General features: G+C 70.9%; 55 protein-coding genes (2 of these 55 cut by a window edge). 40 read left to right on the forward strand and 15 right to left on the reverse strand.

Annotated features, from left to right (window positions below):
- Positions 1–146, reverse strand: the 5' portion of a protein-coding gene (locus tag H1226_RS06555) for a hypothetical protein (RefSeq protein WP_258347873.1). Its footprint begins 292 nt before the window's first position; only the first 146 of its 438 coding nucleotides appear in the window; the start codon lies at positions 144–146; its stop codon lies off the left edge, out of view.
- Positions 147–444: 298 nt separating this feature from the next.
- On the opposite strand from H1226_RS06555, the gene rimP reads away from it, so the two are divergent.
- The 7 genes from rimP (at position 445) to H1226_RS06590 (ending at position 7,895) form a co-directional block, all read left to right on the forward strand.
- Positions 445–996: a ribosome maturation factor RimP gene (gene rimP, locus H1226_RS06560; protein ID WP_224960184.1), complete on the forward strand. Its 552-nt coding sequence runs from the start codon at positions 445–447 to the stop codon at positions 994–996.
- Positions 993–2,063, forward strand: a complete 1,071-nt coding sequence (gene nusA / locus H1226_RS06565; RefSeq protein ID WP_224960183.1) for a transcription termination factor NusA — start codon at positions 993–995, stop codon at positions 2,061–2,063. The genes rimP and nusA overlap by 4 nt, the downstream gene beginning before the upstream one ends.
- 227 nt (positions 2,064–2,290) lie before the next feature.
- Positions 2,291–2,590, forward strand: a complete 300-nt coding sequence (locus H1226_RS06570; RefSeq protein WP_258349358.1) for a YlxR family protein — start codon at positions 2,291–2,293, stop codon at positions 2,588–2,590.
- 80 nt (positions 2,591–2,670) lie between these two features.
- Positions 2,671–5,754, forward strand: coding sequence for a translation initiation factor IF-2 (gene infB / locus H1226_RS06575; RefSeq protein ID WP_258347875.1), 3,084 nt, complete (start codon positions 2,671–2,673; stop codon positions 5,752–5,754).
- Positions 5,755–5,833: 79 nt separating this feature from the next.
- Positions 5,834–6,127, forward strand: a complete 294-nt coding sequence (locus tag H1226_RS06580; RefSeq protein WP_224960180.1) for a DUF503 domain-containing protein — start codon at positions 5,834–5,836, stop codon at positions 6,125–6,127.
- Positions 6,128–6,287: 160 nt separating this feature from the next.
- Positions 6,288–6,797 carry a 30S ribosome-binding factor RbfA gene (rbfA, locus tag H1226_RS06585; protein ID WP_224960179.1) on the forward strand — a complete coding sequence of 170 codons (510 nt, stop codon included), beginning with the start codon at positions 6,288–6,290 and terminating at the stop codon, positions 6,795–6,797.
- Between the two features lie 120 nt (positions 6,798–6,917).
- Positions 6,918–7,895, forward strand: a complete 978-nt coding sequence (locus H1226_RS06590) for a DHH family phosphoesterase (protein ID WP_258347877.1) — start codon at positions 6,918–6,920, stop codon at positions 7,893–7,895.
- 7 nt (positions 7,896–7,902) lie between these two features.
- Here the strand turns inward: H1226_RS06590 and H1226_RS06595 are convergent, their stop codons facing one another.
- Positions 7,903–8,415: a CGNR zinc finger domain-containing protein gene (locus tag H1226_RS06595; protein ID WP_258347878.1), complete on the reverse strand. Its 513-nt coding sequence runs from the start codon at positions 8,413–8,415 to the stop codon at positions 7,903–7,905.
- 67 nt (positions 8,416–8,482) lie between these two features.
- Here H1226_RS06595 and H1226_RS06600 point away from each other — a divergent pair, with 67 nt between their 5' ends.
- From H1226_RS06600 to H1226_RS06670, 15 genes are all read left to right on the forward strand, one after another.
- Entirely contained in the window at positions 8,483–9,796 is a 1,314-nt protein-coding gene (locus H1226_RS06600; protein WP_224960177.1) for an MATE family efflux transporter, read from the forward strand.
- Between the two features lie 67 nt (positions 9,797–9,863).
- Positions 9,864–10,805, forward strand: a complete 942-nt coding sequence (gene truB, locus H1226_RS06605) for a tRNA pseudouridine(55) synthase TruB (RefSeq protein ID WP_258347879.1) — start codon at positions 9,864–9,866, stop codon at positions 10,803–10,805.
- A gap of 37 nt (positions 10,806–10,842) precedes the next feature.
- Positions 10,843–11,829, forward strand: coding sequence for a bifunctional riboflavin kinase/FAD synthetase (locus H1226_RS06610; protein WP_224960175.1), 987 nt, complete (start codon positions 10,843–10,845; stop codon positions 11,827–11,829).
- A 131-nt stretch (positions 11,830–11,960) separates the two neighbouring features.
- Positions 11,961–12,446: a helix-turn-helix domain-containing protein gene (locus tag H1226_RS06615; RefSeq protein ID WP_224960174.1), complete on the forward strand. Its 486-nt coding sequence runs from the start codon at positions 11,961–11,963 to the stop codon at positions 12,444–12,446.
- Positions 12,447–12,477: 31 nt separating this feature from the next.
- Positions 12,478–13,056, forward strand: a complete 579-nt coding sequence (locus tag H1226_RS06620) for a 2'-5' RNA ligase family protein (RefSeq protein ID WP_258347880.1) — start codon at positions 12,478–12,480, stop codon at positions 13,054–13,056.
- A 383-nt stretch (positions 13,057–13,439) separates the two neighbouring features.
- Positions 13,440–13,709 carry a 30S ribosomal protein S15 gene (gene rpsO / locus H1226_RS06625; protein WP_224960170.1) on the forward strand — a complete coding sequence of 90 codons (270 nt, stop codon included), beginning with the start codon at positions 13,440–13,442 and terminating at the stop codon, positions 13,707–13,709.
- 238 nt (positions 13,710–13,947) lie between these two features.
- Positions 13,948–16,209, forward strand: a complete 2,262-nt coding sequence (locus tag H1226_RS06630; RefSeq protein WP_258347881.1) for a polyribonucleotide nucleotidyltransferase — start codon at positions 13,948–13,950, stop codon at positions 16,207–16,209.
- A 122-nt stretch (positions 16,210–16,331) separates the two neighbouring features.
- Positions 16,332–17,708: a M16 family metallopeptidase gene (locus H1226_RS06635; RefSeq protein WP_258347882.1), complete on the forward strand. Its 1,377-nt coding sequence runs from the start codon at positions 16,332–16,334 to the stop codon at positions 17,706–17,708.
- On the forward strand, positions 17,705–18,478 hold the full coding sequence (gene dapB, locus H1226_RS06640) for a 4-hydroxy-tetrahydrodipicolinate reductase (RefSeq protein WP_373690022.1): 774 nt from the start codon (positions 17,705–17,707) through the stop codon (positions 18,476–18,478). Before H1226_RS06635 ends, dapB begins: the two co-directional genes overlap by 4 nt.
- Entirely contained in the window at positions 18,479–18,964 is a 486-nt protein-coding gene (locus H1226_RS06645) for a hypothetical protein (RefSeq protein WP_258347883.1), read from the forward strand.
- Positions 18,965–19,537: 573 nt separating this feature from the next.
- The gene (locus H1226_RS06650; RefSeq protein ID WP_258347884.1) at positions 19,538–21,370 is read left to right on the forward strand and encodes a hypothetical protein; all 1,833 of its coding nucleotides are present in this window, start codon (positions 19,538–19,540) and stop codon (positions 21,368–21,370) included.
- Positions 21,371–21,467: 97 nt separating this feature from the next.
- Positions 21,468–23,213, forward strand: a complete 1,746-nt coding sequence (locus H1226_RS06655) for a DUF6239 family natural product biosynthesis protein (RefSeq protein ID WP_258347885.1) — start codon at positions 21,468–21,470, stop codon at positions 23,211–23,213.
- 35 nt (positions 23,214–23,248) lie between these two features.
- Positions 23,249–24,496, forward strand: coding sequence for a YeeE/YedE family protein (locus H1226_RS06660; RefSeq protein ID WP_258347887.1), 1,248 nt, complete (start codon positions 23,249–23,251; stop codon positions 24,494–24,496).
- An 84-nt stretch (positions 24,497–24,580) separates the two neighbouring features.
- Positions 24,581–24,784 carry a hypothetical protein gene (locus H1226_RS06665; protein ID WP_224959819.1) on the forward strand — a complete coding sequence of 68 codons (204 nt, stop codon included), beginning with the start codon at positions 24,581–24,583 and terminating at the stop codon, positions 24,782–24,784.
- 38 nt (positions 24,785–24,822) lie between these two features.
- Positions 24,823–25,068, forward strand: a complete 246-nt coding sequence (locus H1226_RS06670) for a hypothetical protein (RefSeq protein ID WP_224959818.1) — start codon at positions 24,823–24,825, stop codon at positions 25,066–25,068.
- A gap of 85 nt (positions 25,069–25,153) precedes the next feature.
- On the opposite strand, the gene H1226_RS06675 is transcribed toward H1226_RS06670, so the two are convergent.
- Complete coding sequence (locus H1226_RS06675) at positions 25,154–25,645, reverse strand: YqaA family protein (protein ID WP_258347889.1); 492 nt, start codon at positions 25,643–25,645, stop codon at positions 25,154–25,156.
- Positions 25,646–25,853: 208 nt separating this feature from the next.
- On the reverse strand, positions 25,854–26,411 hold the full coding sequence (locus tag H1226_RS06680) for a GNAT family N-acetyltransferase (RefSeq protein ID WP_258347891.1): 558 nt from the start codon (positions 26,409–26,411) through the stop codon (positions 25,854–25,856).
- 200 nt (positions 26,412–26,611) lie between these two features.
- On the opposite strand from H1226_RS06680, the gene H1226_RS06685 reads away from it, so the two are divergent.
- A complete protein-coding gene (locus tag H1226_RS06685; protein ID WP_258347893.1) occupies positions 26,612–27,841 on the forward strand; it encodes a winged helix-turn-helix domain-containing protein in 1,230 nt (409 codons plus the stop codon).
- On the opposite strand, the gene H1226_RS06690 is transcribed toward H1226_RS06685, so the two are convergent.
- Both H1226_RS06690 and H1226_RS06695 read right to left on the reverse strand, forming a co-directional pair.
- Positions 27,825–28,853, reverse strand: a complete 1,029-nt coding sequence (locus H1226_RS06690; protein WP_258347894.1) for a DUF4097 family beta strand repeat-containing protein — start codon at positions 28,851–28,853, stop codon at positions 27,825–27,827. The genes H1226_RS06685 and H1226_RS06690 overlap by 17 nt on opposite strands.
- Before the next feature lie 22 nt (positions 28,854–28,875).
- The gene (locus H1226_RS06695; RefSeq protein ID WP_258347895.1) at positions 28,876–29,454 is read right to left on the reverse strand and encodes a toxin-antitoxin system HicB family antitoxin; all 579 of its coding nucleotides are present in this window, start codon (positions 29,452–29,454) and stop codon (positions 28,876–28,878) included.
- A gap of 199 nt (positions 29,455–29,653) precedes the next feature.
- Here H1226_RS06695 and thyX point away from each other — a divergent pair, with 199 nt between their 5' ends.
- From thyX to H1226_RS06725, 6 genes are all read left to right on the forward strand, one after another.
- Positions 29,654–30,406, forward strand: coding sequence for an FAD-dependent thymidylate synthase (gene thyX / locus H1226_RS06700; protein ID WP_258347896.1), 753 nt, complete (start codon positions 29,654–29,656; stop codon positions 30,404–30,406).
- 72 nt (positions 30,407–30,478) lie between these two features.
- Positions 30,479–31,900 carry a serine/threonine-protein kinase gene (locus H1226_RS06705; protein ID WP_258347897.1) on the forward strand — a complete coding sequence of 474 codons (1,422 nt, stop codon included), beginning with the start codon at positions 30,479–30,481 and terminating at the stop codon, positions 31,898–31,900.
- 43 nt (positions 31,901–31,943) lie between these two features.
- A complete protein-coding gene (locus H1226_RS06710; protein ID WP_258347898.1) occupies positions 31,944–33,389 on the forward strand; it encodes a serine/threonine-protein kinase in 1,446 nt (481 codons plus the stop codon).
- 19 nt (positions 33,390–33,408) lie between these two features.
- Positions 33,409–34,035: a TIGR03085 family metal-binding protein gene (locus tag H1226_RS06715; protein ID WP_224959808.1), complete on the forward strand. Its 627-nt coding sequence runs from the start codon at positions 33,409–33,411 to the stop codon at positions 34,033–34,035.
- Between the two features lie 261 nt (positions 34,036–34,296).
- The gene (gene dapA / locus H1226_RS06720; RefSeq protein ID WP_258347899.1) at positions 34,297–35,238 is read left to right on the forward strand and encodes a 4-hydroxy-tetrahydrodipicolinate synthase; all 942 of its coding nucleotides are present in this window, start codon (positions 34,297–34,299) and stop codon (positions 35,236–35,238) included.
- On the forward strand, positions 35,235–36,959 hold the full coding sequence (locus H1226_RS06725; RefSeq protein WP_309148785.1) for a ribonuclease J: 1,725 nt from the start codon (positions 35,235–35,237) through the stop codon (positions 36,957–36,959). The genes dapA and H1226_RS06725 overlap by 4 nt, the downstream gene beginning before the upstream one ends.
- Positions 36,960–37,028: 69 nt before the next feature.
- On the opposite strand, the gene H1226_RS06730 is transcribed toward H1226_RS06725, so the two are convergent.
- Complete coding sequence (locus tag H1226_RS06730) at positions 37,029–37,667, reverse strand: hypothetical protein (RefSeq protein WP_258347901.1); 639 nt, start codon at positions 37,665–37,667, stop codon at positions 37,029–37,031.
- A gap of 112 nt (positions 37,668–37,779) precedes the next feature.
- Here H1226_RS06730 and H1226_RS06735 point away from each other — a divergent pair, with 112 nt between their 5' ends.
- From H1226_RS06735 to H1226_RS06750, 4 genes are all read left to right on the forward strand, one after another.
- A complete protein-coding gene (locus tag H1226_RS06735) occupies positions 37,780–38,391 on the forward strand; it encodes a TetR/AcrR family transcriptional regulator (RefSeq protein ID WP_258347902.1) in 612 nt (203 codons plus the stop codon).
- A gap of 316 nt (positions 38,392–38,707) precedes the next feature.
- Positions 38,708–38,971 (forward strand): hypothetical protein, encoded by a 264-nt coding sequence (locus H1226_RS06740; RefSeq protein WP_258347903.1) that lies wholly within the window; start codon positions 38,708–38,710, stop codon positions 38,969–38,971.
- 257 nt (positions 38,972–39,228) lie between these two features.
- On the forward strand, positions 39,229–40,134 hold the full coding sequence (locus H1226_RS06745; RefSeq protein WP_258347904.1) for an alpha/beta hydrolase family protein: 906 nt from the start codon (positions 39,229–39,231) through the stop codon (positions 40,132–40,134).
- Positions 40,131–40,448: a hypothetical protein gene (locus H1226_RS06750; RefSeq protein WP_258347905.1), complete on the forward strand. Its 318-nt coding sequence runs from the start codon at positions 40,131–40,133 to the stop codon at positions 40,446–40,448. The genes H1226_RS06745 and H1226_RS06750 overlap by 4 nt, the downstream gene beginning before the upstream one ends.
- A gap of 47 nt (positions 40,449–40,495) precedes the next feature.
- On the opposite strand, the gene H1226_RS06755 is transcribed toward H1226_RS06750, so the two are convergent.
- Positions 40,496–41,236, reverse strand: coding sequence for a DUF4190 domain-containing protein (locus tag H1226_RS06755; RefSeq protein ID WP_258347906.1), 741 nt, complete (start codon positions 41,234–41,236; stop codon positions 40,496–40,498).
- Between the two features lie 537 nt (positions 41,237–41,773).
- Here H1226_RS06755 and H1226_RS06760 point away from each other — a divergent pair.
- A complete protein-coding gene (locus H1226_RS06760) occupies positions 41,774–45,286 on the forward strand; it encodes a DEAD/DEAH box helicase family protein (protein WP_258349360.1) in 3,513 nt (1,170 codons plus the stop codon).
- Entirely contained in the window at positions 45,283–46,716 is a 1,434-nt protein-coding gene (locus tag H1226_RS06765) for a restriction endonuclease subunit S (RefSeq protein ID WP_258347907.1), read from the forward strand. The genes H1226_RS06760 and H1226_RS06765 overlap by 4 nt, the downstream gene beginning before the upstream one ends.
- A gap of 25 nt (positions 46,717–46,741) precedes the next feature.
- On the opposite strand, the gene H1226_RS06770 is transcribed toward H1226_RS06765, so the two are convergent.
- The 7 genes from H1226_RS06770 to H1226_RS06800 all read right to left on the reverse strand — a co-directional run bounded on the left by H1226_RS06770 (position 46,742) and on the right by H1226_RS06800 (position 50,585).
- Positions 46,742–47,176: a hypothetical protein gene (locus H1226_RS06770; protein WP_258347908.1), complete on the reverse strand. Its 435-nt coding sequence runs from the start codon at positions 47,174–47,176 to the stop codon at positions 46,742–46,744.
- 179 nt (positions 47,177–47,355) lie between these two features.
- A complete protein-coding gene (locus H1226_RS06775; RefSeq protein ID WP_258347909.1) occupies positions 47,356–47,889 on the reverse strand; it encodes a hypothetical protein in 534 nt (177 codons plus the stop codon).
- A 191-nt stretch (positions 47,890–48,080) separates the two neighbouring features.
- The gene (locus tag H1226_RS06780; RefSeq protein ID WP_258347911.1) at positions 48,081–48,395 is read right to left on the reverse strand and encodes a CobD/CbiB family protein; all 315 of its coding nucleotides are present in this window, start codon (positions 48,393–48,395) and stop codon (positions 48,081–48,083) included.
- A 39-nt stretch (positions 48,396–48,434) separates the two neighbouring features.
- Complete coding sequence (locus tag H1226_RS06785; protein WP_258347914.1) at positions 48,435–48,971, reverse strand: hypothetical protein; 537 nt, start codon at positions 48,969–48,971, stop codon at positions 48,435–48,437.
- A 273-nt stretch (positions 48,972–49,244) separates the two neighbouring features.
- Entirely contained in the window at positions 49,245–49,358 is a 114-nt protein-coding gene (locus tag H1226_RS06790) for a DUF397 domain-containing protein (protein ID WP_258347916.1), read from the reverse strand.
- 162 nt (positions 49,359–49,520) lie between these two features.
- The gene (locus tag H1226_RS06795; protein ID WP_258347918.1) at positions 49,521–49,709 is read right to left on the reverse strand and encodes a DUF397 domain-containing protein; all 189 of its coding nucleotides are present in this window, start codon (positions 49,707–49,709) and stop codon (positions 49,521–49,523) included.
- An 18-nt stretch (positions 49,710–49,727) separates the two neighbouring features.
- Complete coding sequence (locus tag H1226_RS06800; protein WP_258347920.1) at positions 49,728–50,585, reverse strand: helix-turn-helix domain-containing protein; 858 nt, start codon at positions 50,583–50,585, stop codon at positions 49,728–49,730.
- A gap of 140 nt (positions 50,586–50,725) precedes the next feature.
- Here H1226_RS06800 and H1226_RS06805 point away from each other — a divergent pair, with 140 nt between their 5' ends.
- The 5 genes from H1226_RS06805 to H1226_RS06825 all read left to right on the forward strand — a co-directional run.
- Positions 50,726–51,247 carry a hypothetical protein gene (locus H1226_RS06805; protein ID WP_258347923.1) on the forward strand — a complete coding sequence of 174 codons (522 nt, stop codon included), beginning with the start codon at positions 50,726–50,728 and terminating at the stop codon, positions 51,245–51,247.
- A complete protein-coding gene (locus H1226_RS06810) occupies positions 51,244–51,465 on the forward strand; it encodes a hypothetical protein (protein ID WP_258347924.1) in 222 nt (73 codons plus the stop codon). The genes H1226_RS06805 and H1226_RS06810 overlap by 4 nt, the downstream gene beginning before the upstream one ends.
- A gap of 275 nt (positions 51,466–51,740) precedes the next feature.
- Entirely contained in the window at positions 51,741–53,291 is a 1,551-nt protein-coding gene (locus H1226_RS06815; RefSeq protein ID WP_258347926.1) for a class I SAM-dependent DNA methyltransferase, read from the forward strand.
- A 42-nt stretch (positions 53,292–53,333) separates the two neighbouring features.
- The gene (locus tag H1226_RS06820) at positions 53,334–55,424 is read left to right on the forward strand and encodes an AIPR family protein (RefSeq protein WP_258347927.1); all 2,091 of its coding nucleotides are present in this window, start codon (positions 53,334–53,336) and stop codon (positions 55,422–55,424) included.
- A gap of 222 nt (positions 55,425–55,646) precedes the next feature.
- A protein-coding gene (locus H1226_RS06825) for a hypothetical protein (protein WP_258347928.1) crosses the window boundary here: on the forward strand, positions 55,647–57,483 show its 5' portion. The gene runs 8 nt beyond the window's last position; only the first 1,837 of its 1,845 coding nucleotides appear in the window; it begins with the start codon at positions 55,647–55,649; its stop codon lies off the right edge, out of view.

Below are 57,483 nucleotides of genomic sequence, written 5' to 3' on the forward strand. Positions count from 1 at the left end.
TGGCTGCGCGCGACGCCCTGCGCCAGCGCCGCATCGGAGCGGGCGGCGGTCGCGAGGGCCGTCAGCGGGTCCGGCGCGTCCTCGCCGCTCGCGCACGCGGCGCTCACCGCGGCCACCGCGGGCAAGGCCGCCAGCAGCCGCAACACCGCGCGACGTCCGATACGCGCAGACCCGTTCGAGTGACGGGAGGGGAGGGGGGCTCGCACGCTGATCCATCCTGCCAGGCAGGCCCCCGGCCGCCGCGCTGGGCCGGACGGAGGCCATGCCGCGCCGTGCCTGGAACCGACCAGATAAGCTGGACGACCGCGGCCCGCGCGCCCAGCGCCGGACGTGGGTTTCGCGAGTCCGGCCGAAGGCGGCGCCGCCCGAACCGGGCGTCGCCGGACCGCCCGGCCCGATCACCTCCGAAGTGACCCGATCATCCCCGAATCTAGGAGTGCCAACGTGTCCAGCCCGCCGCGCGATGAGGCCGTCGCGCTGCTGGAGCCCGTCGTCGCCGACGCCGTGTCCCAAGCCGGTTTCGACCTCGAGGAGCTCGACGTGCAGCAGGCGGGCAGACGCCGCCTGGTGAAGGTCGTCGTGGACTCCGACGACGGGGTGGGTCTCGACGAGATCTCCGAGCTGAGCCGAGCCGTCTCGCAAGTGCTGGACGCGCACGAGCACGTGCTCGCCGGGGCGTACACCTTGGAGGTGACCTCGCCCGGCACCGACCGACCGCTGACCAGGCCCCGGCACTGGCGCCGCGCCCGGCACCGGCTGGTCAAGATCAAGCTCTCCGGCGGCGGCGACCTGACCGCGCGCGTCGGAGCCGCCGACGACGAAGGCGTGCAGGTGCTGGCCGACCAGCAGATCCGCACGCTGGCCTACCGCGACATCGAGCGCGCGGTGGTCGAGGTGGAATTCCAGCAGCCACCGGCGCAGGACCTCGTCCTGCTCAAGCGGGCGGCCGACGGCCCGGAAGGCGACGACCGGGAAGACACGGAGGAGTCGAGGTGAACGTCGACATCGCCGCGCTGCGAGCGATCGAACGCGACAAGGACATCCCGTTCGAGACGGTCCTGGAAGCGATCGAATCAGCGCTGCTGACGGCATACCGGCACACCGAGGGGCACCAGCAGCACGCCCGGGTGGAAGTGGACCGCAAGACCGGCGTGGTGCGGGTGCTCGCGCACACCCTCGACGCCGAGGGCGAGGTCGAGGAGGAGTGGGACGACACGCCCGAGGGCTTCGGGCGGATCGCGGCGACCACCGCGCGCCAGGTCATCCTGCAGCGGCTGCGCGACGCCGAGCACGAGCGCACCTTCGGCGAGTTCTCCACCAAGGAGGGCGAGATCCTCGGCGGCGTCGTGCAGCGCGACGCCAAGGCCAACTCGCGCGGCATGGTCGTCGTGCAGGTCGGGGACAGCGAGGGCGTCATCCCCGCCGCCGAGCAGGTGCCGGGCGAGCGCTACGAGCACGGCACGCGCGTCAAGTGCTACGTCGTCGGCGTCTCCCGCAGCGCCCGCGGCCCGCAGATCACCCTGTCCCGCACCCACCCCAACCTGGTGCGCAGGCTGTTCGCGCTGGAGGTCCCGGAGATCGCCGACGGCACCGTCGAGATCCCCGCGGTCGCCCGCGAGGCCGGCCACCGCTCGAAGATCGCGGTGCGCTCCGCGGTCGGCGGCGTCAACGCCAAGGGCGCCTGCATCGGCCCGATGGGCGCGCGGGTGCGCAACGTGATGAGCGAACTGGGCGGCGAGAAGATCGACATCATCGACTTCTCGGAGGACCCGGCGACGTTCGTCGGCAACGCGCTGTCCCCGGCCAAGGTGATCTCGGTGGAGGTCGTCGACGAGCGGACCAAGACCGCCCGCGTCGTCGTCCCCGACTTCCAGCTGTCGCTGGCCATCGGCAAGGAGGGGCAGAACGCCCGCCTCGCCGCCCGGCTCACCGGATGGCGGATCGACATCCGCAGCGATGCCGACCCGGCCTCGCCGACCACCTCGGCGGGCCAGGCCGTCGCGCCGCCTGCCGGTGGCGCGCCCGGGGTCGACGAACTGCCCGCGGTCGGTTCCGCGGAGTGATCTGACCGGCCCGCCGACGCCCGGCACCGGGTCCGCCGCCACCTCGGTGGCGGACTCGGATACGAGCACTGGCGGCGGCGGGTTAGAATCATTGGTGGCTCGACGCGAGGGGAGCGAGAATCCGCACGACAACGTCCGGTACGCACGGCGAACGCCGTGATCGAGGACCGGTTCGCACCTGTGTGGGATGTCGCGTCCGGACGTCGGCCGCCGAGCTGCTGCGAGTGGTGGCCGAGGACGGTTCCGCGGGTCCCGCGGTCGTCCCCGATCCTCGAAGCAGGAAACCGGGTCGGGGCGCGTGGTTGCACCCCGATCCCCGTTGCCTGCGGCTCGCCGAGCGACGTCGGGCGTTCCCCCGCGCACTTCGCGTGCCGGGGCCGCTGGACCTCTCCGCCGTGCAGGGACACCTGGGCTCCACTCCGGAATCCGGGGAGCTCGCGGCGAGCGGCTCATCACCAGACCGACGCGGGAACCGCCCGCGCGGAAGCAGTAAGGAAGCAGGTCGACCCGTCATGAATCAGCCGTGAAGCTGAAGACATGAACGCGCATCGGCGATAGGACGAGGTCGAGCGGGACTGCCGCCCGGCCTCACCAGATGAGGAGTGCAGTGGCAGGCAAGGCCCGCGTGCACGAGCTCGCGAAAGAGCTCGGTGTGACTAGCAAGGAAGTTCTCAACAAGCTCGCCGAGCAGGGCGAGTACGTCAAGTCCGCGTCGTCCACCGTGGAAGCCCCGGTGGCGCGCCGACTTCGCGACGCGTACCCCAAGGCAGGCAAGCCCGGCGGTCGCTCCGGCGGGGCGAAGCCCGCGCCGCCGCGCAAGCCCGAAGGCCAGTCCGGTGACGGCGCGCCCAAGCCCGGTCCGAAGCCCGGTCCGCGGCCGCAGGCACCCGCCCCGCAGTCCGGTGACCAGCAGGGCGGCGGTCAGCAGTCCGCTGGCCAGCCGGCCCCCGCAGGCGCGCCCAAGCCCGGTCCGAAGCCGGGCCCGAAGCCCGGTCCGAAGCCGCCGGCCCCGGAGACCGCTCCGTTCGAGCAGGCTCCCGCCGCGCAGGCGTCCGCCGGTCCGGCCGAGGCCCCGGCCCCGCAGCAGGGCGGCGAGCAGCGTGCCGCCGCGCCGCGTCCCGGTGCCCCGAAGCCCGGCCCCCGGCCCGGTCCGAAGCAGGAATCCAAGCAGGGCGGCGACGCCGGTGACGGCACCGTCCCGCCGAAGCCGCAGGGCGCCAAGCCCAAGCCCGGCCCGCGCTCGCCGCGCGTCGGCAACAACCCGTTCGGCGTCGGCTCCGGCTCCCCGGCGCAGCGTCCGCCGCGTCCCGGCGGTGCCGGTGGCGGTCAGCAGCGCCAGGGCGGCGGCCAGGGCGGCCCCGGCCGCGGCGGTCCGCAGGGGCAGCGCCCCGACCGCGGTGGTCAGGGCGGCGCCGGTACGGCTCCGGCGGCCGGTTCCCCCGCCCCGCGCGGCGGCGGTGAGGGCGGCGGCAACCGTCCGAACCCGGGCATGATGCCCCCGCGTCCGAACCCCGGCATGATGCCGTCCCGCCCGGCCCGCTCCGGCGGTCCCGGTGGACCCGGCGGTGGCCGCGGTGGCGGTCGTCCCGGTGGTGCCGGTGGCGGTCGTCCCGGTGGCGGCGGTGGCCGTCCCGGTGGCGGTGGCGGCGGTTTCCGCGGCGGCCCCGGTGGCGGCGGCGGTGCTCCGGCCGGTGGGCCTCCCGCCGGTGGTGGCTTCCGCGGCCGTCCGGGCGGCGGTGGCCGTCCCGGTGGTGGCGGTCGCGGTGGCGCGGCCGGTGCCTTCGGCCGTCCCGGTGGTCCGGCGCGTCGTGGCCGCAAGTCCAAGCGGCAGAAGCGCCAGGAGTACATGGACAACATGCAGGCGCCGTCGGTGGGCGGTGTCCGGCTGCCGCGCGGCAGCGGCGAGACGCTGCGCCTGCGCCGCGGTGCTTCGCTGACCGACTTCGCCGAGAAGATCAACGCCAACCCGGCTTCGCTGGTGCAGGCGATGTTCCACCTCGGTGAGATGGTCACCGCGACCCAGTCCGTCTCGGACGAGATCCTGGAGCTGCTCGGCCAGGAGATGAACTACCGGGTCGAGATGGTCAGCCCGGAGGACGAGGACCGCGAGCTGCTGGAGTCGTTCGACATCAGCTTCGGCGACCCGGACAGCAGCGAGGAGCAGCTGGCCGCCCGGCCGCCGGTGGTCACCGTCATGGGTCACGTCGACCACGGCAAGACGCGCCTGCTGGACACGATCCGGAAGGCGAACGTGCAGGCCGGCGAGGCCGGTGGCATCACCCAGCACATCGGTGCCTACCAGGTCGTGACCGAGCTGGAGGGCAACGAGCGCCCGATCACCTTCATCGACACCCCGGGTCACGAGGCGTTCACCGCCATGCGTGCTCGTGGTGCGAAGTCCACGGACATCGCCGTGCTGGTGGTCGCCGCCGACGACGGCGTCATGCCGCAGACGGTGGAAGCGATCAACCACTCGCAGGCCGCGGGTGTGCCGATCGTGGTGGCGGTCAACAAGATCGATGTCGAGGGTGCGAACCCGGACAAGATCCGCCAGCAGCTCACCGAGTACAACCTGGTGGCCGAGGAGTACGGCGGCGACACCATGTTCGTCGAGATCTCCGCCAAGCAGGGGACCAACATCGACGGTCTGCTCGAGGCGATCCTGCTGACCGCGGACGCTTCGCTCGACCTGCGGGCCAACCCCGACATGGAGGCCCAGGGCGTGGCGATCGAGGCGCACCTGGACCGCGGTCGCGGTCCGGTGGCCACGGTGCTGGTCCAGCGCGGTTCGCTGCGCGTGGGTGACTCGATCGTCGCGGGCAACGCGCACGGCCGGGTCCGCCGGATGATCAACGAGCACGACGAGGACGTCGCGGTGGCGATGCCGGCGCGTCCGGTGCAGGTCATCGGGTTCACCTCGGTGCCCGGTGCCGGTGACACGTTCCTGGTCGTCGACGAGGACCGGGTGGCGCGGCAGATCGCCGACCGCCGGGGTGCTCGCATCCGGGAGGCGCAGAACGCCGCCAAGCGCAAGCGCGTCAGCCTGGAAGACCTGGACAAGGTGCTCAAGGAGACCAACCAGCTCAACCTGATCATCAAGGGTGACAACTCCGGTACCGTCGAGGCGCTGGAAGAGTCGCTCATGAAGATCGAGGTGGGCGAGGAGGTCGAGCTCCGGGTCATCCACCGCGGCGTCGGTGGCATCAACGAGTCCGACATCAACCTGGCCACCGCGGAGAACACCATCGTCCTGGGCTTCAACGTCCGGGCCGAGGGCAAGGCGGCCGAGGTCGCCAACCGCGAGGGCGTGGAGATCCGGTACTACTCGGTGATCTACCGCGCGATCGAGGAGATCGAGCAGGCGCTCAAGGGCATGCTCAAGCCCGAGTACGAAGAGGTCGAACTCGGCAAGGCGCAGGTCCGCGAGGTCTTCAAGTCCTCGAAGGTCGGCACGATCGCCGGTTGCATGGTCACCGAGGGCATCATGCGTCGGAACGCCAAGGCCCGGCTGCTGCGCGACAGCGTGGTCGTCGCCGAGAACCTCAGCCTCAACTCGCTGAAGCGGTTCAAGGACGACGCCACCGAGGTCCGCGACGGGTTCGAGTGCGGTCTGACGCTCGGCTCCTACTCCGACATCAAGGTCGACGACATGATCGAGACCTACGAGATGCGGGAGAAGCCGCGCAACTGATCCGCTACCGCCGGGGGTCGTCCTTCGTGGGCGGCCCCCGGCGGTCGTGCTGGTGCGTGGTGATCCGAGGAGCGAGCTGATGTACGTCGGTGCGCTGGAGCTGGACGTGCTGCTCGGCGACGTCCACTCGTTGAAGCAGAAGCGCGCCGTGGTGCGGCCCGTCGTGGCCGAGCTGCGGAAGCGCTTCGACGTGGCCGCGGCGGAAGCGGGCGATCAGGACCTGCACCGCCGGGCGCTGATCGGGGTGAGCGCGGTCTCCGGCGACGCCTCGCACGTGCGCGAGGTGCTGGACGCGTGCGAACGCGCCGTCGCCGCGCGCCCCGAACTGGAACTCCTGTCGGCCCGGCAGCGGATGCTGGGGCCGGAAGACTGACGGGCCCTGGCGGGTTCTCCCCACGAGGGACCTGCCCGGTCGCCCGCACCGCCCCGCGGCCGGCAGCCCGGGAGCCCCGCCGCGGCGGCTCGACCGCCGGTGGCGCGGACACTGTTCACGCCCGGACCACCGGGCGCAGGATCGACGGAGGAGGTGCGCCGTGGCCGATACGGCGCGCGCCCGCAGGCTCGCGAAGCGCATCGCGCAGATCGTGGCCTCGGGACTGGAGTACGAGGTCAAGGACCCGCGGCTGGCGATGGTGACGATCACCGACGCCCGCGTCACCCCGGACCTGCGGGACGCCACGGTGTACTACACCGTGTTCGGCGACGAGAGCGACTACGCGTCGACCGCCGCCGCCCTGTCCAGCGCCACCGGTGTGCTGCGGTCCCGGGTGGGGGCGCAGACGGGCGTGCGGTTCACCCCGACGCTCACGTTCGTCGCGGACACCGTGCCGGACGACGCCCGCCGGATGGACGAGCTGGTCGCGCGGGCCAAGGAGGCCGACGCGGAGGTCGCCCGGCTGGCTTCGGGAGCGGAGCACGCGGGGGAGGCGGATCCTTACCGTGCGGCACCGGAGGACACCGCGGATGACGACGAGGAAACCGCAGGTGACGAGCCGTCGACCGGCGAGGATGCCGATCTGCGGCATCGGCCACAGAGTGGTTGAACCGCCCGCGCGGATGCGGTGCGTTGAAGGCGGCACCGCGGTCGTGCGGTGCCGTTCGGCGTGGAGGTGAACCCTGTGGACGGGCATTCCGGAACCGCTGCGGAGCCGACGCCGGATGAGGTGGCGGCAGCCGCGCGGCTGCTCGCCGACGCCTCCGACGTGACGCTGCTCGCGCACGTCAACCCGGACGCCGACGCGCTGGGCAGCGCGCTGGCGCTGGGCCGGGCGTTGCGTGCCCGGGGAGCGCGGGTCCGGGTGTCGTTCGGCCACCCGGCCGAGGTGCCCGCGTCGCTGCGGATCCTCGACGCCGACGGACTGGTCGTCCCCGCCGCCGAGGTGCCCGCGGCGGCACCGCTGCTGGTGGTGTGCGACGCGGGCAGCCTGCAGCGGTTGGGGGCGCTCGCCGACCGGGTCCGGACCACGATCGACGCGGGCGGCTCGGTGCTCGTCGTCGACCACCACGTGGCGAACCCGCGGTTCGGCACGCACCACGTGATCGACGAGACGGCCGTGGCGACGGTCGTGCTGGTGCTGAGGTTGCTCGACGAGCTCGGCGCCCCGCTGGACCTGCCGATCGCGCGCTGCCTGTACGCGGGGCTGGTCACCGACAGCGGCCGGTTCCGGCGGGCCACGGCGGCCACGCACCTGATGGCGGCGCGGCTGCTGGAGGCCGGGGTCGATCCGGATGCCCTGACCCGCTCGCTGATGGACACCCACCCGTTCGCCTGGCTGCCGATGCTGTCGGAGGTGCTGGGCCGGGCCGCGCTGGAGCCCGCGGCGGCGCAGGGGCTGGGGCTGGTGCACGCGGAGGTGCGGCTCGCGCAGTCCGGCGACGTGCGCAGCGAAGAACTCGACGGCGTGATCGACATCGTGCGCACCACGGCGGAGGCCGAGGTGTCGGTGGTGCTGAAGGAACTGGCCGCGGACCGCTGGTCGGTGTCGTTGCGCGCGGACAGCAAGGTCGACGTCGGCGCGGCCGCGAGCCTCTGCGGCGGTGGTGGTCACCGGCTGGCGGCCGGGTTCACCGCCGACGGGTCGGCCGACGACGTGCTCGACTCGGTCCGCGCGGCGCTGGAGCAAGCCCCGCTGCTCGGCTGACCGGAGGTCAGGTGCGCCGGCGGGCGCGGAACGCGGCCACGTGCACGCGGTTCGCGCAGCGCGCCGAGCAGAACCGCTTCGCCCGGTTCGTGGACGTGTCCAGGAAGTACGTGCCGCAGCCCGCGGCCTCGCACCGGCCCCACCGGTCCGTCCCGTGCAGCACGACGCCTTGCGCCAGGCCCCAGGCGGCCGCGGCCGCGACCTCGGTGGCGGGTGGCGCGTCGGGCCCGGCCACGTGCACGTGCCAGCGCGAACCGTGCCCGGACAGCCGGGGGTGCGGTGGGTGCCGCGCCAGCAGGTCGTTCACGGCGTCCTGCGCCCGCGCCGCGGCTCCGGCCAGCAGCGCGTCCAGCGCGTCCCGCAGGCCGGTCGCCACCGTGCGCAGCACCGCCAGGTCCTGTTCGTGCACCCGCTCGGACCACCACGGCTCGTCGTGCAGCGCCGCGCGCAGCCGGTCCAGGTCGGTGAGGTCGGCGTTCGCGAGCCGCAGCGCCAGCTCCGCGTAGTCGGCGCTGTCCATCCGGGCTCCTCACGGCTAGCCTGCGTCAGGGTCGAAATGCGGTTTCACAGCTTACCGGGAGGATGTCGTGAGCGAGGTCGCCGAACGGGTGCCGGTGCGGACGGTGCTCGGATTGGCCGTGCCCGCGCTGGGCGTGCTGGCCGCCGAGCCGCTGTACGTGCTGGTGGACACCGCCGTCATCGGCCACCTCGGGGCGGTGCCGCTGGCCGGGCTCGCGCTCGGCGGCACCTTGTTCACCCTGGTGTCCAGCCAGCTCACGTTCCTGTCGTACGGCACCACCGCCCGCACGGCCCGGCTGCACGGCGCCGGTCGCCGCAAGGACGCCGTCGCCGAAGGCGTGCAGGCCACCTGGCTCGGCATCGCCGTCGGCGTGCTGCTGCTGGTGCTGGCGCAGCTGTTCGCGGTGCCGGTCGCCGAGCTGCTCGCCGGGGAAGGCCCCATCGCGGACGCGGCGGCGAGCTGGTTGCGGATCGCGCTGCTCGGCGCGCCGCTGGTGCTGATCACGATGGCGGGCAACGGCTGGATGCGCGGGGTGCAGGACACCCGGCGCCCGCTGTGGTTCGTGCTGGCGGGAAACGGGACCTCGGCGGTGCTGTGCCCGCTGTTCGTGTACCCGCTCGGGTGGGGGCTGGAGGGGTCGGCGGTCGCGAACCTGATCGGTCAGAGCATCGCGGCGGCGCTGTTCCTGCGCGCGCTGGTGGTGGAGCGGGCCGGGATGCGCCCCGATCCGGCGACGATGCGCGCCCAGCTGGGCATGGGGCGGGACCTGGTGCTGCGCACCCTCGCCTTCCAGGCGTGCTTCCTGTCGGCGACCTCGGTCGCCGCCCGCACCGGCGCGGACGCGGCCGCCGCGCACCAGGTGGTGTGGCAGCTGTGGTCGTTCCTGGCGCTGGTGCTGGACTCGCTGGCGATCGCCGCGCAGTCGCTGGTCGGCGCGGCCCTCGGCGGTGGTGCGGCGCAGCGCGCGAAGGGCGTGGCGCGGCAGGTCAGCTGGTACGGGCTCGGGTTCGGGGTGCTGCTCGGCCTGGTGTTCGCGGCGCTCGCCGCGGTGCTGCCGCGGGTGTTCACCAGCGATGCGGCGGTGCTCGCGCAGCTGCCGAACGCGTGGTGGTTCTTCGTGCTCCAGCAGCCCGTCGCCGGGGTGGTGTTCGCGCTGGACGGGGTGTTCCTCGGCGCGGGCGACGCGCGCTACTTGCGCACCGCGACGATGCTCAGCGCCGCCGTCGGCTACCTGCCGCTGATCTGGTTGTCGCTGGCCTTCGGCTGGGGGCTCGCCGGGATCTGGACCGGGCTGAGCCTGTTCATGGTGCTGCGGCTGATCACGCTGCTGCTGCGGGCCAGGTCGGGGAAGTGGGCGGTCGTCGGGGCCGCCCCGGCCTGAGCCGGCGTCGCCGCCTGGGCGGGGTCGCTGCGCGACGCGCGGACGCGGTCGGGGAGGATTGCCAGCCGTGTCCGAGCACTCCCGAACAGCACGCAACCGTCCCGCCGTCCCGCCCGGCCTGCTCGTGGTGGACAAGCCCTCCGGCATGACCTCGCACGACGTGGTGTCCCGCGTCCGCCGCATCATGGGCACCCGCAAGGTCGGTCACGCGGGCACCCTCGACCCGATGGCCACCGGGGTGCTGGTGCTCGGCCTGGAACGGGCCACAAAGCTGCTCGGGCACCTGGCGCTGGACACCAAGGCGTACCTGGCGACGATCCGGCTGGGCGCGGCGACCAGCACCGACGACGCCGAGGGCGAGGTGCGGTCGCGGACCGACCCGTCCGGGGTGACCGAGCAGGCCGTCCGGGACGGCATCGCCGAGCTCACCGGGGACATCCAGCAGGTGCCGAGCTCGGTGAGCGCGGTGAAGGTCAACGGCAAGCGCGCCTACGAGCTGGCCCGCGAGGGCAAGGACGTGGAACTGGCCGCGCGACCGGTCACCGTCTCCCGGTTCGACCTGCTGGCGCTGCGCGAACCGGCCGAAGCCACCGGTGAGCCGGACGAGGACGGGTTCGTCGAGCTGGACGTGCTCGTGGAGTGCTCTTCGGGCACCTACGTGCGCGCGCTGGCCCGGGACCTCGGTGCCCGGCTGGGCGTCGGCGGCCACCTCGGCGAGCTGCGCCGCACCCGCGTCGGCCCGTTCGGCCTGGCAACGGCCCGCACCCTGGAGCAGCTGGAGGCCGAGCCGGGCCTGTCGATGGACCTGGACCGCGCGATCGCCACCGCCTTCGCCCGGTACGACACCGACGCCGTCACCGTCCGCGCTCTCATGCACGGCCAGACCATCCCGGCGACCGGCGTCGCGGGCACCTGCGGCGTGTTCGGCCCGGACGGCCGGGCGGTCGCGCTGGTGCAGGACCAGGGGCGGACCGCGCGGCCGGTGCTGGTGCTGACCCCGGCGGGCTGAGCGGCCGATCGGGAGGCAACCAGTAGGCTTGCCAGCCGTGCAGCGTTGGCGCGGTTTGGAGCAGCTCCCGGGCGGTTGGGGCCGGTGCGTCGTCACCATCGGCGTCTTCGACGGGATCCACCAGGGACACCAGCAGTTGATCACGCACGCGGTGCGGGCGGCGCGCGAGCGCGGCATCCCCTGCGTGCTGATGACGTTCGACCCGCACCCGGCGGAGGTGGTGCGGCCCGGCAGCCATCCCGCGCAGCTGACCACGCTGCGGCGGCGCGCGGAGCTGGCCGAGCGGCTCGGCGTGGACGTGTTCTGCGTGCTGCCGTTCACCGCGGAGCTGTCCCGGATGCCCGCCGACGAGTTCGTGCACGAGCTGCTGGTGGACCGGTTGCACGCGGCCGTGGTCGTGGTGGGGGAGAACTTCACGTTCGGCCACCGCGCCGCCGGTGACATCGAGCTGCTGGCGCAGCTGGGGGAGCGGTTCGGCTTCGAGGTGGCGTCGGACCGGCTGCTCAGCGGCACCACCGAACGCGCCGACGGCCCGTCGGAGGCGCCGGTGACGTTCTCCTCGACCTACATCCGGTCCTGCATCGACGCCGGGGACGTGGTGGCGGCGGCGTCCGCGCTGGGCCGCTACCACCGGCTGGAGGGCATCGTGGTGCGCGGCGCCGGGCGCGGCGGCAGCGAGCTCGGCTTCCCGACCGCGAACCTGTCCAGCCCGGAGCATTCCGCGGTCCCCGCCGACGGCGTGTACGCGTGCTGGTTCACCCACCGGCGCCGCGGGTCCGCCGAGCCCGGCGAGACGCTGCCCGCCGCGGTCTCCGTCGGCAGCAACCCGACGTTCTCCGGTACGGAGCGGACGGTGGAGGCGTTCGTGCTCGACGTGGACGCCGACTTCTACGGGGAGCACGTGGCGCTGGACTTCGTGCGCAGGCTGCGCGGGATGGAGCGCTACGACTCGGTGGAGGCGCTGATCGAGCAGATGGATCAGGACGTCGTGGACACCCGTGAGATCCTCGGTGCTCGTGGCTGATCGACCCGCTGGGGGCGGGGCAATTCGCCGAACCGGTCCGGTGCGGCGCGATGGCCTGGCAGTATTCAGTACCGGTCGCCCCGGGGAACGTTCCGGTGGCGGCGATCGACGGTGGCACCGGGGGAGCTGAGGTGGCGGAACACAAGAGCGTCCAGCGCAATCTGGCGCTGCAGCGCGAGTGGTACGGCGAGCCGTTGGGCGATCGGGTTCGGCGGCTCGTGGTGGCGTTCCGGATCTCGCAGGCCCAGCTCGCCGAGGTGCTCGGCATCAGCGCGCCGATGCTCAGCCAGGTGATGAGCGCCCGCCGCGCCAAGATCGGGAACCCGTCGGTGCTGGCGAGGCTCGTGATGCTGGAGCGCAAGGTGCTGGTGCCGGGCGTGGCCGCCGGCGAATCGGAGGCGATCCAGGCGGCGCTGGCGGACGTGCGCGACTCCCGGCCGTCGGTGGGCCGGGACACGCTGCCGGTGCGGGCGGCGAACGGTGAGGAGGCGGCGTGGCCGGTGCTGCGGGGTGCGGCGAAGCCGAGCGAACTGGAGGCAGCGGCCGCGCTGATCGACGGCCGCTACCCGGAGCTGGCGGGCCTGCTGCGCCGGGCCGCCAACGGCGAACCGGCCTGACCCGGCGGCCCCGGACCGGCGGGGCGGGCGGATGAGCGGGAGCGCGCCGCCGCGGTTGTTCACCGCGGTGCGGCCGCCGCCCGCCGCGGTCGAGCACCTCGCCGCCGCGCTCGGCGAGATCCCGCACGACGAGCGGTTGCGGAGGTTCCGCCGGACGGATCCCGCGCAGTGGCACCTGACGTTGTGCTTCCACGGCCCCACCGAGCCGGCGCCGCTCGCGGCCGAGCTCGACCGCCGGGTGCCCGCGGCCGGCCCGGCGCCGCGGCTGCGGCTGGCCGGTGCGGGCACCTTCCGCGGGGTGCTGTGGATCGGCGTCGAGACCGCCACCGACGCCGACACGCGCGGGCTGCACGAGCTGGTGCGGATCGCGGGCGGGGATCCCGGCGGGTTCCGGGCGCACCTCACCGTGGCCCGGTGGAACGCGGGCCTGCCGGACCCGGCGCGGCTGATCGGGCCGCTCAGCGGGTACGCGGGTCCCTGGTGGGCCGCCGCCGAGGTCGAGCTGGTGCGCAGCGACCCGGGGCCGGCGGGTTCGGAGCACCGCGTGCTGCACGTGGTCCCGGTGCCACGCCGGGCGGCAGGGGACCAGGGTGGACCGTTCGGCCCCTGATATCCTGACCGCGGATCCGGCTGTAGTCCGTGGCGGCCGAATCCGGTGTGCCGATACCCGGCGTGCACGCGACCAGCGTGCCCGTGACCAGCCCGCGCCAGTGGAGACACCGGCCCGGGGCGTCCGACCGGCGGAGCCGCTCCGGCGGCCGCGCGAGCTCGGGACTGGGGGCGGAGCTCGGGAAGCTCCCGGCGACCTGGACCCCAGGTCGCGTCCGGGATCGGGACGGCGATCTCCGGTGTGGACCGCCCGGGGCGCGCGACGTGGCGATGGCCGTGAGTCGTGTCCGGTGCGTTCCGCACCCGGTGCCCGTCCCGGCTCCGAGTTCGAGACCGGCGCACCAGCAGCACTTGACACGGCACGCGAAACAAGGAGAGTCAGTCGTGGCGCTGTCCACTGAGCAGAAGAAGCAGATCCTCGCCGACTACGGTCTGCACGAGTCCGACACCGGTTCGGCGGAGGCCCAGGTGGCCCTGCTGACCAACCGGATCTCGGGCCTGACCGAGCACCTCAAGCAGCACAAGCACGACCACCACTCGCGTCGTGGCCTGCTGCTGATGGTCGGTCGTCGCCGCCGGCTGCTGAACTACCTGACCAAGGTCGACATCGAGCGCTACCGCTCGCTGATCCAGCGGCTCGGTCTGCGTCGTTGACCTACGTCGGGGGAGCGTTCCACAGTGGAGCGCTCCCCCGATGCACAACCGAATGCACGAAGGCGGGCCACCAGGCTCGCGCACGCACGATCCGGGTCCACGCCCACGGCGGGTCATCATCCGCCGGTCCTCGGTAGTGGCCCCCGGGCGCATCCCGCCCGGTGGCTTCGATCGATGACCGGCCTCGTCGGAAAGATTCCCCCGCACGACCGTGGACCCCTGAAACTAGGAGTTCCACTTGACACAGGCCCACAACGTCGACGAAGGCGTCTACGAAGCGACCGCGGTGCTGGACAACGGTGCCTTCGGCACCCGCGAGGTCCGGTTCGAGACCGGTCGGCTGGCCAAGCAGGCCGCGGGCAGCGTCGTCGCCTACCTGGACGACGACACGATGCTGCTGTCGGCCACCACGGCCTCGAAGCACCCCAAGGACAACCTCGACTTCTTCCCGCTGACGGTGGACGTCGAGGAGCGGATGTACGCCGCCGGCCGCATCCCCGGCTCGTTCTTCCGCCGCGAGGGTCGTCCCTCCACCGACGCGATCCTGACCTGCCGGTTGATCGACCGGCCGCTGCGCCCGTCCTTCGTGGACGGCCTGCGCAACGAGATCCAGGTCGTGGTCACGGTGATGAGCCTGGACCCGAAGGACCCGTACGACGTGCTCGCCATCAACGGCGCGTCCGCCTCCACCCAGCTGTCCGGCCTGCCGTTCTCCGGCCCGGTCGGCGGCACCCGGATGGCGCTGATCGACGGGCAGTGGGTGGCCTTCCCCACCTACGAGCAGCTCGAGCGCGCGGTGTTCGACATGGTCGTCGCCGGTCGCATCGTCGGTGACGACGTCGCGATCATGATGGTCGAGGCCGAGGCCACCGACAAGACGATCGACCTGGTCGGCCAGGGCGCGCAGGCGCCCACCGAAGAGGTCGTCGCCGCCGGCCTGGAGGCCGCGAAGCCGTTCATCCGCACGCTGTGCCAGGCCCAGCAGGCGCTGGCCCAGGCCGCGGGCAAGGCGACCGCCGAGTACCCGCTGTTCCCCGCCTACCAGGACGACGCCTACAGCGCCGTCGAGGGCGCCGTCTCCGCCGACCTGGCGCAGGCGCTGTCCATCGCGGGCAAGCAGGAGCGCGAGAACCGGCTCGACGAGATCAAGCAGGTCGCGCTGGAGAAGGTCGGCATCGAGGAGGGGCAGCCCTTCGCCGGTCGCGAGAAGGAGATCGGCGCGGCGTTCCGCTCGCTGACGAAGAAGCTGGTCCGCCAGCGGATCATCACCGAGAAGGTCCGCATCGACGGTCGCGGCCTCACCGACATCCGCAGCCTCTCCGCCGAGGTCGGCGTGGTGCCGCGGGCGCACGGCTCGGCCCTGTTCGAGCGCGGCGAGACCCAGATCATGGGCGTGTCCACGCTGAACATGCTGCGGCTGGAGCAGACGATCGACTCGCTCGGTCCGGAGACCAGCAAGCGGTACATGCACCACTACAACTTCCCGCCGTTCTCCACCGGTGAGACCGGCCGGGTCGGCAGCCCGAAGCGCCGCGAGATCGGCCACGGCGCGCTGGCCGAGCGGGCGCTGCTGCCGGTGCTGCCCACGCGCGAGGAGTTCCCCTACGCGCTGCGGCAGGTCTCCGAGGCGCTGGGCTCCAACGGTTCCACCTCGATGGGCTCGGTCTGCGCCTCGACGCTGTCGCTGCTCAACGCCGGTGTGCCGCTGAAGGCGCCGGTCGCGGGCATCGCGATGGGCCTGGTCTCCGACGAGGTCGACGGCAAGACGCACTACGTGGCGCTGACCGACATCCTCGGTGCCGAGGACGCGTTCGGCGACATGGACTTCAAGGTCGCGGGCACCAAGGAGTTCGTGACCGCGCTGCAGCTGGACACCAAGCTGGACGGCATCCCGTCCGAGGTGCTGGCGCAGGCGCTGGGCCAGGCCAAGGACGCCCGGTTCACCATCCTGGAGGTCATGGCCGAGGCCATCGGCACCCCGGACGAGATGAGCCCGCACGCCCCGCGCGTCACCTCCGTCTCCATCCCGGTCGACAAGATCGGCGAGGTCATCGGGCCGAAGGGCAAGATGATCAACTCGATCACCGAGGAGACCGGCGCCGAGATCACCATCGAGGACGACGGCACCATCTACGTCGGTGCCGCCGACGGCCCGTCCGCGGAGGCCGCGATCGACAAGATCAACGCCATCGCGAACCCGCAGCTGCCGAAGGTCGGCGAGCGCTTCCTGGGCACCGTGGTCAAGACCGCGGCGTTCGGCGCGTTCGTCTCGCTGCTGCCGGGCAAGGACGGCCTGGTGCACATCTCCAAGCTGGGTCAGGGCAAGCGCATCGGCAAGGTCGAGGACGTCGTCAACGTCGGCGACAAGCTGCGCGTCGAGATCGCCGACATCGACAACCGCGGCAAGATCAGCCTGATCGTCGTCGACGAGGAGGCCGACAAGGCCCCCGCCGGCGAGCAGGCCGACGCCGAGGCTCCGGCGGAAGCCCCCGCCGAGTGATCTCCTGACGCGATGAGATCGGGTCCGCCCGATCATCGGCAGCGAAGCGGCCCGCCCCGGACAGCACGTCCGGGGCGGGCCGTATCGTGTGGCAGGGCGAACGGCGACGAGACCCGGGGACGATGAAGCAGAACCAGACACGTGCGGGACATCTCCAGCGGCCCGGAACCACCCGGGTGCTGGCCACCAGCGGAGCCGAATCGGTGCGGCGCACCGTGCTGCCCGGCGGCCTGCGAGTGGTGACCGAGGAGATCCCCGGCGTCCGCTCCGCCTCCGTCGGCATCTGGGTCGGCGTCGGTTCGCGCGACGAGACCCGGCCGCAGGCGGGGGCCGCGCACTACCTGGAACACCTGCTGTTCAAGGGCACCGCCCGGCGCACCGCCGTGGACATCGCCCAGGAGATCGACGCGGTGGGCGGCGAGCTCAACGCGTTCACCTCCAAGGAGCACACCTGCTACTACGCGCACGTCCTCGACGAGGACCTGCCGCTGGCCGTGGACATGCTCTGCGACGTCGTGTTCGACGCGGTCAACGCCGCCGCCGACGTCGAAGTGGAACGCAGCGTCGTGCTCGAGGAGATCGCGATGCGCGACGACGACCCCGAAGACCTGCTGCACGAGCTGTTCGCCGAAGCGGTGCTCGGCGACCACCCGCTGGGCCGCTCGGTGCTGGGCACCGAGGAGTCCATCACCGAGATGACCCGCGGCCGGGTGCACGGCTTCTACCGCCGCAGCTACGCGTTGCCGAAGATGGTCATCGCCGTCGCGGGCAACGTGGAGCACGGCAAGGTGCTGCGGCTGCTGCGCAAGGCCGTCGGGGACCGGTTGCAGGGCGAGGACGCGCCCGCGCCGCCGCGCACCGGCCGCACCCGGCTGCCCAAGCAGCAGTCGCTGGTGCTGGAGCACGACGACACCGAACAGGCGCACCTGCTGCTGGGCTGCCGCGCGCTGCACCGGCACGACGACCGCCGGTTCGTGCTCGGCGTGCTCAACGCCGCGCTCGGCGGGGGCATGAGCTCCCGGCTGTTCCAGGAGGTGCGCGAGCAGCGCGGCCTCGCCTACTCCGTCTACTCGGCGGTGACCGCCTACGCCGACGCGGGCACCTTCTCGGTGTACGCGGGCTGCCAGCCGGACCGGCTCGGCGAGGTGACCACCGTGATCCGCGACGTGCTCGAATCGGTCGCCGCCGACGGGCTCAGCGCCGACGAGGTCGCGCGCGGGCGCGGCCAGCTGCGCGGCGGGCTGGTGCTCGGCCTGGAGGACACCGCGTCCCGGATGAGCCGCATCGGCAAGAGCGAGCTGAACTACGGGCGGCACCTCAGCGTCGAGGACACCCTGGCCCGGATCGAGGCGGTCACCGCCGAGGACGTGGCGGAACTCGCCGCGGACCTGCTGCGCCGCCCGCTGACCACGGTCGTCGTCGGGCCGTACGAGAACGTCGAGGAACTGCCGGAATCCGTACGCCGGCCGGAGCACACCAGAAAGGCGGCACGTTCGTGACTTCCCTGGAAACCCCCGTCGCATCCCCGGTGCGGGTCGGCGTGCTCGGTGCGCGCGGCCGGATGGGCTCCGAGGCGGTGCGCGCCGTCGGCGAGGACCCCGGCACCGAACTGGTCGCCTCGATCAACCGGGAAGACCCGCTGCAACAGCTCGTCGACTCCGATGCGCAGGTCGCGGTGGACCTCACCCACCCCGACTCGGTGCTGGCGAACGTGCGGTTCTGCGTGGAGAACGGCATCCACGTCGTCGTCGGCACCAGCGGGCTCGGCACCGCGGAGCTGGAGAACATCGGCTCGCTGCTCGCCGAGCACCCGCAGGTGGGGGTGCTGGTGGCGCCGAACTTCGCGCTGGGCGCGGTGCTGTCGATGAAGTTCGCGGAGGTCGCCGCCCGGTTCTTCGAATCGGTGGAGATCGTCGAGCTGCACCACCCGAAGAAGGCCGACGCCCCGTCCGGGACCGCGGCGCGCACCGCCGAGGTCGTCGCGCGGGCCCGCGAGTCGGCGGAGCTGGACCCGGCACCGGACGCCACCACCAAGGAGCTCGACGGGGCGCGCGGCGCGAAGGTCGACGGCGTCCCGGTGCACTCGATCCGGATGGCCGGGCTCGTCGCCCACCAGGAGGTGCTGTTCGGCACCGAAGGGGAGACGCTGACCATCCGGCACGACTCGTACGACCGGCGCTCGTTCATGCCCGGCGTGCTGTTGGCGGTCCGCGAGGTCGGCGGGCGGCCGGGGCTGACCGTGGGCCTCGAATCCGTGCTGGGGCTGTGAATGTCCGAGGGTGAGCGGCGGCGCGGGCTCGGGCCGCGCACCGCGGCGTTCGTGCTGGCCGCGGTGCTGCTGGTGTACCTGGTGCTGATGGGCGGCCGCGCGATCACGATGATCGTCACGGGCCGCCCGGTGTTCGTGGTGCTCGGGTTGGCGATCTTCGTGCTCCCGGTGCTGGGCGTGCTGCTGGTGGTGGACCAGCTGCGCTTCGGCGCCAGCACCGAGCGGCTCGCGCGGCTGCTGCACGACGAAGGTGCGCTGCCGGACGTCTCGCACCTGCCGCGCCGCCCGTCCGGGCGCGTCGAGCGGGCGGCGGCCGACGCCTGGTTCGACGAGAAGCAGGCCGAATTGGAGCGCTCTCCCGGCGATTGGCGGTGCTGGTTCGCCGTGGCGCAGGCCTACGACCTGGCGGGCGACCGGAACCGGGGGCGCAAGGCGATGCGCCGGGCGATCGAGCTGCAGCGCGGGGAAGCGGACGCGGAACGGTAGAGCGTCCGGTCCACCCGCGGTACCTGCTTCCGGGTGATCGTCGCCCGCCGACGTTGAATTCCGCAGGTCCGAACCGCGTGGATCTCACGGTTTGGGCGCTTAGTTGACATCGCGTACAGTTGCGCCGCATGATCTAGCGCATGTCCAGGTTCGCCTCTCTGGTGGTCCGCTTGCACGTGGATTTGCAGCACCAGTCCAGCGCCCTCTGTAGTAGTCGCTGATCGGCCGCCGCGCCCGCGCGAAGAAATCGCGAATGGCGTGTTCTGCGAACGTGTCGACTCAGCAGCAGGCCCGCTGAGCAGCGGTTCCAGTCGTCGCTGGTGGTTCGTGCCCGGCCGGGGTGACAGCCCTCGGGGTTGAAGAATTCCCCCGAAAACCATTCCTCCCCAACCGCGGGCGATGCCGCCTGCCTCACTCCGGTGAATTCCGGAGACCAGGTGTGCCCTGAATCGGTTTCGGTCCGAATTCGGCAAACCGATTTTGGGGACACGTGTGTCCGAATCCACAACCACCCGTCCGAGAAGAAACGGTTGCCGAGACCTTGGTGGAACCGAGATGGAGACCGGAGAGAAGATGAGAACCCCCTCGCGCGCATGGCGGAAAGGACTGACCGGAGCGGCCGCCGCGCTGCTCGCGGTCGGCGCCGTCACGCTGCCCGTCGGCGGCACCGACGCCTACGCCGACGTGCAGGTCACCACGCAGCAGGTGCCCGGAGCCGACGGCAAGAACTACACCGTCACCAACCACGTCGTCAGCAAGACCGCCACGAAGGCCGCCGATGGCAAGCGCAAGGAATGGCTGCTGGTGTGGGCCGGTGACGAGAACATCGCCGACACCGCGGTCAAGGACGTCAAGGGCCTGCCCGGGTCGCTCGGCGACGGCCTCGGCAAGGTGCGGGACGCCCTGCCCGGACCGGACTTCCTCGCCGTCATCGACGCCACCAAGGGCTCCGAGACCTACGGCGAAGTCGTCAACACCGCCACCGTCGGCCCGCTGGTGGAGAACGAGCCGCACCACATGCAGTACGTGTGGCACAAGGGCGACACCATCTTCGCCGGTGCGCTGTTCCTCGGCGCCACCTACGCGTTCGACGTCACGAAGCTGCCGAACCTGGAGCTCAAGGGCGTCAGCCTGCCGACCCAGACCCTCGGCGGATCCGTCCCCGACGCGTACTGGACGCTGTCCGACGGCACCTCCTACGGGACCTACATGGGCGGTCCCGTCGTCCCCGGCCCGTACCGGTACGACGACGGATCCGTGCACGTCGGCAACGGGTTCGCGGGCAGCCCCGGCGAGGTCGTCCGGTTCGACCCGAACGGCAAGGTGCTGTCCCAATCGCCCGCGGCGACCCCGCAGGGCGACAACCCGAAGCTGTGCGACAACCTGCCGCAGCTCGGCAAGCCCACCTGCGCCAACCCGCACGGCATCCAGGCCCGCGAGGACCTGAACACGCTGATCACCAGTGACTACGCGGAACCGCGCAACATCATCCTGGACCCGGTCAAGCAGCCCTCGCCGTACCTGCGGCGGCCGACCGTGCGCACCTGGGACATCTCCGACCGCAACCACCCCAAGCTGCGGGCCGTGTCCTACCTGCCGGACGGGCCGCGCGCCGACCCGGCGGACCCGCTGCACTCCGAGAGCCGCGCCGTGATGGAGACGACCGTCACCAACCTGCCCGGCCACAAGGGGGCGTTCGCCGAGACCATGCAGGGCGGTGCGGTGTTCTACACGCCGGACATCACCGCACCCGCGCCGCGCTGGACGCAGGTCTTCGACGACGGGCAGGCGCTCAAGGCCATCGACCCCGCCAACAACGACGCCCGCGGCGGCAGCTCCAACGGCGGCTGGATCCAGACCAGCCCCGACGACAGGTTCCTGTACCGCGCGGTGCAGGGGCGGCAGAAGGGCGCGCTCGGCCCCGACGACCCCGGCTCCACCGGCGGTGTCTACACCCTCGACATCTCCAAGATCGTCGCGGCCGGGAACGACTTCCAGTGCACCATCGACACCGTCGAGAAGGCCGAGAACGGCGGCGGGCAGGACTGCCCGACGCTGGCCGGCGCGGCACCCATCAACCCCGGTCAGCCGGGCGCGGGACCGCACTGGGGCGCCTACGACAACTTCACCGAAGGTGCCGACGGGCGGTACGAGGAGACCAAGCAGCCCAGCAGGCTCGCGGTGTCCAACTACTTCGTCGCCCGCTCCGGGCTCGACGGCGACCACAAGGTCAACATGGTCGACCTCGCACCCGACGGGAAGGTCAGCGTCGACGAGTCCTTCAAGGACGAGGTGACCGGGGAAACCGGGATCAACTTCAACCGGGAACGCTGGCCGCACGGGCCGTTCGGCAACGCGAAACCGCACTCCGAACTGTTCGTCGTCGCCGACGAAGACCTGAAGTGACCACCGCCGCCGGGCGGATCCCCCCGGACCCGCCCGGCGGCCCTCCCGGGTTCCCGGAACCCTCCCGCACCCGTTCGGAACGAGGAACACGATGGACATGAGCGGTATGCACGCCGGCACCGGAGTGACCGGAGTGGACGCCGCGGGGCTCGTGCTGCGGGTGCTGCTGCTCGGCGGCACCGTCGTCGCCGCCGGGCTCGGGCTGCTGCGCCCCGCCGTGCGCGGCACCGGCCGCGCCACCACCTGGACCGCGTGGGCCGCCGCCGGGGTGGGCGCGGTCGCCGCGCTGCTGTCGATCCCGCTGCTCGACATCAACGTCCCCGTCGCCGTCGTGCACGCGGTGCTGCTGCTGGCGCTGCCGGTCGCGCTGCGCGCGCCCACGCCCGCCGCCTACCTCGGATTCGCGCTCACCGCGCTCGTCGTCGTGGAGAGCGCGCTCGGGCACTCGCCCGCGGAATTCCTCGTCACCACCCTCGTCACCGCCACTGCCGTCACCTGGCTCGGGCTCTCCGGGTTCGCGCTCACCCTGCCCGCCGAGCGGCGCCCCGAAGGCGGACTGCGGCTGCGGCCGCTGGCGATCGTGCTCGCCGTGGTGCTGCTCGCGGCCGCCGCGGCGCAACTCCTGCTCACCGGCATCGCCGACCGGCGGCTGCTCGGCGCGCTCGGCGCCGTGCTGCTGCTGATCACGGCGTCCGCGATCGCCGCCGGCATCGTCGTGGTGCTGCTGCGCCGCGGCGACCCGTGGCGGACCTACCGGATCGGGGCCGTCGCCGTCGCCGTCGCCTTCGTCGCCTGGACCGTGCTGCCCGGCATCCCGGCGCCCGGGGAACTCCCGCTGCCGGGAGTGCCGCGACTCGCGCACGCCGCCGTCGGCGACCAGGACGTGCCGGTGCTCGTCACCCCGCACCGGCCCGGCAAGAACCTCGTGCACCTGCCGGAGAGCGCGGGCGACGAGTTCACCGTCGACGCGGGCGGCGGCCCGGTGCGCGCCGTGGCGCGCCCTGGCACCTCCGGCACCTGGGCCGAAGTGGACCTGCCCGCCGGGCGCGGCGAACTGGAGGTCCACGGCCCCGGTGCCACCACCGGTGACGTCGAAGTCGACACCGGCAGCGGCCCCGGGCTGCCTGCCGCCACCTCCGGCGACGGGCCGGAATGCGCCAGCACCGCGCTCGCCGCCCTCGTCGCCGGGCAGCGCGTCCCGCTCGACGGGTGCCCCGCCGACTCGCTGTCCGAGCAGGACGCCGCCGCGCTGCGCACCCTCGTCGGCTACGTCCAGCGCAACGGGGCGCCCGGCATCACCGTCCTCGGCGACGACTCGCCCCGATCCCGCGCCGCCGCCGACGTCGTCCGCGACGCCGCCCGGCAAGCCCGGATCCCCGTCGGCGACCGCCCGGCCCCCGACAACGCGCTCATCCTCGTCGGCAGCTGGACCGACGCGGCCCGGCGGCTCGACACCGTCGCCGCGACCCAGCACACCGCGCCCACCTACGCCTACGGCGTGCACCTCGCGCCCTGGCTGCTGCACAGCCCCGTCACCACCGGCATCGCCAGCTCCGCGGTGCCGCTGCGCTTCGACCCCCGCGAATACCGCTCGCTGGAATACGGCATGGCGCTGTCCACGTCGTTCGGTGGCGAACCGCCGTCCGTCGCCGGATTCCACACCTGGCTCGCCGCCCGCGGGCAACGCGCGCACGACCCCGTCGTGATCTACGCCTCCGCCCAGGTCGACGCGATGCAGATGGACATGCCCGGCATGCGTGGCGGAATGCACGGTTCCGAACCCGCCGGTCAGTGGGTTCCGCATGGCACCGTGGTCGCGGTCTCCGGGCCGCTGGCCCCCTGATACCGCCACCGCCCCCCGAAACGAGGAGCAACGACATGTCCGCAGTGGACACCGCTGAAGCACCCAGAACACCGGCGCCACCCGCGCCGCAGGCACCACCCGCACGCCCCGGCGTCGTCACCATCGGCATCCTGCTCGCCGCCGTCGTCGGCCTCGCCGTCGCCAGCGCGGCCGGCTGGAAGCTCGCCGTGCTCTACGTCGTCGGCCTCGCGCTCGGTGGCGTGCTGTTCCACTCCCGGTTCGGGTTCACCTCCGCCTGGCGGCAGCTCGTCGCCGTCGGGCAAGGGCGTGCACTGCGCGCGCACATGCTGATGCTGGCCGTAGCGTGCGTGCTGTTCGCCGTCATCCTCGGCACCGGCGCCGGGCTCTCCGGCACCCCGGAAGGGACCGTGGCGCCCGCCGGGCTGGGCGTGGTCCTCGGCTCGTTCCTGTTCGGCGTCGGCATGCAGGTCGGCGGCTCCTGCGCCTCCGGCACCCTGTTCGCCGTCGGCAGCGGGCAGACCGCGATCCTCTACACCCTCGGCGGGTTCATCGCCGGGTCCGTGCTCAGCGCCTTCCTCACCCCGTGGATCAGCGCGTTGCAGGAGACCGGGCCGACCGTGTCCTTCGCGGACACCCCGCTCGGCTACCCGGGGGCGTTGCTGATCTCGCTGCTCATCATCGGTGCGGTCGTGGGCGTCTCGCTGCTCGTCGAACGTCGCCGCACCCCGCCGCCGATCGAAGCGCCGCCCACCGCGCAGGGCCTGCTGCGCGTGCTGCGCGGCTCGTGGCCGCTGTGGGCCGGCGCGCTGCTGCTCGCCGGGCTGAACGCGCTGACCCTGTTCATCTCCGGGGGACCGTGGGGCATCACGTCCGCGTTCGGCCTGTGGGGCGCGAAGTTCCTCGGCTGGATCGGCGTCGACATCTCCGGTGCGCCGTTCTGGACGGTGCCGGAGAACGCCGCGAAGCTGGACGCGTCCGTGCTCGCCGACAAGATCTCGGTGATGGACTTCGGCATCATGATCGGCGCCCTGGTGGCCTCCGCCGCGGCCGGCGCGTTCGTGCTGCACCGCCGCATCCCGTGGCGGCTCGCCGTCGGCGCCGTGCTCGGCGGGATCCTGATGGGACTCGGGGCTCGGCTCGCCGGTGGCTGCAACATCGGCGCCTACTTCTCCGGCATCGCCTCGTTCAGCCTGCACGGCTGGCTGTGGGGCGTCGTCGCCATCATCGGGACCTACGCGGGACTGCTGCTGCGGCCGTTGTTCGGGCTGGGCAATCCGAAGCCCACCGACTCGGTCTGCTGAACCGCCCGCGCGGTGGCGAGCCGCCGTGGGGCGTCCGACTTCCCGCCGGTTCGGGCGGGATGGAGAGAAACGAGGAGAAGCACCATGTCGAAGAGCCTCGCCAGGCTGACGGCCGCGACCGTCACCAGCCTCGCCCTGCTCGGGCTCGGCGCCGGAGTGGCGCAGGCCGACCCGCCGTCGATCTGGGTCATCCCCGGTGTCGACGCGGGCGGGCTGCTGAGCCCCACCGTCGGCCTGCCCACCGCCGCGCTCAACCCCGTCGTCGGCCTGCTCGACGCCCTCAGCTGACCCACCGCCAGCTGCCCGATCGGAGAGGAACACCGCTGATGAACACCGCTGTGCGCCGCGGCCTGGCCGCCACCGCGCTCGCCGGGACCGCCCTGCTCGGTTCCGCCACCGCCGCCATCGCCGCACCGCAGGCCGCCCCCGACCCGGGCGGCGTCGTCATCGTCGACGAGCCCGACACCGGCGACCTGAACAACATCTGGACGTTCGCGCCGCTGGGCGTTCCGGTGCTGGGCCTGCTCGATTCGCTCGCCGACGTGCCCGGGAAGCTCCTGCCGCTGCCCTGATCGACATGAGCGCCGATCCGTGCTGTTCACGAGCAGCGGGCGCCGTTGCACCGGACGTGGACCGCGTGCGGCGGCGTCCGCACGCTCACAACCAGGCGATCATCGCTCCTGGTGCGACCGCCAGCGCCGCGAACCGGACGAAGCGCCCCATCAGGCCGGTCACCAGGAAGGTGCTCAGCGGCACCCGCGCCCAGCCGGCGGCCACGCAGGTCGCGAGGAACGGGGGCAGGCTCGCCACCGCGCTCAGCAGCAGCACCCCGCCCGTCCACATCGGACGGTGCTGGCAGCCGAGGCGGAACCGCTCCAGCCACGCCGCCCACCGGCCGCGGGGCTCGCCCGGCTCGCTCTTGCGCTGCAGGAACCGCGGCAGCCGGATCACGCCGCGCGCCGCGTAGAAGTACAGCAACTTGCCGCCGATCTGGCCGATCGTCACCACCAGCGCCAGCAGCCACCACGGGACTTCGGGGCTCTTCACGACCAGGCCGATCACGAAGATCTCCACGCTGATCACGGGGAGGAGCGCGGAGGCCACCGCCATGCCGAAAGCGGTCGCGATCAAGCCGATCGAGGTCAGCACAGGTCCACCCGGGCGTCGGAGTGCGGTCCGCCACAGGCTAGCAATGCGTGACGGGGTGCTGACGCCGAACTCGGCCCGCGCTGCGCGGCGGGTGGCGGTCCGCCGCATCCCGCGCGGTCGGAGCAGGTGAACGGCCCACCGGCCCGGTCCGCTCGGGAACCCGCCTCGGCGGAGGGCCCGGTCTCGGCGGGCTGGCCGCTCGGTGGCGTCAGTGCAGGTCCAGGTCCAGCGGGCCGGTCAGGCGCAGCTCGCGCATCGGTCGGCCGCCCGCGTCCAAGGTGCGGACCGTGCCGTCCGGCGACCAGCCCGCGTGCTCGAAGAACGCCAGCGACACCGAATCGGCCTCCGGGACCCAGCTGATGCCGCGGGCCGCGCCACCGTCGGCGAGGCGCTGCGCCATCGTCGCCAGCAACCGTCCGCCGTGGCCGCGACGTCCCCACCGCGGCTCCACCAGCAGCGTGCTCACCCACGCCACCTCGGCGAGGTCCGGCGGCACCGCGCCGTCCGCCGCCGCGGCCTCCTGCTCGGGAGCGGCGCCCGCCGCGCAGAAACCGACCAGGTGGTCGCCTTCGGTGGCGACCAGCACCGCCACCGGGCCACCGGCGACCGCCTCGGTCCACTGCCGCGTCGTCTCCGCCTCGTCCAAGCCCGCCAGCACTTCCGCTGGCAGCAGGTCCGCGTAGGCGCTGCGCCAGGTGGAGAGCTGCACTCGGGCGATCTCGGGGGCATCGGCGGGCGTCGCGGCCCGCACCTCGGCATCGGCCATGCGCGCCAACCTAGCGCCCGAGGCGGGGCGGTCGGGTGGCCCGGCCCGGCGAAGCGGGTGGGGCCGGCGAAGCTGGCCGGCGAAGCGGGTGGGGCCGGTTGGAGGTTTCGGCTGGTCCGCCGGTGCAGCTGGCTCCGCCTGTGCGAACCGGCGTGTCGGTGCGAGCGGGCGTGTCGGTGCGGGATGGCAGCATGCGGCGGATGCAGACCATGAGCACCGCGGCGGCCCGGCGCACCGCGTTGGCCGCGCAGGGGTTCGCCGACAGCCGCCCCACCGGACGACCCACCCGCCAGCACCTGAACCGGGCGCTGGGGCGCACCAAGCTGTTGCAGCTCGACTCGGTGAACGTCGCGGTGCGCGCGCACTACATGCCGCTGTTCAGCCGACTCGGCTCCTACCCGGCCCGGCTCGTGGACGACGCGGCCTGGGCGCCGACCGCCGCGAAACCCCGGTTGCTCGTCGAGTACTGGGCGCACGAAGCCTCGCTGATCCCGGTGCGGGACTGGCCGCTGCTGCGCTGGCGGATGCGGGAGCACGGCGGTTCCTGGCGCAGTCGTTCCCGGGAACTGCTGGAGACGGCGCCCGGGCTCGTCGACGACGTGCTCGCCGCGGTGAAGGACCTCGGCCCGGTGGGCGCGGGCACCTTGGAACGCGAGCTCGGCGGCGGAGTCCGGCAGGGGCGCGGGCCGTGGTGGAACCGCACCGACACCAAGCGGGTGTGCGAGCTGCTGTTCGCGATGGGCGAGCTCACCACCGGCACCCGCAAGGGCTTCGAACGGCTCTACGACCTGCCGGAGCGGGTGCTGCCGCCCGAGGTGCTGGCCCAGGACCCGGCGGTCGAGGACGCGGTCCGCGAACTGGTGCGCCGCTCCGCCGAAGCCCACGGGGTGGCCACCGAGACCGATCTGCGCGACTACTACCGGCTGAGTCCGCAGCAGTCCAGGCAGGCCGTCGCCGAGCTCGTCGAAAGCGGTGAGCTGGAGCCGGTCGCCGTCGAGGGCTGGAGCAAGCAGGCGTACCTGCACCGCGACGCCCGCACCCCGCGCGCGGTCCGCGGCCGAGCCCTGCTGTGCCCGTTCGATCCGCTGGTCTGGGAGCGCTCCCGCGCGGAGCGGTTGTTCGGCTTCCGCTACCGCATCGAGATCTACGTGCCGGAACCGAAGCGGCAGTACGGCTACTACGTGTTCCCCTTCCTCCTCGACGGTGAGCTCGTCGGTCGCGTGGATCTGAAGGCCGACCGGGCGGCGAAGGTCCTCCGGGTTCCGGGGGCCTTCGCCGAGCCCGGTCACGACCTCGGTGCGGCTGTTCCGGAACTCGCGGGTGCTCTCACCGAGATGGCCGACTGGCTGGGACTGGACGGGGTGGAGGTCGGCTCGCGCGGTGACGCCCACCTCGTCGAGGCGTTGCGCGCGCTCACACCGCGGAGGTGAGCAGGGCGTCGCCGCTGCCGGTGCGCCCGAAGATCCGCAGCGCCGGTTCCTGCGCGGTCGGTTGCCCGGACACGTCGAGCTCGCTGTCCACGGTGCCGGTGCTGGAGGTCAGGTCGACCTCCGCATCGGTGCCCCGCGGGAGGGCGATCCGCAGCTCTCCGGAACCGGTGATCAGCTCGACCTGACCGGAGCGGGCCTCGGCGATGCCGACGTCCCCGCTGCCGGAACGCACCAGCACGTCCGAGTCCACGGTGCCCAGCCACACCGCGCCGCTGCCGGTGACCACCGACGATGCGGAGCGCACCGCGGCGATCTCCACGTCCCCGCTGCCGCTGCGCGCCTGCACCCCACCGGCCATCTCGCCGAGGTGCAGCGCACCGGAACCGGTGCGGGCGACGGTGCTGCCACCGGCCCGCTCGACCGACACCGCGCCACCGCCGGACTGCACGTGCACCCGGCCCGCCGGCCCGGTCACCCGTACTTCCCCGGCGCCCGCGCGGATCGCGAGCTGGGAATCCTCGGGCGCTCGGACGAGCACGGACAGCGGTACGGCGCGCAGCGGCACCGTGGTGGGGGCGCGCACCGCCAATCGGTTGCCGGTGAGGTCGATGCGGGTCTGCCGCACCGCCTCGGCCACCGGTTCGCGAGGCCCGGAGCGGCCGAAGGGCCGGTCGCCGAAGGGCCGCTCGCCCGGGCCGCGCTCGCCGGGACCGCGAACACCGGCGCCGCGGTCACCGGTGCCGCCGCGCGTCGCCGCCTCCCCGAACTGCTCGCTGACCCAGCTGAGCAGCCCGGTGAGCCCGCTGCGCCAATCGCCACCGCCCGGGGCCGAATCGTGGCGGACCTCGACGTGCGTGACCGCCGTGGCGCTCAGCTCGACCGTGATCGAGCCGAGGCTGTTGCCGATGTCCACCTCGATGGGTGCCGCCGTGTCGAAGTCCTGCGTGCGCACCAGATCGGCCGATTCCTCGGCGTCCCGGGGGTCCTGCTCGTCCGCGCCGTTGCCGTTCATCACCACCACCGCCTTCCCGCGCTCAGCCGTGCACCCAGCCGTGCAGCCGCGACCCGGGACCGTCGTCGGGTCCGTCGGGGCGCCAGCGGCCCGCCCCGGGCGGTCCCCAGCCACCGGGTCCCCGACCCGGGCGGTGGTGGTCCCACGGTCCGCGCGGCCTGCCGCCGTGCAGCGCGCCCTGCACCGCCTGCGCGACCCACGTGTTCAGCGAGACGCCCTGGGTGGAGGCGGCCTGCTCGGCCTGCGACTTGATCTCGTCGAGCAGTCGCAGCGTGATGCGGCTGATGTCGCCACCGTCGGCGCCGGGCGGCGGAGGTGGTGGTCGTTCCTCCTCGGCGGCCGCGGCGCGCGGGGCGCCGCCACCACCGCTGACGACGACGCGGACGTCCCGGCCGTCGAGCCGGAGGTCGACGACTTCCCCGTCGAGGTGCGTGGTCACCTCGGCGGCGAGGTCGGAGAGCGCGTTCATGATCGCCAGGCGGGCCGCCGGTTCGATCGCGGCGGAGAGCGCCGCGGCGGTCTGCCGGGTCTGCTCGTCGCCCGCCGAGGCGGCGGAACCGAGGTCGTCCCGGAGCTGTGCGATGTACGGGCTGAGGTCCATGACACCACTATGGCGTCATGGATGGCGTCGCGCAACGACACGATGGTGTCAGCAGGTCCCGGGCGTGCCGCCATCGCCGGTCCCCGGCCGGATCCCGCCGCCCCGGCCGCCGGATACGCTCGGGAAACCGCCGCCGCCCGCCCGGGGCGCGGCGGGACCATCCGGGTTCGTCCGCGAGGCAGAAGGGGATCCGCGCACCGTGACCGACATCGTGCCGCCGAAGGTCCAGCTCATCGGCAAGACCGAGTTCTTCCCGCCCGCCGACGTGGACTGGTCCACCGACGCGGACGGCGGCCAGGCGCTCGCGGAGTTCGCCGGCCGGGCCTGCTACCAGTCGTGGCACAAGCCGAACCCGGCCACGGCCACCAACGAGGGCTACCTGCGGCACGTCATGGAGGTCGGCCACCTCTCGGTGCTGGAGCACGGGTCGGTCACCTTCTACCTGACCGGGATGTCCCGGTCGCTGACCCACGAGCTGATCCGCCACCGGCACTTCTCCTACTCGCAGCTCTCGCAGCGCTACGTACCCGAGCGGGACGCGGCCGTGGTCGAGCCCGACGTCATCGCCGAGGACCCGGAGCTGCACGCGAGGTTCGTCCGCGCGACCGAGGCGAGCGTCGCCGCCTACACCGAACTCCTGGACGCTCTGCAGGAGAAGTTCGCCGACGAGCCGCAGGCCACGCTGCGCCGCAAGCAGGCCAGGCAGGCCGCGCGCTCGGTGCTGCCCAACGCGACCGAGACCCGGATCGTGGTCACCGGCAACTACCGCGCCTGGCGGCACTTCGTGGCGATGCGCGCCAGCGAGCACGCCGACGTGGAGATCCGGGCGCTGGCCGTCGAATGCCTGCGGCAGCTGCAGCGGGCCGCCCCGAACGTGTTCGGCGATTTCGAGATCACCGCGCTCCGGGACGGCTCCGAGGTCGCTTCCAGCCCGTTCGTCGCCGAGGGCTGAACGCGGAACCGCGCGAGCCCCTCCCACGTCCGATGAGATGATCTCGACCAGGACTGACGTGGGGGAGGGTCCGTGGTGGAGCGGACGGACGCGCTGGCGCGCACCATCGGCGACCGCTACCGGGTGACCGGTGAGCTGGGGCGCGGTGGCATGGGCATCGTCTGGCGGGCCTGGGACCAGGTGATCGGTCGCGAGGTCGCGATCAAGCAGCTGCACGTGCCGGACGGGGTGCCGCCCGCCGAACGCGCCGTGTTTGAGGAGCGGGTGCTGCGGGAGGCCCGCACCGCCGGGCGGCTCAGCGACCCCGGCGTGGTCACCGTGCACGACGTGCTCAGCGAAGGCGGCGGCACGTTCATCGTCATGGAGCTGGTGCAGGCCGGGACGCTCAGCGAGCTCGTCGCCCGGTGCGGGCCGATGCCGCCGGAGCGGGTCGCCGACCTCGCGCGGCGGTTGCTGTCCGCGCTGGAGGCGGCGCACGCGGCCGGGATCGTGCACCGTGACGTGAAGCCCAGCAACATCATGATCGCCGACGGGGTCGTGAAGCTCGCCGACTTCGGCATCGCGCAGACCGTGGACGACCCCCGGCTGACCAGCAGCGGCAGCATCGTCGGCTCGCCGTCGTTCATGGCTCCGGAGCGCATCCAGGGAGCCGATGCCACCCCGGCGGGTGATCTGTGGTCGCTGGGCGCGACGTTGTTCTTCGCCGCGGAGGGCTGGTTGCCGTTCGAGCGGCGGACCACGGCGGCGACGCTGCACGCGGTGCTCAACGAGACGCCCGCGCTGACCCGCACCCAGGGCCCGCTCGGTTCGTTGATCATGGGTCTGCTCATCGCGGACCCGCGCGCCCGGTTCACCCCGGCGCAGGCCCGCGCGCTGCTGGCGGGCGATCAGGTGGGCACCCGGGCGCAGGCCGCGCCGACCGCGCCGCTGCCCGCCGGCCGCCGGACCCCGTGGCGCGCCGCGGCGGTGGCGGTGGTGCTGCTGGTGGCGGGCCTGCTGATCGGGCGGTTCGCGCTGGTGCCGGGGCCGCCGGAGGCAGAGCTGCCGACGCTGACCTACGGGCCGGACGGCGACCTGACCACCTTCGAAGCCAGCAAGATCGAATCCTGCGGCACGGGCGTGCCCGCCGCGGGTGCGAGCGTGCCCGAGGAACAGGTCGGGTCCTGCTCGGAACCGCACGACTTCGAGGTCTACACCGACGGTTCCCCGTTCGGCAGCAGCGCGAGCAGCGACACCGCCTACCCCGGCGCGGAGCAGCTGGCGCGGTTCGGCGAAGCGCTGTGCGGCGCCTACTTCGCCTCCGCCGAGGTCGAGCTGCCGGGCAAGGACGCGGCGCTGCGCTACGGGGCGCTGGTGCCGACCGAGCAGGCGTGGGAGCTGAAGCGGCGGACCGCCGCGGACGATGACTCCGACACCGACGGCGGCGCGCAGACCGTGCTCTGCTACCTGCGCAGCACCGACGGCACGAAGCTCACCCGATCGCTCGCGAACTGACCCGGATTCGGCCGGAGGGGTGGAATCCGGCACGCATAGTGCGATGATCGCCACGCAGGGCGATCAGGGGGTGCTGAGCGTGTCGAACGGGCGGATCATCGCGGGTCGCTACCAGTTGCTGGACGAGCTCGGGCGCGGCGGCATGGGCGTCGTGTGGCGGGCGAGGGACGACTGGATCCACCGCGAGGTCGCGATCAAGCAGCTGCACGTCCCGGCGGGCCTGCCGGTGGAGGAGCGGGACGTCATCGAGCAGCGGCTGCTGCGCGAGGTGCGCGCGGCGGGCCGGCTCACCGTCCCGGGCGCCATCACCGTGCACGACGTGCTCCACGACGACGGAACCACGTTCATCGTGATGGAGCTGGTGCCCGGCGCGGTCACCCTCGCCGACCGCGTCGCCGGGGACGGGCCGATGTCGACCTCCGAGGTGGCGGCGCTGGCGGAGCGGTTGCTGTCCGCGCTGGCGGCGGCGCACGAGGCGGGGATCGTGCACCGCGACGTCAAGCCCGGCAACGTGCTGCTCACGGGTGCGGGCGCGAAGCTGGTCGACTTCGGCATCGCGCAGGCCGTGGACGATCCGCGGCTGACCGCGACCGGGGCGCTCATCGGCTCGCCCGCGTACCTGGCGCCCGAGCGCATCCAGGGGTCGGACGCGACCCCGGCCTCGGACCTGTGGGCGCTCGGCGCGACGTTGCTGTTCGCGGTGGAGGGCCGGTCGCCGTTCGAGCGGCAGTCCACGGCGGCGACGTTGCACGCGGTGCTGCACGAGACGCCCCGCCCGTCCCGGGACCACGGAGCGCTCGGCAAGCTGATCGCGGGCCTGCTGGTCGCGGACCCGCGCGCCCGGCTGACGGTGGACGGGGCCCGCGCGCTGCTGTCGGGCTCGGCGGCGGATCCGGTGCGGGCGGTGCGGCCCCGGGCCTGGTTGGTGGCGGTGCCCGCGGCGGTGCTGCTGTTCGTGGCGGGACTGCTGCTGGGCCGGGGCGCGAGGGCGGGCGAGGAGCCCGCGCACGTCCCGGCCGCGGTCGGCGGCCCGTCGGCGCGGTTGCCCACGCTGACCTACGGCGGAGGCGGCGACCTGGAGCCGTTCGACATGGGCGAGGAGCACCCGTGCGCCGACACCGGGCTGGAACCGGGTGCGGCGGTCACCTCGGCGCGGTTCCGGTCCTGCTCGGAACCGCACGAGGTCGAGATCTACGCGGCGGCCGACGTGTTCGGCGGCCGGTCCGGCAGCGACGTCTCCCATCCCGGCGACGTGGCGCTGGCGCGGTTCGCGGAGGGCCTGTGCGGCGCCCACTTCGCGAGCGACGCGGTCCGGGACCCGGGCGGGCTGCGCTACGGCGCGGTGGTCCCCACCCGGACGGCGTGGGAGGCGAAGCGGGTCACCTCGTTGGACGGCGACCCGTCCCACGACCGGGGAGCGCAGGTCTCGTACTGCTACGTGCGCAGCGCCGACGGCACCCCGCTGATGACCTCCGTCACGGGGAGCTGAACCCCGGTAAGGTGGTCGCATGGGTGTGGCCAACGACGAACGCCGGGAACTGTGCGACCTGTTCGACCAGGTCGGGCCGGACGCGCCGACGCTGTGCGGCGAGTGGAAGACCAAGGACCTCGCGGTGCACCTGGTGCTGCGGGAACGCCGCCCGGACGCGCTGGCGGGCAAGTTCGTCAAGGCGCTCGCCGAGCGCGGCGACAAGATCGAGCAGGAGCTGCGGGACAAGCCGTGGCCGGAGCTGATCGGCACCGTCCGCGAAGGCGCCCCCAAGTGGAACCCGCTGGCGATCGGCGCCGTGGACGAGGCCGTCAACACCGCCGAGTTCTTCGTGCACCACGAGGACGTCCGCCGCGCCCAGCCCGGCTGGCAGTCGCGCCCCACCGACCCGGAGCGGGAGGAGGCGCTGTGGAAGTCGCTGAGCAGGGTCGCGAAGGTTTTCTACGGCCGCAGCCCGGTGGGCGTGGTGCTGCGCCGCCCCGACGGCACCGAGATCGCCGCGAAGCGCGGGCCGCGCACGGTGCGCTTCAGCGGTGAGCCCAGCGAGCTGCTGCTGCACGCGTTCGGCCGCAAGCAGGCGCGGGTGGACATCGACGGCAACGACGCGGACGTCCTCGCGGTCGAGGACCTGCGCCGCTCGTTCTGACGGCGGTCGCCGAACCCGTTCGGCGGCCCGGCGGCGCGCGTTCGGCCTGGTGCGCGACCTGCTCCAGCGCTGCCGCACCGGCCGATTTCGCGCGGTGGCACCGGAAATCCGCCCGTCGTGGCGCTGATCAGCGGGAACACGGCCGGTTCCGGATGGGCCCGGCCGTCGAGTTTCCGCGATCTTCGAGCCGGGCCGGGTGCGGCGCCGGTGGTGGCCGATGCGGCGCGCTGACCAGTGGGCTCACCAGGTAGCGTCAGGGCCATGACCGTCTGTCCCACCGCCACTGAAGGACGGCCGTTCGGCCGGGTCCTGACCGCCATGGTGACGCCGTTCGACGCGGACGGGAAGCTCGACCTGGCGCTGGCTCAGGAGCTCGCGACCTACCTCGTCGATCACGTCGGCAACGACGGCCTGGTCGTCAACGGCACCACGGGCGAGAGCCCCACGACCAGTGATGACGAGAAGGAGCAGCTGCTGCGCGCCGTCGTCGAAGCGGTGGGGGACCGCGCGACGGTGGTAGCGGGAGCGGGCACGAACAACACCGCCCATTCGGTGGAGCTGGCCCGCACCGCGGAGAAGGCCGGTGCGCACGGGCTGCTCGTGGTGACCCCGTACTACTCCCGCCCGCCGCAGGAGGGCCTGCTGTCGCACTTCACGACGGTGGCCGATGCGACGGAGCTGCCGGTGATGCTCTACGACATCCCGCCGCGCTCCGTGGTGCCCATCCACACGGACACGTTGAAGCGGCTGGCGGAGCACCCGCAGATCAAGGCCGTCAAGGACTCCAAGCACGACCTGTGGGCGGGCAGCGAGGTGCTGTCGAACAGCGACCTGGCCTACTACTCGGGCGAGGATCCGCTGAACCTGCCGTGGTTGTCCGTGGGCGCCGTCGGTTTCGTCAGCGTCATCGGGCACGTGGTCGGCGACCGGCTGCGCAAGATGCTCGACGCGTTCGAGGCGGGCGACATCGCCACCGCGCGCGAGGTGCACGTCGGGCTGATGCCGGTGTACCGGTCGATGAACTTCGTCGGCGGCGTGGTGTTCTCGAAGACGGCGATGCGGCTGTGCGGCTACGAGACGGGGCATCCCCGGCTGCCGCTGCCGCAGGCCACCGACGAGCAGGTGCGGGTGATCACGAGTGATCTGTGGGACGCCGGTCTGGTCCTGGTCAATCCCGACGCCGCAGCAGAGGTGACGCGTTGAGCGCTCGCGCAACAGCTTCCGAACACCAGCCCGTGACCCCGACGGCCTCGGCGCCACCACCGGCGCTGCCCGAGGGCGGCCTGCGGGTGACCGCCTTGGGCGGCATCGGCGAGGTCGGCCGGAACATGACCGTGTTCGAGCACGAGGGCAAGCTGCTCATCGTCGACTGCGGCGTGCTGTTCCCGGAGGACGACTCGCCCGGCGTGGACCTGATCCTGCCCGACTTCGGGGCGATCGAGAACCGGCTGGACGACGTCGAGGCCCTGGTGCTCACGCACGGCCACGAGGACCACATCGGTGCGGTGCCGTTCCTGCTGCGGTTGCGCCCGGACCTGCCGGTGGTGGGGTCGAAGTTCACGCTGGCGCTGCTGGCCGCCAAGTGCAAGGAGCACCGGCAGGACCCGGTGCTGGTCGAGGTCACCGAGGGACAGCACAGCAAGCACGGCGTGTTCGATCTGGAGTTCTTCGCGGTCAACCACTCGATCCCGGACGCGTTGGCGGTGGCGATCCGCACGCCGGCCGGGGTGGTGCTGCACACCGGGGACATCAAGCTGGACCAGCTGCCGCTGGACGGCAGGCTCACCGACCTGGCCGGGTTCTCGCGGCTGGGCGACGAGGGCGTGGACCTGTTCCTGGTGGACTCGACGAACGCCGAGGTTCCCGGGTTCGTGACGCCGGAGCGCGAGATCGGTCCGGTGCTGGACCGGGTGATCGGGAAGGCGACGCAGCGGCTGATCGTGGCGTGCTTCGCCAGCCACGTGCACCGCGTGCAGCAGGTGCTGGACGTCGCCGAGCAGCACGGCCGCAAGGTGTGCTTCGTGGGCCGGTCGATGGTGCGCAACATGGGCATCGCGAACGACCTGGGCATCCTGCGGGTGCCGCCGGGCCTGCTGGTGGAGCTGGACGAGGCGCTGGCGATGCCGGAGCACCTGGTGCTGTTCGTCTCGACCGGTTCGCAGGGCGAGCCGCTGTCGGCGCTGTCCCGGATGGCGCGCGGGGAGCACAAGCAGATCCGGATCCGCGCCGGGGACACCGTGGTGCTGGCGTCCTCGCTGATCCCGGGCAACGAGACCGCGGTGTTCGGCGTGGTCAACGGCTTGGTGCGGCTGGGTGCGGACGTGGTGCACCAGGGCGGGGCGAAGGTCCACGTCTCGGGTCACGCCTCCGCCGGTGAGCTGCTGTACCTGTACAACGCGGTGCGCCCGAGCAACGTGATGCCGGTGCACGGCGAGTGGCGGCACCTGCGCGCGAACGCGGAGCTGGCCCGGTTGACGGGGGTTCCGGCGGAGCGCGTGGTGATCGCCGAGGACGGCGTGGTGGTCGACATGGTCGACGGCATCGCGCGGGTCTCGGGCCGCGTCGAGGTGGGCCACGTCTACGTGGACGGCCTGTCCGTCGGCGACGTGGGCGAGTCGACGCTGTCGGACCGGCTGGTGCTGGGCGAGGGCGGGTTCATCTCGATCACCGTGGCGGTCGAGGCGGCGACGGGCCGCGCGGTGTCCAGCCCGACGTTGTCCGGGCGCGGTTTCTCCGACGACCCGAAGGCGCTGGACGACGTGGTGCCGCTGGTGGAGATGGAGCTGGCCCGCACCGAGTCGGAGGGCATCACCGACACGCACCGCATCGCGCAGGCCGTGCGCCGCGTGGTCGGCAAGTGGGTGGCGGACAAGTACCGCCGCCGCCCGATGATCGTGCCGAACGTGCTGCCGGTGGATTCCTGATCGGTCGCTCCGAAGAGCTGTGCGCGGCCCGTCCGACCAGGCGCACTGGTCGGGCGGGCCGTTCGGCCGTCAGCTCCCGGCGCCGTCGAGCAGCCAGTGGTGGCGCATCCGGAGGGCGCGTTCGGTGCTGGCCAGCGCCGCGCCGATGGTGAGGGTGGTGTTGAGCCACAGCGGCAGGTGCAGCGGCGAGGTGAAGATCCCGATGTTCTCGGCGATGGGCGGGATCCGGGAGATCGGTTCGGCGACCTGGAGCACGAGCAGGGCGACGCCGATGACCAGCAGCGCCACCGAGAGGTGGCCGAGCGCGCGGCTCGCGGCGGGGTGGTCGCGGTCGAGCCGGGCCCGGCGCCCTTCGGCGGACTTCGGGTCGGGGACGAGCTGCTGCTCGCCCGCGGCGGTGACGTGGTGGCAGCGCTTGAGACCGGCACGGCTGACCGCGACTTCGATGGTGCCGCCGTCGACGGGGAAGACCGCAGGGAGCTTGGCGACGGCGTGGTGCCTGCCGTCGCGGTACAGGTCCGCCTTGACCTCGCCGGTGGTCTTGTCGCCCCAGAGCCGGACGTCCACGGCGTAGTCCGTGCCCTCGCCGGTGCGCAGGTGGAACAGGGAGCGGCTGAACTGCTGCCACCAGCGGAAGGGCTTCAGGGGGCGTCCGTCCCCGCTCTTGACCCGCGCTGCGGCGCGCCGGTGCCGCCAGTCCTCGAACATGCCCCGCCCCTTTTCCGTAACACGCTGTACTAGAATTTGGAGCAGGACGCTAGCACAGCGTGTTGGAAAAGCGCCAGCACGGTGTACCAGTACAGTGCGGGCGGAGGTGGACATGGACGACGGGGACGACCCGGTGCTGAGCACCCGGCACCGGATCCTGGTGGCAGCGGCCACGATGCTCGGCGAGGACGCCGCCGCCCGGTTGAGCGTGCGCGCGGTCGCGGCGCGGGCCGGGGTGAGCACGGGTTCGCTGCGGTACCACTTCCCGACCCAGCAGGAACTGCGGGAAGCGGTGCTCGCCGGGATCTACGGCCTGGTGGCCTCCGACGACCCGATCCACGACCGGTCGAGGTCGCCGCGGGACCGGCTGGTCGCCTGCCTGCGGCAGGTGCTCGCGCCCGCCGGGGCGGGGCAGCAGGCGCGGGCGGCCTTCGGGAAGGTCTACGAGTCGTTCATCGCCCCCGAGCCGACCGAGGAGATCAGGCAGGCGCACCTCGGCATGGAACGTGAGGGGCGGCGCCGCACCGAGTACTGGCTGTCGGTCCTGGTGGACGAGGGCGTGCTCCCGGCGGGGGACAACGCGCGGCGCGCGAAGTTCCTGCTGACGGTCCTCAACGGCCTGGCGCTGGAGCGCGCGCTGCCCGCCGGCGACTCGCTGCTCGCCGACGAGACGAACACCCTCCACTTGGCCGTGGACAGCGTGCTGGACCCGCGGAACGCGTGAGCGGCGAACGGGCGGGTAGAACATTCCGGGAGTGAACTGCTCCCGGGATATTCCGAGCAGGAGCCCATTTCGGCGAATGTTCCGAAGAGGTCAGCCCGATCCTCCGGTCGTGGCCGCTTTCGGTTTTGTTCGCCCGGATCGATGGATTGACGGTCGCGGTGGATCGACCGCGCGTATCGCCGTGTGCTGATCAATTGCTCGATGGAGTCAGCGGTATCGGCTGATCGTGTGGTGAGTAGATATCCGCTATTGCTGGATCCGCCGCTTCGCTACCTTCGATCTCGAAGGCTCTCCGGCTGGTCGAGGAGCGCGCGACATGGGATTTCGAGTCGACCCGGACGTGATCGGCCGATTGGCGTTCGGCCTGCACGGCTCCACCGCGGGAATGGCGATATCGAGTCCGCCGCCGGAGGTGGACGCGGGTCCGTCCTCCGCGGCGGTGACCGCGCTGATCGCAGAGCTCGTCCGTGCCGCGGCCGGAGCGCTGGAGATCACGGAGCGCAGTTCGGCGGAGCTGCACGCGAACGGTTCCGCCTACGCCGCCGTCGATGCGGACAACGAGCGGTTCTTCCACCGCTGAGGTTTTCGAGCGATCGTTCGGGGGAACGATGAGCCTCACCATCTTCAGCAGGAGACCCGGAATCACTTCGTCGGCTGGCGGAATCGATGGGGTGGTACGCGGCCGGTGTCGACGATGTCGCCGACGGATGGTTCCGGACCCGTTCCGAATCCGAATCGGAATGGGAAGGGCCCGCGTCGGAGGCGTTTCGCTCCGCGGCGACCCGCAACGGGCGGGACATCGTCGAACTGGCCGAGCTCTGCGCGAATCTGTCGCGCGTGTTGCACGTCTTCGCCGATGATCTCGACACGGTCGGGGCGCGGATGCGGCAGGCGGAGGGGATCGCGCACGAGGCCGGGCTGCTCGTGCTGAACGCGACGATCCACCCGCCCCACTCGTCGGCGGGACTTCCGGAGCCGAGCCTGCCGGGCACCTCGCCGCCTGCGGCTCCGCGGAAAGAAGCGGCTTACGTGGAAGCCGCCCAGACCGTCGCCGACGCACGCCGGCTGGAAGTCACCGCTCACGAGCGGCTGCTGGCGGGCCTCCGTGCGAACAGCGCAGGGCTGGAAGCCATCGGCTTGCACGCGGAGTGGGGCCGAGCGGCGGCGACGGCGACCAGCCCGGCGGCGATCGGCCTCGCGGGGATGGCGATGGCACTGGACGAGTGGGCGGCGGGAGCTACCCGAGCGCTGTTCGAGAAGGCGGTGGCACAGGACGGGTTCGCGGTCGAGGCGAAGGGTGAGCTGGCCCGGTTCCAGGAGGGCCTGCGCGCCACGCACGAGGGGGAACCCAGCCACAACACCGTGCTCGGGCATTCCTACGGCTCGACGGTGGCCGGTTACGCGGCGCGGGACCACGGGATGGCGACCGACGAGATCGTGTTCCTCGGTTCGCCGGGCGTCGGCGTGGAACACGCGCGGGAACTCGGCGTGCCGCCCGAGCACGTCTGGTCCGGGACATCGGGCGATGACGTGATCGATCACGCGACGCCTTCGTTGGATCCGCGGGACTTCTTCGACGGCGAGGACGACCACTGGTTCGGGATGAACCCGTCGGATCCGCACTTCGGCGCGCGGTCGCTGGAGACCGATCCGGACGGGGGTCACACGGACTACTGGGACAGGCGGACGTCGCTCGAATCAATGGCTCGCGTCGTCGCGGGTGTGGAGAAGGGACATCCGTGAGGACCACGAGAGCGCAGCGGTTGCGGATCCTCGGCGTGGTGTTCGGGCACGTGGCCGGCTGGGCGCTGTTCGCGCTGGGCGTCGCGGCGTGGTGCGTGGTCTTCCCGGCCGCCGTGCGCGGATTCGGCGACAGCGAGGTCGAGCGGAACCTGTTGACCTTCTGGGTGTTGATCTACGCGGTGTTGGCGGGAGCGGGCGCGGCGGTGCTGATCGGGGTCCTGACGTGGCGGCGGGTGCTCGCGCGGATCGTGCTCGGCGTCTGGGCCGTGCTCTTGTGCGCCGCCGTGCTCGGAGTGGTTTTCGGCGCCCGGTGATCACCCCGCCCCCGGGGGAAGCAGGGCGAGGTGATCGGTGGTGCGGCTCAGAAATCGCCGTGGAAGTAGGCGGTGTCCGCGGCGTAGTGGCTGGGCGCGACGGAGATCCGCAGGTCGCCCTGCTCCGGCGCGACGTCGAAGATCCGGGTGATGGTGAGCGTCCCGCCGGGCGGGATCTCGGCGTTGATGAACGGGCGGTCCTCCAGCGAGTACTGGGCGGGCCGTCCGGCGTGCGTGGCGGTGATGTCCCAGGACAGCGGGTTGATCTCGTCGGTCGTGCCGTTGGTGATGGTCAGGTCGACCGCGATGGCGCGGGAGTCGGAGTCGTGCAGGTACGGGTTGCCCTCGTGCTCCTTCGGCTCGGCGACCTGCACGGTTTCACCGCCGCGCCAGGTGTGGGTCTGGCCGAAGCCGAGCTCGATGACCTCCGCCCCGGAGTCGTCGGCGGCCGGAACGGCGTCCTGCTGCGCCGAGACGCCCGCGGATTCGGACTGCCGCGCGACCTCGTTCGCGGCGGAGCCGAACAGGCCGACCCAGGCGAAGCACACCAGCAGCCCGATCGCGGCGAGCACGGTGCCGGTGATCGCCATGCCCTGGTTGTTCGCCAGGCCGTTGCGCGCCCGGATGATGCCGATGACGCCGAACACCAGCGCGAGGATGCTCAACGGCCAGGCGACCAGGCCGATGATCGGGATGAACGAGAACAGCAGGGCGAGCAGGCCGAGCACGAATCCGGCGGTGCCGAGACCGTTCTTCGGGGTCGTCGGCGGCGGGACCACTGCGGACATGGGTTTCCTCCGGGGAGAGCTGGAACGAGATGGCGTCGGCGCGCAAGCCGGAACGTCGAGTCCGCAAGATCGTTCCAACGGGAGCGCGCGGTGTCCGCGCTTTCGCCCCGGTCCACTCGTAGGTGTGATCCTCCTGGATGAGCCGCCCGATTCCTGCTAAAGGCCGGGCTTCGGCGCGGTTCCGGTGGGGCGTTGTCGGGGCGGACGTGTGCGGCCTCGTCCTCCCGTTTTCGTTTTCGCCTGTCCCGATCGGCGTGCCGTCGCTCGATTTCGAGGCCCACGTCAGCATGCCGAATCGTTCCCGGCGGCACTCGTTCTGCCATTCGGGTGATCTAGGGCTTTTCACGGCAGTAGCCGCGTCAGATCAACGGGAACGCTGAGTCCCGATCATGTGACGCCGAGCGCTTGTACGCTCGGTCACCCTGTTGATACGTTGTGCGGCTGTTTCGATCACGTCTGGGGAGGGCGTCCATGGGTTCTGGCGGCGGGGACGAACTGGAGCGGTTCGCACGGCGGTCACCGAACTTCGCGGTCTTGGTGGAACATGACGTGCTGATCGCCTGGTTGGGCGCCAGTGCCGAGTCCTATGCGCTCACTGATCCTGGCGCGGCGATGTTCAAGGCTCGCCAGTTCGGTGAGGCGATGGCGAAGTGGCTGGTGAAGAAGTCCGGTACCCGGTTCAGCGGAGATCACCAGAACGATCGGTTGCGCGCACTCGGGGAAGCGGGAGTCGTCGAGGGCAAGGTCGCCGAGGCGTTCCACGAGGTCCGTAAAGCGGGCAATGTCGCAGTGCACGAGTTCTACGCGGATCGCCAGCAGGCGCTGCGCGCGGTGGAACGCTGCTTCCAGCTGGGTTATTGGCTGCATCGTGGCGTGACGGGTGATCGGGCGGTGCGGTCGTTCGTGCCGCCGTCGCAGCTGCGCGGCCCGGATCCGGTGTCGGAGGAGGAGCGGCGTGCGCGGGACGAGCTGCAGGACGCGCTGGAGCAGCACCGCGCGAAGTTGTTCGAGACGCGCAGCGATCTGGAGTCGGCGCAGGTCGCGCGGGAGCGGGTCGAGGCCGAGCTGGAACGGGTCGCCAGGCAGGCGCGGGAGAGCGATGAGCTCGCCAAGCACCAGTCGGACCTGATCGAGCGCATGATCGCGGAGCGCGATGCGGCGAAGCCGGAGAAGGTCACCGCGTCGGAGCGGGAGAACTTCGTCCGTCGGATGCGCGGCGCCGCGAAGCCCCCGTTGGCGGAGCGGGAGGTCCGGACCCGGCTGGAGACGGAGCTGGAGTTGGCCGGCTGGGCGGTGCAGGAGCGCAACGTGCTTGATCTGCACTCGTACCAGGGTGTGGCGGTCCGCGAGGTGCACATGGGGCGCGGCTACGCCGATTACCTGTTGTACGTCGACCGCAAGCCGGTCGGTGTGATCGAGACGAAGAGCGAGGGCAACGATCTGACCGCGGCCCAGGCACAGGCGGCGAACTACGCGCACGGACTGACAGAGTCTCAGCAGTCGAACGCGTGGCGGACTCCGCTGCCGTTCCAGTACGTCACCGACGGGAACGAGGTGCGGTTCTACAACGACCTGGACCCTGATCCGCGGACGCGCCGGATCTTCGCGGTCCACCAGCCGGGGACGCTGGCGCGGTGGATGAAGGATGCGGACGAGGATCCGGCGGCCCCGACGGTGCGGGCGAAGTTGGCTCGGTTGCCGCAGTCCTCGCTGGCGGGTCAGTCGTTGCGCACGGCGCAGCGCCGCGCGATCGAGGGCCTGGAGCGGTCGCTGGCGGAGAACCGGCAGCGGGCGCTGATCCAGATGGCGACGGGTGCGGGCAAGACGTACATGGCGGCCGCCAGTACCTACCGCTGGTTGCGGCACGCGGGGGCGCGCAGGGTCTTGTTCCTGGTGGATCGCAACAATCTCGGTGATCAGGCGGCCGGGGAGTTCCGCAATTTCCGGGTTCCGGACGGTGGCCGGAAGTTCGACGAGCTCTACAACACGGAGAAGCTGGCCGGCGATGTGGTGCCGGATTCGTTGAACGTCACGGTGTGCACGATCCAGCGGCTGTGGCTGGCGTTGACGGGGAAGCAGAACCCGTCCGGGGACGACGAGGAGGCCGAGGATCGCGTCGAGGAGGTGACCGGTGACGCCCCGGTCGAGGTCGGCTACAGCTCGGCGATCCCACCGGAGACGTTCGACTTCATCGTCGTCGACGAGTGCCACCGGTCGATCTACGGCAAGTGGCGCGCGGTGCTGGAGTACTTCGACGCGTTCCTGGTGGGGTTGACGGCGACTCCGCTGCCGATGACGTTCGGGTTCTTCGATCAGAATCTGGTCAGCGAGTACAGCTACGACGAGTCGGTCGCGGACGGCGTGAACGTGCAGTTCGAGGTGTACCGGATCGGGACTCGGATCGAGCAGGACGGTTCGACGATCGACAAGGGCACGGTGGTGCCGGTGCGGAACACGAAGACGCGCCGGGATCGCTTGGAGGACTTGGACGACGACTACGTCTACAGCGGTAAGCAGGAGGGCCGCCAGACGATCTCGAAGTCGCGGCTGCGGGAGGTGCTCAAGGAGTTCCGGCAGAAGTTGTGGTCGGACATCTTCCCGGAGGCGCGTGGTCGGCGACTCGTGCCCAAAACGTTGATCTTCGCGAAGACCGATGAACACGCCGAGGAGATCGTGGAAGCGGTCAAGGATGTCTTCGGCAAGGGCGATTCGTTCGTCCAGAAGATCACGGCGAAGGCGAAGCAGCCGAAGCTGCGGTTGAAGAACTTCCAGACCGATCCGGAGCTGCGGATCGCGGTGACGGTGGACATGATCGCGACCGGGACGGACGTGAAGTCGCTGGAGGTCGTGTTCTTCCTGCGGGAACCCAAGACCTGGTACCTGTTCGAGCAGATGAAGGGCCGTGGCGCGCGCACGATCGGCGAGGACGATCTGCGCCAGGTCACTCCGGACGCGACCGCGAAAACGCACTTCGTGATCGTGGACGCGGTGGGGGTGACCGACAGCCCGCGGATCGAGACGCGGCCGTTGCAGCAGTTCACCGAGCGCCAGATCAGCCTGGAGAAGTTGCTGCGCAAGACCGGCGCGGGCGAGTTGACGACGGACGAGTTCAGCACTCTGGCGGGCCGGGTGGCTGCGCTGCACGCGCAGCTCACCGACGAGGAGCGGGGCGAAGTCTCCGAGCTGTCCGGTGAACCGATCGGCGAGGTCGTCTCGACGCTGGTCCGGGCCGCCGGTGCCGACCAGCGCAGCGAGGCCTTTCACGCCGCGGGCAAGGCGGCCGTGGCGGGGCTGGAGAAGGATTCGCCCGAGTACGAGGAGAAGTACGAGAACGCCGGGAACCAGGCCGTTCAGGACATGACCGAGGCCGCGTTGCGGCCGTTGGCGAGTAACCCGGAGCTGCGGAACCGGCTGCTGGAGTTGCGTCGCGCGCACGACCTGGTCATCGACGAGGTCAGCCGGGACGAGGTGACGATCAGCCGCGGATTGACCGCGGAGGAACGGGCGCGGGAGAAGGTGAGCTCGTTCCGCCAGTACATGCGGGAGCACCAGGCGGAGATCGCGCCGTTGCAGCTCGCGTTCCAAGAACGGCGCGATCTGGGCCAGGTGTACGGGGCGTTGCAGCGGTTGGCGAAGCGGCTGGCCCGGCCACCGCACCAGTGGACGCCGCAGACCCTGCTGGACGCCTACGACGAACTCGGCAAGGTCGGTTCGCGGCGGACGGCGGAGGCCGGGGTACCGGAGCTGGTCGGTATCCTTCGGCACGAACTGGGCTTGGACGACGAGGTCCGGCCGTACGCCGAGTTGGTGCGGGAACGCTACGAAGGCTGGCTGCTGCGCCAAGAACAGCAGGGAGCCGTGTTCAGCGCCGACCAGCAGTGGTGGCTGAACACGATTCGCGACGTCGTCTGCCGCAACATCACCATCGAGGCGGCGGACCTGCGCCAGGACCCGTTCACCGAACGCGGCGGAACCCAGGGCTTCCAACGCGACTTCGGGCCGAAGGCCGCTGACATCCTCGAAGAGCTGAACCAGGAGCTGAGCGCGTGAGCGATCTACCGGACGGGTGGGAATGGACGACGCTGGGGGAGATCGCGGAAGTGCGTCTCGGTCGGCAACGTTCGCCGAAGAACCACGCGGGTGCTCACATGCGGCCTTACATCCGGGCGGCGAACGTCGGATGGGACGGCTTGAAGCTCGATGACGTGAAGCAGATGAACTTCACCGACGAGGAGGTGGAGACCTATCGGATGCGTCCCGGCGACATCGTGTTGAGCGAGGCGTCCGGTAGTGCCGGCGAGGTTGGGAAGCCTGCTATCTGGAATGGTGAAATAAAGGACTGCTGCTTCCAGAACACCTTGATCCGTGTTCGCCCCTTTGCTGCTGATTCGATGTTCTTATTCTGGTTACTCAGGGCGGAGGCTCTTCGCGGGGCGTTCGTCGAGCATTCCAGAGGGGTCGGCATTCACCACATCGGAGCGTCACGCCTGGCGAACTGGCCGATCCCACTGCCGCCGCTGGCGGAGCAGCGCCGCATCGTCGCCGCCCTCGAAGGTCACCTGTCCAGGTTGGATGCGGGATCTCGTCTACTTGTTGAAGTGCGTGAGCGCTGTCGGTCGTTGATCAAGCAGGTATTGGCCTCGGCGATTCCTGATCCCGTGCCCACTTCGTGGGAATGTGTCCCGATTGGCGAGGCGGGTTCTGTCGAACTGGGTAGGCAGCGCCATCCTGACTGGCATCACGGTGACCACATGCGTTCGTACTTGCGGGTGGCCAACGTGTTCGAGGACCGTATCGACACTGGCGATGTGATGCAGATGGATTTTCCGCCGGATGTTTTCGAGCGGTTCCGTCTTGATGTTGGGGATATTCTACTGAACGAAGGGCAATCCCCCGAACTGCTCGGTCGTCCTGCGATGTACCGAGGTGTTCCAGAGTCGGTGGCGTTCACGAACAGTCTGCTCCGGTTCAAGTGTCACCCCGGTGTTGACCCTGAATGGGCTCTTCTGGTTTTTCGTCGGCACATGCACGCGCGGCGGTATCTCCGTGATATGCGGATTACGACGAATATTGCGCATCTCTCGGCCGGTCGTTTTAAGAAGATCGAGTTTCCGTTGCCTCCGATCGAGGAGCAGCAGCGTATCGTCGCGGAAGTGCATGACCAGTTGCGTTCGGTCGACCGGTTTACGGACTCACTCGGTGACGCCACTCGACGCGCAGGGCAACTGCGGCGCGGTGTCCTCCGGAAAGCCTTCGCCGGGCGGTTGGTGGAGCAGGACGCTGGGGATGAAGCTGCGTCGGTGCTGCTGGAGCGGATTCGAGTCGAGCGGGAGAGTACGCCGAAGGCGCGGCGGGGGCGGAAACCTCGGGCAGCCAAGGGGAAGTCCGCGGACGGTGCCGTGGCGACGATCGACCCGGCACGACCGCTGCCGGAGACGGTGGGCAAGGGCACGCAGGACACGCTCGATCTGGGGCTGTGACGCCCCTCGGGCTCGGGTGCCGCGGTCAGCGCAACTTGAGTACGTCGAGCGCACGGGTGGTGGCGGCGCCGGGGCCTCGGTGCACGGAGTGCGCGATGCCGTTGTAGACGAGGTCCCACAGCGCGCGTGTGCGCTGGATCCGGTGCAGTGGAGCGCGGGCGGAGCCGCCGTATCCGTCGGTCAGCACGAGCCACGGCTCGGAGTCTTCGGCGCTGGTCTCGATGTCGATCCGCACCAGTTCGTAGAGCCGGACGTAGGTGGTGCGGCTGCTCGCGAACCAGTCGGCTCCGGCCGAATACCCCTCGCTGCGGCCATGGAGGTAGAACGGGACGCCAGCGGCGGCGGCGATCGCCCACAACCACCAGGTCCGCGCCCACTCGAATCCCCAGTCGAGCCAGCAGTAGTGGAATATGCCGAGCCCGCTCACGAACAGGCCGGCTTTGAGCAGGGCGGGGTCCATGCCGTGGCACCACTCCAAGATCGGCCCTTCGCCCGGCGGTGCGGGCGGGAAGCGCGCGAAGGTTCGTCGAGTGCGTCCTTCGCTGCGCCAAGTCATGACCACCGGCGCCCGTGGTGGGCGTGGCAGTCCGGTGATCGGGTCGGGTTTCCGAGCGGGCGAGTGCGGCCGGGCGTGTTCGGTCATCGGAGCTCGAGCTTGTCGAGCGCGAGCTCGTTCGCGGTGGCGGTGCCGCTGTTCACCGAGTGGACGATGCCGTTGTAGACGAGGTCCCAGAGGGCGCGGTTCTGCTGCACCTCACGCAGCTTGGCTCCGGTGAAGCCGCCGTTTCGGTCGGTGAGTTCGAGGACCCACGCGTCCACGCCGGCGGGGTTCGTGACGGTGACCTTCGTCAGCTCGTAGAGCTGCACATGACGTCTGCGGCTCGTCGCGAACCAGTCGGACCCGGCCGAGAGGCCCCCACTACGGCTGTAGAGGTAGAAGATCGGGATGGGGGCGAGGACGAATGCCCACAGTCCCCAGGTGGTGGTCCAGTCGAATCCCCAGTCCTTCAACGACAGGAATGCGGCGATCAGGGAGGCGACGAAGATCCCGGACTTGATGCCGTTCGAGTTCGACTCCTGGAACCATTCGAGGACCGGGCCTGCACCGGGTGGGGCGGATGGGAAGCGCGCCCGTGCCGGGTCTCGTTCTCCAGGTTGTTCCGGGCTGATCACCACGGGTGCGCGAGGTGGCCGAGGACTCCCGGTCGTCGCGTCCGGTCGAGGTGCTGCTTGGGGCACTGCTGGTTTCCTTCCTGGGACGGGAGTAAGGGGGACGTCCGCGACGGGGATGCTCTTGCCGAGCTTGGTCGATCGTTCGCGTGGCTGGTGTTCCAGCCGGCCTGGTTCTGTTGCATACCACGTGGTCAGCCGATCGCGTAGGTGATCAGCGAGACGGCGAGCATGATTCCGGTCAGCCCGAGCAGGATCCAGAGCATCCGGCGGAGCCGGCTGGCGATGGCGATCGAAACCAGGAGCAAGCCCGCCAACCACGGCACGATCCACACTGCGAAGAACATGCCGATGATCTGTTGGTTCGTCGCGCCGGGCCGGATCCGTCGGCGCTGAACCCGGTAAGCGACGCGCCCGAGCAGGGAAACCAGCCGACAAGGCTGACGGTCATGAAAGACCACCGACGACGAGGCCCGTGATTCGCAGTGGTGTGACGGTGACGTGGTCATCGGCTTGATGGGCGGGCGAGTGTGGCCGGGCGTGTTCGGTCATCGGAGCTGGAGCTTGTCGAGCGCGAGCTGGTTCGCGGTGGCTGAACCATCGTGCACCGAGTGCACGATGCCGTTGTAGACGAGATCCCAGAGGGCGCGGTTGCGCTGGAGCTGACGCAGGGGTGCGCCGACACATCTGTCGTCGGCGTCGGTCAGCTCGATGCCGATGGATTGGCCACCGGCTTGGTATTCAACCTTGATCTTGGTGAGTTCGTACAGCTTGACGTGTGCTTTCCGACTGGTGGCGAACCATTCGGCACCGGCCGAGAACCCCTCGCTCCTGCCGATGAAGTACGCGGCGATGGGCGGCCAGATCGCGAACGCCCAAAGCCACCAGGTGCTCATCCAGGAGAATCCCCAGTCCAGGATGCACAGGAAGACGACGATGGAGGCCCCGAGAACGACCCCGCCGACGGTGTGATCGGCGTCTTCGGCTTGGTACCACTCCAACAGCGGCCCTTCGCCCTCCGGTGCGGGTGGGAACTCGGCCTTGTCCGCATGGGTTTTTCCCGCCGTCTTCCACGTCGTGATCACAGGGGCGCGTGGTGGCCGTGGCTCACCTGACATCGTGTCGGGCATCGGGGCTGCCTTCGGCACGTCGCGTCCGCCTTCGTGGTGATGTGTTCGGCAGGCAGGAACCCCGGTGCCTGCTGCTGATCCTCATCGTCGGACGGCCCCGCTTCCGGGACTGCCGGAGCTTCGTAGCGCGGGAAACCGCTCAACGCCCGAACGGAGCAGTCGCGGAGCGGGGAAGCGGGCCGTCCCGCCGTGTGGGTGGTGGGACGGCCCGCGGGTCTTCCGGGGTGATCAGGCCTTGAGGGTGCTGAGGAAGGCCGACCAGGTGGTGCTGGGGAAGATCAGGGTTCCGCCGTCGCGGTCCTTGGTGTCGCGGACCCCGGTGTTGCCGGGGGCTAATGCCACTTCAACACATTCGTTCTGCGAATTGCTATAGCGCTCTTGAACCAGGTGGCATTGATGAGGTTTCGCTCGGTCATGCCTGCCTCTCGTTCAACGGGAGCTCGACGTGTCGGGCTTGCGGGCCGTCCGTCCTTCCGGGGGCGAGCGGCCCGCGTCGCCCGGAGGTCAGTCCTTCAGCGTGCTGAGGAAGGCCGACCAGGTGGTGCTGGTGAAGCTGAGCGTTCCGCCGTCGCGGTCCTTGGTGTCGCGGACCCCGGCGCCGCCCGGGACTAAGGCGACCTCAACGCATTCGTCCTGCGTGGGGCTGTAGCTGCTCTTGAACCAGGTGGCACCGGTGAGGTCTCGCTCGGTCATGCTGGGACTCCTCGTTCACTACGAGTACTGCTGTCCCACCGATCGTATGAGATCTTGCGACTCCCTCGGGCCGAGAGCGGCGGCTTGGAGACGGCTCCACAGCCGGTCGTACTGCGCGACCGCATCCTTGGCGTCGAGGTATCGGGCATCGTCGAAGCACTCGACGTAGACGAACTCCAGGGACGACGAGATCCCTGATGCGGGAATCTGGAGCATGGTGAAGTCGTACGAGATTCCGCCCGTCTGCGTCGCTGCGTTGAACGGCATGATCTGGATGTCCACGTCCTCGCGCTGTGCAGCCTTGTCCAGGTGATCGAGCTGCTCGCACATGACCGAGTCGTCGCCGACCTTCCTGTGGAGACACGACTCGGACAAGATGAATCGCATGGTCGGCGAGGCGGCACGATCCAACACCTGCTGGCGTTCTTGCCGAGATTCGATCAGCGCATCCACGCCTCCGTCGTCGGCCCGCACTGAGGCGGTGTGCAACGCCCGGATGTAGCCCTCGGTCTGGAGCAAGCCCGGCACGATCTCCGTCTTGGTCTGCCGAATGCTCTCCGCGTCTGTCTCCAGGTCGACGTACATCCGGAACCATTCCGGGAACACCGCCCGGTATCCGGTCCAGCGGCCGCGGGTGCTGCGGGTGCGGGCGAGCTCGAACATCCACTGCATGTCGGCGGGATCCACGCCGTAGAACTCCAGCAGCAGCTTGAGATCGCCCTTGGTGATGCCGCCTTGGCCGAGTTCCAGCCGGGAGATCTTGCTGTGTGCGCAGTCGAGTTCCTTCGCGGCTTCGTGCTGCTCGAAACCGGCCTTCTGCCGTGCGTGGCGCAGCTCGTTGCCGAGCTGGAGCCGCCGCACCGTCGGTGTCGCCATCCCGCCTCCGTCGTGATCTTCACTGGCCGGATCAGTCTCCCGCGATCAGCAATCACAGCGGAACTACACGATCAGGCGACTAGCTAATCCGCATTTGCGGAAATAGTTTTGCGTCGACAGTGATCGACAAGGGGGTTCGGATGTCCTCGACGCAAGGCCAGCTGGTGCTGGTGCTGATGGGCGCCACGGCCGCGGCGCCGTGGGCGGCGCTCGCGCTCGACTCGCGCACCGTCCGCGCGAAGCTCGCCCGCCGCAAGGCCCGGCGCACCCTGCGCGCCGCCGGATTCCGGGCGGTGCCGGGAAGAACCGCGTCGATCACCGAACTCGCGATGTGGCGCGGAACGGTTCGACCGAGCTCGGCGGGCGGCGGGGGTGCGGCCATCGGCGGAGGCACGGTCGTCCGGGAGCCGGCCATCGGCCGAAGCACGGCCGTCCAGGAATCGGCCGCCGGCGGGGAAGTGGCCGTCCGGTGGGGTCCGGCCATCCAGCGGCGCTCGGCGATCGGTCGCGCCGGCGCGGTCACGCCGCTCTTCTCGTCCACAGTGGACGACTCAGGTGCGGGAGCCCGCACCGCACCGGTCCTCGCCTCGGCCGACGAGGTCTTCGTCAGCGTCGGCGCCGTCGTCGCGCTCCCCGACGAGCCACCGGGACTCGCCGCGTGAGCCACGAACACCAGCCGCAACGCCACTTCTGGCTGCCCGTCCCGGATTCCGGCGACCTCGTGCGGCACGCGTTCCGCGGCAGGCGCTGGGAGAACCAGCCCGCCGACGACTCGGTGTGCGGGCGGCGGCTCGCGATGGCCCAGCCCTGCGAACTCGACTGGTGCCGCGCGCCCACCTGCCCCGACTGCAACGACACCCTGAAGAACGAGCGGCCCTGACCGCTCCCGCGAAACTCCCGGGGCGAGGTTCCCCTCTCCGACCCCTCGTCCCGGGAAGCCCGGCCGGTGCGGCGACTCCCCGACACCCACCGGCCGGGCACCCCCGCCAGGTGCACGGCTCGTCCGACCGAGCAGGCCGGGCGGACGAGCCGTGCACTGCGAGGAACACCGGGGCGGTGGCCACTCCGCGTGATCGGTGCGCCATACTGGGCGGCTGCCCGCCAGGACAGCATCCGCGGAAACCGCGCGATCCCGAGCCGCACCGAGGAGAACCGGTGAGCACTCCCCGCACCGACGTCGAGACCCGCCGCCTGGTCGACAAGCTCTGGAGCTACTGCAACGTCCTGCGCGACGAGGGAATCTCCACCATCGACTACGTCGAGCAGCTCACCTTCCTGCTCTTCCTCAAGATCGCGCACGAGATGGAGAGCGACGGGCTCGACCCGCAGCGCATCCTCCCGGCGTCTTGGCAAGGCCGCGGCTGGACGGAACTCGACGGCACCACCGGGCCCGAACTGCAGAACCGCTACGAGACGCTGCTGCGCGACCTCGGCAACCAGCCGAAGGACACCCCGCTGAACCTCATCTTCGGCAAAGCGCAGAACAAGGTGCAGAACCCGGCCATCCTCTCGAAGCTGATCAACGACCTGATCGGGACCCAGAACTGGTCCGGGAACGGCGACGTCAACGGCGACGCCTACGAACAGCTCCTCGCCCGCGGCGCCGAGGACACCAAGACCGGTGCCGGCCAGTACTTCACCCCGCGGCCGCTGATCGACACCATCGTGCGCTGCATGAAACCCACCCCGCAGGACACCATCACCGACCCGGCCTGCGGCACCGGCGGCTTCCTGCTCTCCGCCGCCGCGCACATCCGCGACGAGGAGAACCGGAAAGACCCCAGCGAACGCATGGACCGGGACGAGCGGCTCAAGCTCATGCAGCGCAACATCTGGGGCACCGAGATCGTGCACGGCACCGCTCGGCTGGCCGCGATGAACCTGCTGCTGCACGGCATCGGCAGCTGGGACGGCGAACAGGTCGTGCACGTCGGTGATGCGCTCGCCGAAGGCGGGAAGAACGCGAGCCTGGTGCTGGCGAACCCGCCGTTCGGCAAGAAGTCCTCCATCGCCGTCGTCGGCGAGGACGGCAAAGCCGCTCGGGAAGACATCTCTTACAACCGCAACGACTTCTGGGTCACCACCACGAACAAGCAGCTCAACTTCGTCCAACACATCGCCTGCCAGCTCGCCATGCCCGGCCGGGCCGCCGTCATCGTCCCCGACAACGTGCTGTTCGAAGGCGGCGCGGGGGAGACCGTGCGCAGGCGCCTGCTCAAGCAGTACGACGTGCACACCCTGCTGCGGCTGCCCACCGGGATCTTCTACGCGGGCGGGGTCAAGGCCAACGTGCTGTTCTTCGACCTGCGCCAGAACCTCGACCCCGAGCAGCCGCTGACCAGCAAGCTCGCCGTCTACGACTTCCGCACCAACCAGCACTTCACGCTCAAGACCAAAGCCCTGCGCCACGACCACCTCGACGACTTCGCGCAGTGGTACACCTCCCACGCCGACCCGGAACAGCGCACCGCGAACGACCGCGTCCAGCTCTTCACCTACGACGAGCTGCTCGCCCGGGACAAGGTCAACCTCGACCTGTCCGGCTGGGTCAAGGACGACGCCGCCGAAGACGCCGATTCGCTGCTGCCCCCGGCGGTCATCGCCGCCGAAATCGTCGAGGACCTCCAAGCGGCGCTGACGGAGTTCGCGGCCGTCGCCGAAGCTCTGGGAGAACCTTCCGCGACGGCCGACGGGCTGGGAGACTGATCGTTCGGTCTGCTGATCTGCAGTTGAGGGGGCATTCAACAGATGACCGTGCCGATCCCGATCGCCCGGATCAAGGCTTTCCTGCACGAAGAATTCGGCTCCGCGGTCGACATGCACGACCTGGACAAGCGACCGGAACACGAACGCACCCAGTCGTTCACCTCCCGCGCACTCGCCGCTCTCGCCGTACGGCACCTCGCCGGGTTCGATCGTGACCAAGCCGCCGAAACGGTGATCGACGGCTGCGACGACTACGGCATCGACGCGGTGGCCGTCGACGACGAGAACAAGCACCTCTGGCTCGTCCAGGCCAAGTGGAGCGACAAGGGCAAGGCGGGGATCGACGAGGGCGCGGCGCACAAGCTGCTCCGCGGGCTGCGGCTGATCCTCAACAACGAACTCGACCTCTTCAACGACCGATTCCAAGTGTTCGCCGACGACGTGCGAGAGGTGGTCGGTGCTTACTCGGGGAAGATCACCCTTGTGCTCGCCGCGGCCGGCGACGCACCGCTCTCCCCGTCGGTGCAGAAGATCTTCGACGATCAGTGCGACGAGCTGAACCTCGGGCAGAAGATCGTGGACTACATCAGGCTGGGCGCCGGCGAGTTCCACGACATCGTTCGGCGCGGAGTGGCCGCACCCGAAGTCGACATCGACGTGCTGATGGAACGGGGCTCGCACCTCGAGGACCCGTACCGCGCCTGGTACGGGTCGGTGCCGGCCGAAGTGGTGGCGTCCTGGTACGAGGAACACCGGGAACAGCTCTTCTCGAAGAACATCCGGCACTCCCTCGGCGTCACCAAGATCAACCAATCCTTGGTCTCGACGTTGCTCGCCGCCCCGGAGAAGTTCTGGTACTTCAACAACGGGATCACCGTGCTGTGCGCGACGATGGAACGCAGCAGCCGCTTCCGCGGAATGCAGGGCGGCCCGGTGGACATCCGCGCGCTCGACGCGAGCGTCGTCAACGGGGCGCAGACCGTGGCGAGCGTGTTCGCGGCAGTGCAGGAATCGCCGGAACGGGCGGCTGAGGCCAGAGTGCTCGTCCGCCTGATCTCGCTGGAGAACTGCGAACCGGGATTCGCGGCGGAGATCACCCGCGCGACGAACACGCAGAACCGCGTCGTGGAACAGGACTTCATCGCGCTCAAGGAAGAGCAGGACCGGCTGGAGGGCGACTTCCTGCTCGACCTGCGGAAGAAATACGTGGTCAAGCGGGGTGCCGAAGCTCCGGTGCCGGAGAACGGCTGCTCGGTCGGGGAGGCCGCGTTAGCGCTGGCCTGCGCGCACCCGGATCCGCGCTACGCCATGCGGGCCAAACGGGACCTGGAACTGCTGTGGGAGGAAGCGAGCTACTCGGCCCTGTTCCCCGCGAACATCCAGGCGCTGAAGGTCTGGCGGGCGGTGCTCGTGCACCGGGCGGTCATCGCCGAGATCGCGGCGGGATCGAACAAGCGGGAAGGGCGGGCCGAGCTGCTCGCCAGTCACGGCGACCTGATCATCTCGCACCTCGTGTCCCGGCGGTTAGGAACTGCTGCGCTCAGCGGTTCTGACGCGGAGTTCGAGGCTGAGTCCAGGAAGATCCCCGGATTGGTCGCTGACGTCTTCGCGCTGCTCATGCGTCAGGTCGATGAGGTCACCGGGCGGAGATCCGCCATTTCGGGCGTCTTCAAGGACGATCAGCTGTGCCGAGACGTGGTCAAAGCCGTCATGAACGACCTCGATTCCGGCAAGCAGATCCCGGCCCTGCTGGACGAGTACCTGCCCGTGACCCGGCGGCCGGGGAGGCGCAACGCCAACGCGGTCATGCTCATCATCGACTCGATGGCATTGGGAGACGGGACGCCATTGCATTTCGAAGCCGTGACCGGGCCGGAACGCGTCAACCTGGCCGAATGGATCCGCGAAGACCCGCGCCGGTCGCGTGCGACCTGGGTGAACCACCGGTCCAAGCCACTGCTCTGGGAAGCCGACGGTGGCCAATACTCGCCCAGCGGCCTGGTCAAGCACATGCTCGACCAAGTGCCGGGCAAGAAGGTGAAAGCCGTGCAAGGGACGACGCGGTGGAAGGTGCCCGGACAGGGCACCTTGAAGGACATCGCGGACAAGGTGCAGCTCGACCAAGCCGAATGATCCCAGCCGATGCCGAGCCGAATCGGCGTCTCAGCTTGAGGCGCCGGCCTCGCCCGTCGAGAGCGGCTGCTCTCGGCGGGTGAGGTTCGGCAACGCCTCGGTCACGGGTCCAATCGTGCCGCCATGGATGTGCTCTTCTGGTCGGCTCGAGTCCGGTGGCGCACGCGTGCCCAACCGGATTCGGGTGTCACCCTTCGGCCGACGAAACCTGAAGAGGGCCCCATGCTGCAATACCGCACCCTTCTGCATTTCGAACAGGGCCACCACGACGTGCCCGAACTCGTCCGGGAACAGCTGCACTCCTGGCTGCGGAAGCACAAACGCTTGGACGCGGATGCGTTGCGTCCCAACGAAGTCGCTCGTCTCGGCGAGGACACCGAAGGAATCCTGCTCGAACAACGCAGGCAGGACGGATCCTTCGCGCAACGCACCCGCATCACCGAACGCAAACCGAACGGCGTGTGGCGCAGTCACCTGACCCTGCTCGTGCCGAGTCCAGAGGAACCGGCGATCGTCTGGTTCGACGTCGTCAATCCTGATCGGGCGGGCGACGCGGACGAAGAACGCCGGTGGGCCGGAACGCCGAAGGTCGTCCGCGAACTGCTCGGAATCGTGCCTGCCCACGACGGAATGGCCAAGCTGGCCGACCGGCCGCAAGTCGTCGGTATCGATGACGTACCCGAACTCGTCGACGTCGTGCGAGACGGGAAACGTCGAGTCCCCGTCTACCTAGCCGGGAGTGCTCCGGATCTGCCCAGGCATCCGTGGCTGGAGATGGTGGCGAGCCTGCTCGCCGAGACCGTCAGCATCGGTGCGGGATATGTGCTCGACGCCGAAGCGACCGAACTGTTCGCCGAAATCGTGGGGCCCAACCACGCGGTGCAGCCCGGCACCATGCGCACTTTCCTGCCCGGAGCCGATCCCGCCGACGGTGCCGACGGTCTCCGCCACCGAGTCCTCGGAACGCAGCGGTTGGTGGAAGATCCCGCGGGTCGGCTGCGCAGGCTGCTCGGCTGGCGAGCTCGGGACATGGCGATCGAGGCGCCGCTGCCCTCGGTACTGCGGCGGTTGGACCGGTCCTTCGGGCAACAGCTCGACGAGCTCGTCATCGGTGAAAGGGCACCCGAGCCCGTCGCTCAGCCGACGGAATTGGAACCCGCCCGGCCCCTACGTCCCGTGCAGACGCAGGACAGGCCGCTCCCGATCCGGCCTGCAGCACCTGTGCTGGACGAAGCCGACCGGATCGCACTCCAGATCGGGCGTGCCCTGCGTGCCGAGTACGGAGACCTCGACCTCGACCGAGCACGCGAAATGATCAACCTTGCTCGTCACGGCGAGCGCGAACGCCAACAACGACGGGTGATCTCCGAACGCCTCAACGAACTGCGCGAGGCCGCGTCGACCTTGCAGGAGGAGAACGAGGCGCTGAACGCCCGGCTCGACCAATCCCTGTTCGACGAAGCGCTGACCTATGAAGATCTCAACAAGGCCGAGGCACGAGTCCGTCACCTGCAGAGCCGATTGCACGACGCCGGGCAGTACGCCGACGCCTGGTCCCAGCCCGAGCCCGAAGCGCCCGCGCCGAGCTCGCTGTCCGTGCTGCTCAAACAGGTCGATACCCTAGAACGAGTTGAATTCACCTGGAACGAAGAGGACATCTTCAAGCTAGCCGAGCACGACCGCATGGACTCCTGGGCAGCGAAGGTGTGGAACGCGCTGCTCGCGTTGCAGGACTACGCGCGCGTCGTTGCCGATGGTGAGCGTCCCAGTGGAGTGGAGGGGTACCTCAACAACCTGCCCGCCGGCTGCCGCGGCTATCCGGCCAACCGGCATGCCAGGGACGAGAGCGAAGACGTGCGAACCAACCGGAAGTTCTGGTCGCGACGCATGTTCCCGGTGCCGAACAGCCTCGATCCGGACGGTCAGGTGTTCATGGGAGCCCACTTCAAGATCGCGAACTCCGGGATGATCAGTCCACGCATGCACTACTACGACGCGACCGCTCGGGACGGGAAGGTCTACGTCGGTTACCTGGGTAGACACCTGCCGACTCAGCAGA

Source organism: Saccharopolyspora gregorii, from assembly GCF_024734405.1.
GTDB lineage: Bacteria > Actinomycetota > Actinomycetes > Mycobacteriales > Pseudonocardiaceae > Saccharopolyspora_C > Saccharopolyspora_C gregorii.

Bases quoted from the DNA above. Each gene is read 5' to 3' on its own strand.
- H1226_RS06820 (WP_258347927.1), top strand. From the start codon at position 53,334: ATGACCGTGCCGATCCCGATCGCCCGGATCAAGGCTTTCCTGCACGAA.
- H1226_RS06680 (WP_258347891.1), bottom strand. From the start codon at position 26,411: ATGGCCGATGCCGAGGTGCGGGCCGCGACGCCCGCCGATGCCCCCGAG.
- H1226_RS06780 (WP_258347911.1), bottom strand. From the start codon at position 48,395: ATGACCACGTCACCGTCACACCACTGCGAATCACGGGCCTCGTCGTCG.
- dapA (WP_258347899.1), top strand. From the start codon at position 34,297: ATGACCGTCTGTCCCACCGCCACTGAAGGACGGCCGTTCGGCCGGGTC.
- H1226_RS06710 (WP_258347898.1), top strand. From the start codon at position 31,944: ATGATCGCCACGCAGGGCGATCAGGGGGTGCTGAGCGTGTCGAACGGG.
- H1226_RS06755 (WP_258347906.1), bottom strand. From the start codon at position 41,236: ATGTCCGCAGTGGTCCCGCCGCCGACGACCCCGAAGAACGGTCTCGGC.
- H1226_RS06740 (WP_258347903.1), top strand. From the start codon at position 38,708: ATGGGATTTCGAGTCGACCCGGACGTGATCGGCCGATTGGCGTTCGGC.
- H1226_RS06645 (WP_258347883.1), top strand. From the start codon at position 18,479: ATGTCCGAGGGTGAGCGGCGGCGCGGGCTCGGGCCGCGCACCGCGGCG.
- H1226_RS06735 (WP_258347902.1), top strand. From the start codon at position 37,780: ATGGACGACGGGGACGACCCGGTGCTGAGCACCCGGCACCGGATCCTG.
- H1226_RS06795 (WP_258347918.1), bottom strand. From the start codon at position 49,709: ATGACCGAGCGAGACCTCACCGGTGCCACCTGGTTCAAGAGCAGCTAC.
- H1226_RS06805 (WP_258347923.1), top strand. From the start codon at position 50,726: ATGTCCTCGACGCAAGGCCAGCTGGTGCTGGTGCTGATGGGCGCCACG.
- H1226_RS06620 (WP_258347880.1), top strand. From the start codon at position 12,478: ATGAGCGGGAGCGCGCCGCCGCGGTTGTTCACCGCGGTGCGGCCGCCG.
- H1226_RS06650 (WP_258347884.1), top strand. From the start codon at position 19,538: ATGAGAACCCCCTCGCGCGCATGGCGGAAAGGACTGACCGGAGCGGCC.
- H1226_RS06695 (WP_258347895.1), bottom strand. From the start codon at position 29,454: ATGGACCTCAGCCCGTACATCGCACAGCTCCGGGACGACCTCGGTTCC.
- H1226_RS06635 (WP_258347882.1), top strand. From the start codon at position 16,332: ATGAAGCAGAACCAGACACGTGCGGGACATCTCCAGCGGCCCGGAACC.
- H1226_RS06665 (WP_224959819.1), top strand. From the start codon at position 24,581: ATGTCGAAGAGCCTCGCCAGGCTGACGGCCGCGACCGTCACCAGCCTC.
- H1226_RS06685 (WP_258347893.1), top strand. From the start codon at position 26,612: ATGCAGACCATGAGCACCGCGGCGGCCCGGCGCACCGCGTTGGCCGCG.
- H1226_RS06660 (WP_258347887.1), top strand. From the start codon at position 23,249: ATGTCCGCAGTGGACACCGCTGAAGCACCCAGAACACCGGCGCCACCC.
- H1226_RS06670 (WP_224959818.1), top strand. From the start codon at position 24,823: ATGAACACCGCTGTGCGCCGCGGCCTGGCCGCCACCGCGCTCGCCGGG.
- H1226_RS06730 (WP_258347901.1), bottom strand. From the start codon at position 37,667: ATGTTCGAGGACTGGCGGCACCGGCGCGCCGCAGCGCGGGTCAAGAGC.
- H1226_RS06800 (WP_258347920.1), bottom strand. From the start codon at position 50,585: ATGGCGACACCGACGGTGCGGCGGCTCCAGCTCGGCAACGAGCTGCGC.
- H1226_RS06580 (WP_224960180.1), top strand. From the start codon at position 5,834: ATGTACGTCGGTGCGCTGGAGCTGGACGTGCTGCTCGGCGACGTCCAC.
- H1226_RS06655 (WP_258347885.1), top strand. From the start codon at position 21,468: ATGAGCGGTATGCACGCCGGCACCGGAGTGACCGGAGTGGACGCCGCG.
- H1226_RS06595 (WP_258347878.1), bottom strand. From the start codon at position 8,415: ATGGACAGCGCCGACTACGCGGAGCTGGCGCTGCGGCTCGCGAACGCC.
- H1226_RS06690 (WP_258347894.1), bottom strand. From the start codon at position 28,853: ATGAACGGCAACGGCGCGGACGAGCAGGACCCCCGGGACGCCGAGGAA.
- H1226_RS06770 (WP_258347908.1), bottom strand. From the start codon at position 47,176: ATGGACCCCGCCCTGCTCAAAGCCGGCCTGTTCGTGAGCGGGCTCGGC.
- H1226_RS06715 (WP_224959808.1), top strand. From the start codon at position 33,409: ATGGGTGTGGCCAACGACGAACGCCGGGAACTGTGCGACCTGTTCGAC.